The organism is Pseudomonas sp. JR33AA (assembly GCF_021378985.1).
Lineage (GTDB): Bacteria > Pseudomonadota > Gammaproteobacteria > Pseudomonadales > Pseudomonadaceae > Aquipseudomonas > Aquipseudomonas alloputida.
Window position 1 is genome coordinate 222,090 of sequence record NZ_JAJSAW010000003.1, and the last position, 57,671, is coordinate 279,760.

Here is a 57,671-nt window from a genome sequence, read left to right on the forward strand (position 1 = left end):
CCACCGGCACATACTTGCCAATTTCATATTTGCCAATCGCCGCCCGGTGTACTTCATCCGGCCCGTCAGCCAGGCGCAGGGTGCGCTGCATGGCATACATGTAGGCCAGCGGAAAATCGCCGCTTACCCCTGCCCCGCCATGTATCTGGATAGCCCGGTCGATCACGTTCAATGCCACGTTCGGCGCCACCACCTTGATCTGTGCGATCTCGCTGCGGGCCACCTTGTTGCCGGCGGTGTCCATCATGTAGGCCGCTTTGAGCGTTAGCAGCCGGGCCATGTCGATTTCCATGCGTGAGTCGGCGATCTTGTCGACGTTGCCGCCCAAGCGTGCCAGTGGCCGACCGAAAGCCGTACGCTCCACCGAGCGTTTGCACATCAGTTCCAGTGCGCGCTCGGCCATGCCGATCGACCGCATGCAGTGGTGGATACGGCCTGGGCCCAAGCGGCCCTGGGCAATTTCGAAGCCGCGGCCTTCGCCAAGGATCACGTTTTCGTACGGCACCCGCACATTCTCGAAAAGGACTTCGGCATGACCATGAGGCGCATCGTCATAACCGAACACCGGCAGCGGGCGAACGATCTTCACGCCTGGCGTGTCGGTTGGCACCAGCACCATGGAGTGCTGTTGGTGGCGTGGCCCTTCAGGGTCAGACAGGCCCATGAAGATCATGACCTTGCAGCGCGGGTCGCAGGCGCCGGAAGTCCACCACTTACGGCCGTTGATCACCCACTCGTCACCGTCCCGTATGGCGGTAGCAGCCATGTTGGTGGCGTCCGAGGAGGCCACGTCCGGTTCGGTCATGGCAAACGCCGAGCGGATCTCGCCGCGCAGCAGCGGCTCCAGCCACTGGCGTTTCTGCGCCTCGCTGCCATAGCGCACCAGCACTTCCATGTTGCCGGTGTCCGGTGCCGAGCAGTTGAACGGTTCCGGCCCAAGCAACGAGCGGCCCATGATTTCTGCCAACGGTGCGTACTCCAGGTTGCTCAGCCCAGCGCCGTATTCCGACGCTGGCAAGAACAGGTTCCACAACCCTTCGGCGCGGGCTTTGGCCTTGAGCGCCTCCATGATTGCAGTGGGCTGCCAGCGGTCACCCTCGGCGACCTGGCGCTCGAACACGGCTTCGGCCGGGTAGACATGGGCGTCCATGAACGCAGTGACACGCTCGCGCAGTGCCTGGACCTTGGGCGAATAGGCGAAATCCATCTGGGCTACCTTCACAGTTCGGAGTACTTGGGCCAGAGCCTAGAGCAGCATTGCTCCATCCACCTAGTCTATTTTCCGCGTGTATAAACATTCATAACCGATATATGATCGGCCAATAATTCCAACAAAGAGCGGCGCCCATGAACCTTAGCAAGGTCGACCTCAACCTGTTCATCGTGTTCGATGCGATCTACACCGAAGCCAACCTGACCCGCGCCGGGCAGATCGTCGGCATTACCCAGCCGGCAGTGTCCAATGCCCTGTCGCGCCTGCGCGAAACCTTCAACGACCCGCTGTTCGTGCGTACCGCGCAAGGCATGGTGCCCACCCCCATGGCGCAGAACATCATCGGTCCTGTGCGCAACGCGCTGGCGCTGCTGCGGACCTCGGTGCAGGAAAGCCGTATTTTCAACCCGCAGCAGGCCAACAAGACCTTCCGCATCAGCATGACCGACCTGACCGAGGCGGTCATCTTGCCGCCGCTGTTCCAGCGCCTGCGCCGCCTGGCGCCGTCAGTACTGATCGAAAGCTTCCTGTGCAAGCGCCGCGAGACCACCAAGGAACTTGCAGCCGGCCGCCTGGACTTTGCCATCGACGCGCCACTGAATACCGACCCGCAGGTGCGCCACATCAAACTGATGCAAGACCGCTATGTCTGCGCCCTGCGCCAGGGTCACCCGCTGGCCGAAAGCAAGCTGACCCTCGACAGCTACCTGGGCATGACCCACATCCATATCTCCAGCCGCCGCAACGGCCTGGGTTACGTCGACCTGGCGCTGGGCAAGATGGGTGTTCAACGCAAGGTCGCCCTGCGCTCGCAACACTACCTGATGGCGTCACAGGTGTTGCAGCAGACCGACATGGCGATGACGGTTCCCGAGCGCTTCGCCCGTCGCCATCAGTTGCGTTATCAGGCGCTGCCGGTGGAGGTCCCTGCACTGGAAACGCACCTGTACTGGCATGAAAGCACCGACCAGGACCCGGCCAACCGCTGGATGCGCGAGCAGATCACCGAATTGTGCGAGCGCGTGGTAGCAGAGGAAGAGAAGGCGCTGGAGCCCGCCTGAAGCCGCCGGCGAGGGGCCATTCATGGCCCCTCATATAGATAAAGTAGAAAATCCCACAAAAGATCGTCAGTAGAGAATTTTTTTCTAAAGTAATCGCGAATTGGCCTAAGGGAAACGAAAAAAATACCGCTGTTGCTAGGTACGCTTACGTCAATGATCGCCGATTCCACGGCCACTGACACGGACCCGCCCTCATGCCTAGCGCCCCACTCTACTTCGATTACGCTGCCACTACCCCAGTCGATGACCGGGTTATCGAAACCATGCTCGCCTGCCTGGGTAACCAGGCCAACTTCGGCAACCCGGCGTCCAGCGGCCACGCCTTCGGCCAGGCTGCACGTCACGCCGTGGAGCAGGCGCGCCGGCAAGTTGCCGAGTGCGTCGGCGCGCACGCCGAGGATCTGGTATGGACCTCGGGCGCGACCGAGTCCAACAACCTGGCGCTCAAGGGCATTGCCCAAGGCATCGGCCAGCCCGGGCACCTGATCACCAGTCAGCTGGAACACAAGGCCGTGCTCGACACCGTGGCCGAACTCGAGCGCCAGGGCTGGGCCGTTACACGCCTGGCAGCGGATACCGGCGGCCTGATTCAGCCTGCAAGTGTGCAGGCAGCGTTGCGCGCTGATACCCGCCTGGTATCGCTGATGGCGGTCAACAACGAACTGGGCACGGTCACCGATTTTGCCGCGATCGGCGAGCAGGTGCGTGCCCACGGTGCCCTGCTGCACGTTGATGCAGCGCAGGCCGTGGGCAAGCTGGCTATCGACCTGCAGACGATGGCCGTGGACCTGATGTCTTTTTCGGCGCACAAGGTCTATGGGCCGAAAGGCATCGGTGCGCTGTATGTCGGGCCTCGCGCCCGCGCGCTGATGCGTGCGCAGATGCACGGCGGCGGCCATGAGCAGGGCCTGCGCTCCGGCACCCTGGCGACCCATCAGATAGCGGGCATGGGCAGCGCCTTCGCCTTGGCCGGCCAACCAGGCGACAGCGAGCATCAGCGCCTTGAGCAACTGGCAAGACGCCTGCGCACAGGCCTGCTGGCCATGCCCGGCGTTACCCTCAACGGCTGCGCCAGGCAACGCATTCCCCATACCTTGAACCTGTGCATCGACAGCAAGGGCTTTAACAGCACGGCGCTGGCCGGCGAGCTGGCCCTGTCGACCACCTCGGCCTGCAACTCGGCGAGCAACGCTGCCTCGCATGTGCTGCTGGCACTGGGGCTGGATGAGCGTCAGGCGCGCAACAGTGTGCGTTTGAGCATCGGCCGCTTCAGCACCGAGGCTGACGTGGACAAGGCGCTCGAAGTGTTTGGCCGAGTGCTGACGACAGCATCGCCAGCCCTGTGGTGACCACGCCCTGGGCTGTGCATGAAAAACCTTGCGGTATATGCCGGGTCATTGCCAGGGCCGCACAGCGGCCCCGGAAACCTCAGAGGAAGGTGAACACTTGCGATGCCGGCAACCGCGACTTGTTCAGGCCGGCATTGAAATCCGCCTCACTGCGGTAACCCAGGCTCAGGATCACCACACTGGTAAACCCACGCTCACGCAAGCCCAGTTCGGCATCAAGGACCTTGCTGTCGAAGCCCTCGATCGGCGTGGCATCCAGCCCATGCGCCGCCGCACCCAGCAAGGCAGTACCCAACGCCAGGTAGGTCTGCTTTTCCATCCAGTGCTGCACATCCTTCTGGTCGAAGCGGTGCAGGTTGACGTAGTGACGGCGGCTCTGGTTTTGCCCGGCGCGCGCTTGCTCATCACGGAAACGGCCATCGGCAGCCTCTTGATCGAGCACAGCGTTCAGGTGTTCTTCAGTCATCTCGGTACGGGTGCAAAACACGATCACATGCGAGGCATCGAGAAGCTTCGGCGTGTTGTAGGCATAACCCTCGGCAGTGCTCTTGGCCAGGCGGGCCTTGCCTTCGGCCGTGTCGGCGACGATGAAATGCCAAGGCTGGGAGTTGACCGACGACGGGCTGTGGCGCAGTTGTTCGAGCAGGGCATCGACAGTGGCCTGGGGAATGCGGCGTGAGGCATCGTAAGCTTTGGTGGTGTAACGGCGCTTGGCCAGCGATACGGTATCCATGCAACAACTCCGGAATGAACAGTGGATGTGCCGTGCATCTTATCTTTCCAGCAAAAAAGAAAAAGCGGCACAATGCAGCAACACTTTCATCCCTGGAATGAAAATGCTGCGCATCACCGACCTCGAACTGTTTGCCCGCAGCAGCATGCTGGGTAGCTTCACTGCCGCCGCCCATGAGGCAGGCCTGCTGCCGGGGCAGGTGGCTGCCGCGATCAAACGCCTGGAACGCGACCTGGATGCACGCCTGTTCGCCCGCACCACCCGCAGCCTGCGCCTGACCGCCGAGGGCGAGCGCTACCTGCCAACCGCGCTGAATGTGCTGGAAAGCCTGCGCCAGGGCCATGAAGATCTGCATGGCAACCCTAATAGCCTGCGCGGCACCCTGCAGGTGTCGGCACCTTCCGACATGGGCCGCAACATGCTGCTGCCCTGGCTCAGCGCCTTCCGACACAAGCACCCGGCATTGCAACTACGCTTCTTCCTGTCCGACCAGATCGCCGACCTCAACCGCGACCCTGTGGATGTGGCCATCCGCTATGGACTCAACCAGGATGCCAACTACATCGCCCTGCCACTGGCCGAATGGAACCGCCGAGTGCTGGTGGCCTCGCCCGACTACCTGGCCCGCCACGGCCGCCCGCTCACCCCCGACGCGCTGCAGCAGCACGCCTGCCTGCTGTACATGCAGCACAGCCGGGTGTACGACAAGTGGCAGCTGGGTAATCGCACCGTGCAGGTGCGTGGGCCGCTGGTCAGTGATGACGCCGACGTCATCCGCCGCCTGGCCATCCAGGGGGAAGGTATCGTCTACAAGTCGTGGCTGGATGTCAGCGCCAACATCGCGGCTGGTGAACTGGAAATCGTCCTGCCCGAATGGCTCGGCGAGCCTACCCCACTGACCTTGGTCTGCCCCCATCGCAAGCAGCTCACGCCTGCCGTGACGCAATTGCACCTGTGGCTACGCGAACGTTTCGAGGCCCTGCGTGCCCGGCCACTGACCCACGGCTGCACAATCGTTCCAGACTGAGCCGGGGGCATTGCGCTAAGGTAGCCATTTACCCCACGGTACACGTCCATGAGCAACTGGATCGACTTCAAACAAGACGCCGACACCGGCATCGAGTCGGTCCGTGCGCACTTTGTCGGCCATGCCTATGATCCCCACTGGCACGACAGCTTCCTGGTCGGCGTGACCGAGCAGGGCGTGCAGCAGTTCAACTGCCGCCGGGTGCGCCACCGCAGCACGCCGGGGCAGGTATTCTTACTTGAGCCTGGCGACATCCATGATGGCCTGGCGCCCACCGAAGAAGGCTTCACCTATTCGACGCTGTACCTGGAGCCCGCCTGGCTCGACCAACAGCTGCGCGCGCTGTACGAGCATGCGCCGGGCGACAGCCTGCCCAGCTTTGCCGACACCCTGTGCCACGACGAACGCCTGGCGCGGGCCACCGCCCTGGCCTTCCGGGCCGTGCATGACCAGGACTTGCGCATCGTCAGGCAAACGGCCATGGACGATCTGCTGGCCTGCCTGACCCGCCACCTGCACTGGCGCCGCCGCATCAACCCCGACCCGCGCCTGCCGCTGACCGCCCAGCGCGCCCGGGACTTCCTGCATGCCAATCTGGAGCGCGACATCGGCCTGGAGGAACTGGCCCAGGCCTGCGGCATTGACCGCTTTCGCCTGACGCGTGCGTTCAAGGCGGCGTTCGGCATTGCACCCCATGCCTACCTGATCCAGCTGCGCCTGGCCCGGGCGCGGCGCCTGCTTGCCCAAGGCCAGACACCTGCCGAAGTGGCCGTGGCGTTGGGCTTTGCCGACCAGAGCCACCTGGGGCGCTGGTTCCGCCGCGCCTACCAGTTGACCCCGGCCGACTACCGCAGGCGTTGCTCAAACCTTCCAGACTGAGTGCCGGCGGGCAGCGAGCATGGGGCTTCGATGTTACGGAGCCCTGAACCATGTCGCAGTCGCTGTTGCCCTTCATTCTGTTTGCCCTGGTGTCCAGTATCAGCCCGGGGCCGACCAACCTGTTGATCCTGGCCCATGGCGCCCGCCGGGGCCTACGCGCAAGCCTGGCGCCGATCGTGGCGGCGTGTGGCGCGGCTGCAGCCATTGTGCTGCTCGTCGGGCTGGGGCTGGGCGAACTGCTGCTGCGCCACCCCCTGGCGCAACAGCTGATGAGCTGGGCCGGGGTGTTGTGGCTGAGCAGCCTGGCGTGGAAGATGCTGCGCAGTGCCGCCGCCCCACTCCACACGACCACGGCACCAGGCTTCAGTGCGCTCAGCGCGGCCTCGTTGCAGGTGGTGAACCCCAAGGTGTGGTTGATGGCCGTGGCAGTGGTCGGGGTGTTTGCCGCGCCGTCGTTGCCAGTGTGGCAGTTGGCGCTGGTGTTTTTGCTGATCGCCCTGCCGAGCATGGCCGCGTGGGCGGTGTTGGGGGTGGGGAGCGCCCGGTGGCTGCAGGCACCGGGGCGGTTGCGGGTGTTCAACCAGGTGTTGGCGGGGATTTTGTTGATATCGGCATGGGCTGCGGTACTGGCCTGAGTCTCTACTTGACCGGCAAGGGCCTGGGCGGCCTCGGCTCAGCGTGTCAACGCCTCGCGAAAGCGCCGGGTACTGGCAACGGCCAGTACCAGCCCGACCACTGCCACGCTCCCGCCCACCAGACCGATATCCGCCACATTCATCTGGCTGCTGACGATACTGCCCAACAGCGCACCACCGCCAATGCCGATGTTGTAGATACCCGAGAACAGCGCCATGGCCACATCGGTGGCGTCGGACGCCAGCTTCAGGGTCTTGGACTGCAGCGCCAGGCTGAAGCTGAGAATTGCCACGCCCCAGAACATGCTCAGCACTGCGAACACATAGAAGTTGCCCGACAGCGGCAACATCAGCAACAGGCACGCGGCAAGTACCCCGATCGACCCCACCAGGAAGCCATGCGGGAAGCGATCGCTGTAGCGGCTGAACAACAACGAACCAAAAACCCCGGCCCCGCCGAACAACAGCAGTAACAGCGTGGTGCGGTCGCCACCGATCTGCGCTACGTGGAGGGCGAACGGCTCGATATAGCTGTAGGCCGTGAACTGCGCGGTAATGACCAGCGTCACCAGCAAGTAGGTAATGACCAGTGCCCGGCGCTTGAACAGGACCGGCAGGCTGCGCAACGAACCGGAGTTCTGGCTGGGCAGCAGCGGCAGCGATTTCATCAGGCACAGCATGGTGGCAAGCGCTACCCCGGCAATGCTCAGGAACGTGATGCGCCAGCCCAGTGCCTCGCCCACCACACGGCCCAGCGGGATACCCAGGACCATGGCCAGGGTAGTACCGGTGGCCAACAGGCCCAGCGCCTTGGCCTGCTGGCCCGGCGGCGCCACACGCACCGCCAGCGAGGCGGTGATGGACCAGAACACAGCATGCGCCAGGGCAATGCCGATCCGGCTGACCAGCAGCATGGCGAAGCTTTGCGAAAGCCACGACAGCACGTGGCTGACAACGAACACCAGGAACACGAACAGCAGCAGACGCCGCCGTTCGATGTTGCGGGTCAGCAACATCATGGGCAACGAGGCCAGCGCCACGATCCAGGCGTAGATGGTCAGCATCAGGCCGACCTGGGCAGTGCTCATGTCGAAGCTGCGACCAATGTCACTGAGCAGCGCCACCGGGACGAACTCGGTGGTATTGAAAATGAAGGCCGCCAAGGCCAGGGCGATGACGCTCAGCCAGCTGCCGCTGCCCGTTGTGGGCGGCAAGTGGGTGGGTATGGGTCCGTTCATGGGTGGAAAACGCTTCTCCGCAGACAAGGCAACAGGTCGCACGCCAGCCACCCGCTTGCAGGGTGGCCAACGTACGTTTTGTTATGGATAGGAATGCCCGGCATGGTACGCGTCAAGCTGGGGCCTCACAACCGCAGGGCAGGCAGAAGGAGTACCATGCGCGCTTTATGTGAAACGCGTGTGCAACAAGGAGCCCGATCCGCTCATGGACAAGCAGCACCCCCAGCAGCAGTGGCAGCAGGCCGTTACCGCCTATGCCCAGGCCGTCAACGACTACGTCGCGCAGGGCCGTGCGCACGGCTGGGACAACCTCGAAGAGCCGCAGGCACCCGCCACCGAACACCTGCTTGACGCCTGGCTGGCGGCCTTGCAGGCAGCCAACCGCCCTGGCATCGACGAACCGCAGCGCCAGGCATTCCGCGAGGCCTGGCCACCCGCACACCACCCCCTGATACCTTTGCTCGAAGACCACGGCCAAGGCATCAGCAATGTCCTGTTGCTGGAAGATGGCAGCCTGCTGGCCCGCATCGGCATGCCTTACGACAAGGGCCAGGTGGTGCATATCGACCACCATGGGGTAACCCCGGTCATCGGCATCGAACACTTTGGCCGTTGCCCGGCGCGGCGCTATTTTGCCCTGGCCAATGCCGAGGGCGTGCGTGTGACCGATGGCTGGGGCGGCCCGCAGGTGCAGCGCCTGGCCTGGCCAACGGGGCTGGAGGGATTGCCGCCAGGCTACCCGTTCGAGCCGTTCGACCTGCCGCCCACACCGACCGCGCTGATCCCCTTCCCTGATGGCCAGCGAGTGCTGCTGGTGAGTGCCGAAGGTATCTTCGTGCTGGCCACCCAAGGTGCGACTCGCCTGCTGCCCCAGCAGGCACGCGTGCTCGATGAGTTGGCAGAGGGCACCGACCCGGACGACATCAGCCTGGGGCTGAGCATGGAGCATGGTGCGGTGTCGGCGGATGGCCGGCTGATCGTCGTGGGTGAGCAAGGCAGCCGGCACCTTGTTCTGGACGAACGACTCAAGCCGCTGGCGCACATCGGCCCGATTAGCGAATACCCGCACTTTGCCTTGTTCAACCGCGCGGGTGACCAGCTGATCCTCAATGCCTGCCATTTCTACAGCGGTGCCACGCTGGCGGTAAGGGTGGCAGACCTGCATGGACTGGATACCGATTACTACAGCCAGGACCCGCGTACCCCGCTGGTGCAGGATGGCGCAAGGGTGTATGCGGGGGTTGCGCGCGATGGCGAGTACATTGTGGGTGATGCCTATGGCTACCTGCGGGCGTTTGGCGAAGAGGGTACGGAGCATTGGCAGCATTACCTGGGGTCGACCATCAGTGCGATGGATATCAGCGCCGACGGACAAACCCTGGTGGCGGCGAGCCATGCGGGGGTTATTTCGGTGATTGCGCTGGATAGCGGGCGGCCCGAGTGGCAGATCGGTACCGGGGCGCACGGCGAGGTGCGGCGATGGTTGTTCTGGAAGGGCTGGGACAGGCCGATGGCCTGGTAAAACGGCTGCATCGGTGCTGCCTGTACGGGCCTCCTCGCGGGCAAGCCCGTTCCTACACAGGGCGGCGTAGGAGCGGGCTTGCCCGCGAAGAGGCCGGTACAGACAGCCGATCAATCAGCCCTGCAACGTGGCCATGTCGATCACGAACCGGTACTTCACATCACCGGCAATCATCCGTTCATAGGCCTGGTTGATGTTGCGGATATCCAGAATCTCGATATCGCAACGGATGTCGTGTTCGGCGCAGAAGTTCAGTACTTCCTGAGTCTCGGCAACGCCCCCGATCAACGACCCGGCCAGCACCCGACGCTTCATCACCAGGTTGGCCGCATGCAATGCCGGGTCGATCGGTTCGATCAGGCCGACCAGGATGTGCACACCGTCGAACTTCAGCGTTTCCAGGTACGGGTTGAGGTCGTGCTGCACCGGAATGGTGTCGAGCAGGAAATCGAAACGGCCGGCAGCGGCGCGCATCTGCTCGGCATCGGTGGAGACGATCACATGGTCGGCCCCCTGGCGGCGCGCTTCCTCGGCCTTGGCCTGTGAACGCGTGAACAGGGTCACTTCAGCACCCAAGGCCTTGGCCAGTTTGATGCCCATGTGGCCCAGGCCGCCCATGCCGAGGATGCCGATCTTGTGGCCCGGGCCCACGCCGTGATGCTTGAGCGGCGAATAAGTGGTGATGCCGGCACACAGGATAGGTGCAGCGCTGGGCAGGTCCATGCCGGCCGGTATGCGCACCACGAAGTGCTCGCTGACCACGATGCTGCTGGAGTACCCACCCATGGTATTGCTGCCATCGACCCGGTCCGGGGTGGCGTAGGTCATGGTCGGGCCCTCGAGGCAATACTGCTCCAGGTCCTTGGCGCAGGCTTCACAGGTACGGCACGAGTCGACCATGCAGCCGACGCCCACCAGGTCACCGACCTTGTGCGCGGTGACCTTGTCGCCCACCGCCGTGACCCGGCCGATGATCTCGTGGCCCGGCATCAGCGGGTACACGGCAATGCCCCATTCGTTGCGCGCCTGATGGATGTCGGAGTGGCACACGCCGCAGTACAGGATGTCGATGGCGACGTCGTCCGGGCGCGGGCTGCGGCGCTGGAAAGTCATGGGGGCCAAGGTGCTGGTAGGGGTTTGAGCGGCGTAACCGATGGCGGTATACATGCAGGGCCTCGCAGTGAAGTGAAACGATTCAGGCGACGCATTTTGCGCGTCGTTCGCCGCCTCGCCCACGGCTGATTCTCCGGTATGCATGCCTGATTCTACGAAGATGCCAACCCGTAGCTGGCGCCACGCCCTCAATCTGCGATGATCAAGCTGTCTGATTCTCTGCCCTTGGTACACCATGCAACTGACCCGCCACGTCGATGCCAATGCGCCGCTCTGCTCACTGATCTGCGGCCTCGCCACGCGCCCGGGCTTCGTGCCCACCCTCCTGCCCCAGGTGCAGGTGCTGAGCTGGGATCACTATGTGGCTAGCAGCCCACAGATTTACGAACCCAGCCTCATGATCCTGGCCCAGGGCAGCAAACTGGCGCGGCTGGGGCCGCGCACCCTGGAGTACGGTGCAGGGCATTACCTGGTGCAGGCGTTGTCGGTGCCGTTCATGTGTGAAACCTTTGCCACCCGCGAGGCGCCGCTGTTGGGCGTGGCGGTGGGCATCGACCGTGGCGTGCTGGGCGAATTGGTGCAGAGCATGGGGCTGGCACCGGACGCTGAAGTGCAGGCGCAAACCCCGCAATCGATGACGTCGGCGGCACTGGATGCGCCCATGCGCGAAAGCGTGGAGCGATTGCTGCGCTGCCTGCACGACCCGCTGGACGCCAAAGTGCTGGGCCCGGCGCGTGTGCGCGAAGTGCTGTACACCGCCCTGCGTGGCCCGCAGGCCGGTGTGCTGCGGGCACTGGTGGAGCAACAGGGGCACTTCGCCCGCATCGGCGCCGCCCTCGCCCACCTGCGCGAGCACTACAGCGAGCCACTGAGTGTGGAGGCACTGGCTGCACGCGCCAACATGAGCGTTTCGACCTTCCATGAACACTTCAAGCGTTGCACCGACATGGCACCGATGCAGTACCTCAAGCGCTTGCGGCTGCTCAAGGCGCAGCAGATGCTGATCGGCGAAGGCCTGGGGGTGGCGCAGGCGGCGCACCGGGTGGGCTATCAGAGCACCTCGCAGTTCAGCCGCGAGTACAAGCGCCAGTTCGAGCGCAGCCCGGGGGATGAACAGCCCTATCAGAGCTTGCCTGTGTAACGAAGCCAGTTTATCAAGCATGCCCGCAGTGGTCGGTGCTTCATGTCTGCCGTTCGACCATGGCGATAATTGCGGCCTTGAGCTCAGCCTTGGCCTGCCCGGCCTCCAGTTCCCCTGCTGCAGCCGCCTGGGACAGTGCGTCCGCTGCCCCCACCAGCAGGCGCATGCCGGCAACCCCTACATTGCCGCTGGGCGAAAACCCGGCCAAGGCTTCGCGGCACTTGTCCAGGAACGGCTGCTCGTACACCCGCTTCAGCGCCTCCATTTCCGGCGACCCGGCCAGCGCTGCCGACACCCCAGGTATCTCCCGGCCCTGGCTCATTACGCAGTCCACGTAGGCCTCCGCGATCACCCGGGCGCGGCTGGCCAGGCTGGCTTCACAGCTGGCCAAGGCTTGCGCCAGCATCTGCGACTGACGCGCATCGTATTCCTGATACAGCGCCACCAGCAGCCCGTTGCGGGTCTCGAAATGGTCGTAGACCACCGGCTTGGTCACCCCCGCCTGTTCGGCCAGGCGGCCCAGGCTCAAGGCATCGGTACCCTCCTCCCGCACCAATTGCCAGGCCATATCCAGCAACTGCCTGCGTCGGTCGTCGCGGCTCAGGCGCTTGCGGGAACGTGCTTGATCATCGCTTGACATCGATTACCTACCAAAAGTAACTTACTAAGCGTAACTTACCTGGAGTATATAACGCTTCAGGCTACCCTGCATCCTTGAATGGAGAGCCACCATGCACGCTCTGATCGTCGTCGGTCACCATGACCCGCAATCCCTCACCCACGCGCTGGCCCGGCAGATTGCCGACGGCCTGGCCAGCGTCGGCCACAGCAGCGAAATCGCCGACCTGGCCAGCGAAGGCTTCGACCCCCGCTTCGGCCTGGCAGACCATGCCGTGCACCGCCGGCTGGCAGCACCGCCGGCCGATGTACTCAACGAGCAGGCACGCATCGAGCGCGCCGATGCCCTGGTGCTGGTCTATCCGATCTACTGGTGGTCGCTGCCGGCCTTGCTCAAGGGCTGGGTCGAGCGGGTATTCAGCAACGGCTGGGCGTTCGACTATGAAGGGGGCACCACGGTCAAGAAATTGCGCGGCATGAAGGTTCACCTGGTCGGCATTGCAGGTGCCGATACAGGCACCTTCGAGCGGCATGGCTATGGCGAGGCGATGCGCGTGCAGATCGAGCACGGCATCTTCGACTACTGCGGCGCAGAAGTACTCAGTTCCACATTACTGGATGACAGCGAAGGGGCTGACCAGCGTCCCCATTTGCACCACGCACACGCTTTGGGCAAAAAACTGTTTGCAGATTGCCAGGCCGCAGCCTGAACCGGCGCAGTGCCGCTACTCAAGTAGCGGCAGCCTCGGTTCTGCAAGCCACCCCATTGCAGGAAATCAGACGACCCGGCTACCATTGAGAACGATTCACACTCACAACCGGAAGCCAGGCGTTGGACAGCACATCGACCCGTAAACTGGGCTTTTTCTTCAGCGACCACCATCGCTGGTTGCTCCAGCACATCCAGAAACGCCTGCGCAACCACGCTGACGCCGAGGACACCGCCGCCGAAACGTTCTGCCAGGTGCTCGGCGCACGTGTCGACCCAGACAGCATTCAGCAGCCTCGCGCCTACCTCACCGTCATCGCCCGTCGGCTGATCTTCGACCGCCATCGCCGTCGCCAGCTCGAGCAGGCCTACCTGGAACACTTGGCACGGCTGCCTGAGGCCGTAGCGCCATCGGCCGAGGAGCAACTGCTGCTGATCGAGGCCCTGGTGAGCATCGATCAGGCACTGGACGGCTTGCCGGCAATCGTCAAAGCCACCTTCCTATACAGCCAGCTCGACGGCATGCACTACGCCGACATCGCGGCAAAGCTGCAGATCAGTGAACGCTCTGTCAGCCGCTACATGAAACAGGCGCTGCGCCAATGTTACCTGTGCGAGGTGCAGGCATGAGCAGGCCTGCACTGGACCGGGTCAGCGAGCAGGCCATCGACTGGATGGTCGAGCTCAGGGCCGCTACGCCTGACCCGGCGCTGCTGCAACGGGTCAGGCTATGGCTGCAGCAAGACCCCGCTCACCAACAGGCCTGGAACCGCCTGGAGCAACGCCTTGGCCATCCGTTCGCCGCGTTGCTCGCCCTGGATCAGCGGGCCCCTGGCCAAGCAGCAGAGGCACGCCGATTGCTGATGCAGCCTACTCGCTCACGGCGTGACGTATTGGGCGCCATGGCCAGTCTGGGGCTGTTAGGCGCGGCGCTGTGGGGTGGATGGCGCAGCGACACCACCCAAGGATGGCTGGCCGATTTGCACACGGGCCTTGGCGAGCGGCGCAGCTTTACCTTGGCAGACGGCAGCCGCCTGAGCCTGAACAGCGCCAGTGCGGTTGACGTGCAGTTCGATGCCGGACAGCGCCTTCTGGTGCTGCGTCACGGCGAGTTGCTGATCCAGGTTGCGCGCGATCCGTTGCGCCCCTTGCGCGTGCGCACCGCGCAAGGGCAAGTGCAGGCGCTGGGGACGCGGTTTCTGGTCAGCCAGGAGCAGGACGCCACACGTGTTGTGGTACTGCAGCACAGCGTCCGCACCAGTCTAGCCGATGGACAGTGGGCGGAGCTGCAGCAAGGGCAGGCTGCCCTGCTACGGAACAACACCATTGAGCGCCTGACAGGCGAGCAACAGCAACGTGCTGCATGGCTGGAGGGCCGCCTGGAGGTCCTCGACCAGCCTCTGCATGTGGTGGTCGACGCGCTGCGCCCCTACCAGCGCGGCTACATCCGGCTCGCCCCCGCGGCACGCGATCTGCGGGTGCAGGGCGTGTTTCCTCTGGACCAGCCACAGCAGGCGTTCAACGCGTTGGCCGAGGCCCTTCCAATCAGCGTGGAGCGCTATGGCCCGTGGCTGATGTTGATCGACCTGAAATCCACTTGATTAAAATCTTTATAAAAATCATTCGCAATCGTGGCAGGTTTCCTTTGCTCATCCCACATACCTCCTGACAGCCACTTCATTCGGGAGTAATCCGTGTACAACCCCTTGCCCCGCGCCCTGCCCCTGGTCGCTGCCCTGGCCAGCTTCAACGTGCTTGCCCAGTCGCAAACCCAAGTGTTCGACCTGCCACCCGCCAGCCTGGCTCACACGCTCAACCGCATCGCCAGCCAGAGCGGCCACATCATCGCGCTGGAGCCAGCACTGGTGCGCGGCAAGCAGGCACCTGCCGTGGTCGGCCAGATGAGTGCCGAGCAGGCCATGCAAGCTGCGCTGGCCGGTAGCGGCTTGCAGTTGCGGGTTTCCGCCGAGGGCCATTTCAGTGTGGCGCCCGGCAACCTGGGCAGCGACGTCATGGAGCTGGGCAGCACCAGCATCACCGACAACTATGTGGACGCAACCAGCGAAAGCACCGGGTCGTATGCCGCCCGCGCGGTGACCCTGGGCAAAGGCACGCACACACTCAAGGAGATTCCCCAGTCGGTCACCGTCATCACGCGCAAGCAACTGGATGATCAGGGCATCACCGACTTGCAGGACGCGCTTAACCACACCACGGGCATTGTCGGCGCGCAGGGCATTGGCCCTGGCGTGGTCGTGACCTCGCGTGGCTTTCAGATTGATGACTGGCAGTACGACGGTGTGCCGATTCCGCGAAACAACTATTCGCTGGGCAACTGGGCAACCCAGGACCTGGTGTTCTTTGACCGGGTGGAAGTGCTGCGCGGTGCTTCGGGCCTGTTGCAAGGCACCGGCAGCCCAGGTGGCGCAATCAACCTGGTGCGCAAGCGTGGCCAAACGGCGCCGGCCGTTACGCTGACAGGCAAGGCCGGCTCCTGGGACCACTATGGCCTGCAGCTGGATGCCGGCGGCCCGCTGACGACCGACGGCCGTGTGCGCGGGCGGCTTGTCGCTGACGAGGACCAAAGCGACAGCTTCATCGACTATGTCTGGAGCAAAAACCATTCGCTGTACGGTGCGCTGGACATCGACCTGACCGATGCGACGACAGTGGGCGGCGGCATAAGCTACAACCGTCAGCAGTCCCGGCCGATGCTGCGCGGCCTCCCACGCTACGCCAGTGGCAAACCGGTCGACCTGCCGCGTTCGACTTACACCGGCGCCCGCTGGAGCCGCGCAGAAACCGACGTCACCACGTACTACCTGGACCTTGAACACCGCTTCAACGATGACTGGACCTTCAAGGCCGCAGCCGTGCGCATGGATGAAACCAACACATCCACCCACCAGCGCGTGCAGAGCACCCGCCAGGGCGTTGCGCCTGACGGCAGCGGCATCACCTACGCCGACTGGCTCACCGATTTTCACTCGACCAAGCTGGGCCTGGACATGAACGTGGTGGGCCACTTCGACACCGGCCCCCTGGCCCACGAAATCACCGTGGGAGGCAACTATTCCAAACTGACGTCGGATGACGCCTATTGGCGCAACTTCGACGCCGGCGGCAACATCTTCGACATCGACCATGACCGCCCGGAGCCCAGCCGCGACAGCGTATTCGATGGCGACGCTGCACGCTCCAACAGGGCCAGCTACGACATCCGCCAGAAGGGCCTGTATGGCGCCTGGCGCATCAAGCCTACCCAGGATCTGACCTTGATCCTCGGCACGCGTGTCAGCTGGTTCGACTACAGCTGGGATTCGATCGACTTCGAGAGCCTGACCGACCCCGGTACCCGCTCCCCCACCAGCCGCATGACCGAAACGGGCCAAGTCACCCCTTATGCCGGCTTTGTCTATGACCTGACCCGCGAATGGGCCTGGTACGCTAGCTACACCGACGTGTTCGTACCGCAAACCGAACGCGCCGTGGGCAATGCGCCGCTCAAACCCGTGATCGGCAGCAACTACGAAACGGGTTTGAAGGGCGAACTGCTCGACGGCCGGGTCAACGCCTCGATCGCACTATTTCGCTACGACCAGGAAAACCGCGCTGTCACCGACGTAGCCTCGGGCTTCGCCTGCGATGACTGGTACTGCTCCACCGCAGCGGGCAAGGTGCGCAGCCAAGGCGTTGAAGCCGAAATCAGCGGCGAAGTGCTCAGTGGCCTGCAGCTGTTCGCAGGCTATACCTACAACACCACCAGGTTCCTCGATGACCCTGACGAGAAAGGCCGCACCTTCAGCCAGTGGACACCCAAGCACATGCTGCGTGCATGGGCCGATTACACCCTGCCACTGGACGGCCAGCGCTGGAGCACCGGCGTGGGCTTCACCACTCAGAGCCACACCCTCGGCTACGAGCGCACCTACACCGTGCCTGGCTATACCGTGTGGAGCGCACGCCTGGCGTACCAGCCAACCCCCGAAGTGAACCTTGCCGTCAACGCCAACAACCTGTTCGACAAGAAATACTGGGTTGCAGGCTTCAACCAGCTCAATGGCAGCAACAACTATGGCGATCCACGCAACTTCATGCTGACGGTGAAATACACCCCGCAACTCTGACCCGGGTCAGCCTGCCAGCGGCCACTGCGCCAATGGCCAGTAAGCCCCCTTGCGCGACTCGTAAAGCGTGAAGTGGCGCGCGGTGAGGTAAAACTCCGGCGCGCTGCTGGCCTCGGGCGGCTGCCCGCGGTAATCCCTGGACAGCGTCAGGTGCGGTCGATACTCACGCTTGGCCGCTTCCACCCCCAACGGCAGCAACGCCTGCTGCAGGCCATACACCAGTTGCAACAGGGCCGGCGGTGCCTGCTGCGCTTCCAGCACCAAGGCGCCGGCCCGTTGCCACACCTGCAAACGGTCGAGCAACAGCCGCGGCGCCGAGGTTGGCAGCGCCAGTTGGTCAACCGCCGCGCACATTGCAGGCACCTGCGCGGCGTCCACATCACCGAGGAACAGCAGCGTGACATGGAAGTTGGCTGCCGGCACCGGTTTGCCGCTGCGCAGGTTCAGCCCTCGCCGCCACTGGGCCAGGTCACGGCGCTGCGCGTCGCTGACCGGCAAGGCGAAGAACAGCCGCTTGAACGGGCTACCGCTGGGGCGTATATCCTGAACCATACAAACTCCCTGACATGAAACGTTTGCGCAAGACGGTAGGGCATTACACCAATGTCGCCCCACAGTTTCGTAACAATAAGTACAAACTACCCCCATGATTGTTTATGCTGGCGGGCTTATGCCTTGGCGCATGGCCTTTTTTCGACAAGTAAACGTCCATGAAAATTGCACTCGTACTTATCTTCGCCCTCTCGATCGCCTATGTTCACCTGCGCGGTCGGGTTCGCCACAAGCTGACTCGCCAGCTGGGCGACCACTCCAGCTTCCTGGCCCCGATCAACAGTTTCCTGTACCTGTTCTCCAAACACCCGGCCAAGCCCTACCTGCCGGTCGAGGCCTTTCCAGAGCTGAAACCGCTGCAGGACCACTGGCAGGAGATTCGTGAAGAAGGCCGCCAGTTGCTGCACGTAGGCGAAATCAAGAAATCCGACAACTACGATGACGTCGGTTTCAACTCGTTCTTCAAGACCGGCTGGAAACGTTTTTACCTGAAGTGGTATGGCGAAAGCCACCCGTCGGCAATGGCCCTTTGCCCACGCACGACCGAGCTGCTGCAAGGCATCGGCACCGTCAAGGCCGCCATGTTCGCTACCCTGCCACCGGGAGCCAAGCTGGTGCGCCACCGTGACCCATATGCCGGCTCGTACCGCTACCATTTGGGCCTGGATACCCCGAATGACGACGGCTGCTACATCGACGTGGACGGCGAGAAATACGCGTGGCGCGATGGTGAGGCGGTGATCTTCGATGAAACCTACATCCACTATGCAGCCAACACCACCGAGCACAACCGCATCATCCTGTTCTGCGATGTCGAACGCCCGCTCAAGTACCGCTGGGCAACCGCCTTCAACCGCTGGTTCAGCCGCACCGTGATGGCCGCTGCCGCTGCGCCCAACGATGCCAGCGACAAGACCGGCGGCATCAACCGCCTGTTCACCCGCATCTATAAGATCCGCGAGCGTGGCAAGGCGCTGAAAAAGCGCAACCGCATGCGCTACTACCTGGAAAAATGGGCAGTGGTCGCGACGCTGGTGCTGGTATTCATCTACATCTGAAGGCTCAACGCAGGCCCCTGTACGAGTGACCTGCGTTTACCCACCAAAGTACCGCCTCGCACGTGCCGCACTTCGACTAGCCTGAAAGCTCCACTCGCAACCACCCCAAGGTGAAGACGATGAGCATGATGGACTGGGACGCCTACCGTAAGCAGTTGATGGCCGGCATCGGCGATCTCAAGCAACTCTCCCCCGACACCGTAGCCGGCTACATGACCGCCAGCGGTGCAGGCGCCAAGACCAACCACCTGGATGCCAAGACCCGCGAGCTGATCTCCTTGGCCGTGGCTGTGACCACCCGCTGCGACGGCTGTATCGCCGTGCATTCGCAGCAGGCCGTCAAAGCAGGCGCCAGCCGCGAGGAAATTGCCGAGGCCCTCGGCGTGGCCGTTGCCATGAACGCCGGTGCCGCGCTGGTGTATTCGGCGCGTGCAATGGACGCGGTGGGCAAGGCCAACGGTTGAGCTCAAACGGCGTCGTCGCCCTTGCGCGACGGCGCCGCGCCACCCAGACTGGGCGGCTCACCCCGCGCAGGAACCCGCATGATCCACATTCGCCCCATGACGCCGGAAGATTTTGATCGTTTCTGGCCCACCTTCCAGGCCATTGTCCAGGCCCGTGAAACCTACGCTTTCGACCCGGCGCTGAGCTTCGAACAGGCCCGCCAGCTGTGGCTGGGGCTGCCCTTGCATACGCTGTTGGCCGAAGAAGATGGCGAGTTACTGGGTTCGTATTACCTCAAGCCCAATGCTGCCGGGCCTGGTGCGCATGTGGGCAATTGCGGCTACATGGTCTGCGAACAGGCGCGCGGCCGGGGGGTGGCGCGCTTGATGTGCGAGCACTCGCAAAAGCTGGCGCGCCAGGAAGGCTTTCTGGCATTGCAGTTCAACTCGGTGGTAGCCAGCAACGAAGTGGCCGTGGCGCTATGGCACAAGCTGGGCTTTGAAACAGTCGGCCGTTTGCCCAAGGCCTACCGCCATGCCCGCCTGGGGCTGGTGGACTGCCTGGTGATGTACAAGTGGCTGGCGGATGAGCCGGTGGTGGAGAAGCCGCCGCTGCTGATCGGTCGCAAGAACATCGAGGCACGGGTATCACGGCGCCGCGGGCGCTAGCTTTTCGGGCAAGCCTGCCTCCCGCGGGGGCCTGATGGTCGTACCCGATGGGGTCCAGGCGCCGAAAAAACGCACAACCTGTTGTTTTTTCTCAGCATTAACAGCACGCCAACATTTGACGCCCCCGCCTTTCAATGGTCAGATGCGCGCCAGTTTCAGGTGCCCTGCACCGCCGCGCGCAGGGTGAAACGGGAAACCGGTGCGTCGTGTTGCCCACGACAAGTCCGGTGCTGCCCCCGCAACGGTAAGCGAGCGAACCCTTCGAGATACCACTGTGCTCAAGCATGGGAAGGTGAAGGTTTCATGCCCCTCGCAAGCCCGGAGACCGGCCTGGAGCTTCACTTGGCAACCCGCGGTGGGCGGGCGCAGGCCGGAATCCGTGCGCGCGCCTGCCTGCATGGTTCGCCTTTGCGTGTTTTCCACCGGGATCCATTCATTCCTGCAGCAGTGGAACGACATGTCCCGTATCTTCAAGCTTCACCCCCTGGCGGCCTGCCTGGCCGTTACCCTGCCGGCGCTGGCAGATGACCGCGACCCGCAGCCTCTGGCCCTGCCCTCCATGGCTATAACCGACACCCTGAACAGCCACTCCGTCGACCTGGCCACGCCGACCCAGGCCGGCTCGCGCCTTGGCCTCAGCGCCTTGGAGACACCGGCCAGCACCAGCAGCATAAGCGAACGGCAGATTCAGCAGCGCAACAACATCACCGTGCAGGATGCAGTGACCCGCTCGCCAGGCATCACCTTCGTCGGCTCCCCGGGGGACGGCGGTACAGGCTTGTCTGCCCGCGGCTTTGCCGGCCACAGCTCGGTGATGACCCTGTTCGACGGCGCGCGCCTGTACACCGGTGCCGGCACCCAGACCTTCCCGGTCGACCCGTGGATGGTCGACCGCATTGAGGTGATTCGCGGCCCGGCCTCGGTGCTGCATGGCGAAGGCGCCACCGGCGCAGTGATCAACGTGGTCCCGAAAAAACCTGTTGCCGGCGAGGTGCGCAACCACCTGCGACTGGGTTACGGTTCGTGGGACCGCCAGCAGCTCGGCCTGGACAGCGGCGGCAGCCTCAGCGAGCGCCTGAGCTACCGCCTGACGCTGAGCCAACAGGCCGGCAATGGCTGGGTCGACCGCACTGCTTCACGTAGCCTGGCCCTGAGCGCCGCGCTGCGTTTCGATGCCAGCGATGACCTCAGCTTCACGCTGGCCCATGACCGCGGCGATGCACAACCTGCCAACTACTACGGTACCCCGCTGATCGACGGCCATTACCGCAGCAGCCTGCGCAACAAGAATTACAACGTGCAGAACGACGTGCAGCAGTACGTGGATGAATGGACTCGGCTCACGACCGACTGGGCGCTGAACGACCAGCTCAGCGCCAGCAACCAGCTGTACTACATCAAAAGCCGCCGCCACTGGCGCAACGCCGAGGACTACAGCTGGGACGCCGGGCGTCAGCAGCTGCTGCGCGGCAGCTACCTGGAAATCAAGCACAACCAGGAACAGTTCGGCGACCGTCAAACCTTCACCTTCGACCACACCCTGTTCGGCCTGGGCAGCAAGACCGTGCTCGGTGCCGAGTACAACAAGGTGCGATTCAACGTCGACAGCAATTCACCCTACAACGATGTCGGCGGCGACTACATCGACCCGTGGCAGCCACAGCCCGGCGGGTTTCATAGCGCCTCCCCGTTGCGGCCGCAAACGCTCTCGACCACCCATACCTTTGCCCTGTTTGCCGAGAACCGCCTGCAAGTGAGCGATCGCCTGTCGTTGGTTACCGGCGTGCGTCGCGACCAGAACCACATCGACAGCAACAACTTGACCAACGACAGCCGCAGTGATCGTAGCCTGCAAGGTGGCAACTGGCGCGTCGGGCTGGTGTACGCACTCAACGACGACCTGTCGTTGTACGGCCAGTACTCAACCAGCGAGGACGGGGTCAACAACCTCATCAGCCTCAGCCCCACGCAGATGAACTATGACCTGACCGAGGCGAAGCAGACCGAAGCAGGCCTCAAGCAGCGCTTTTGGGAGGGGCGTGGCGAATGGACGCTTGCCGCCTACCACATCGTCAAGAAAAAGCTGCTGGTGGACGACCCGATCACGCACGAGAAGCAACAGGCCGGGCAGCAGACCTCCGATGGCCTGGAAGCGACGCTGGAGCTGGCCCTGGCCCATCAGTGGCAGGTGTCGGCCAACGCATCGCTGGTGCGCGCCAAGTACGACAGGTTTGACGAAATGGTCGGCGGCCTGCCGCAGGACCGCGCAGGCAACCGCCCGGCCAACGTGCCACGGCGTACCGCCAACCTCTGGTTGAGCAAAGGCTTCGGCCAGCAGGTTGAGGCCGGCATTGGGGCGCGCTATGTGGATGAGCGTTATGCCGATACCGCCAATACCCAGAGCGCCCCCGGCTACACCGTGGTCGATGCCAACATCGCCTGGCAGGTATTGCCGGATGTGAAGTTGGGGTTGCAGTTGAACAACCTGTTCGATCGCCAGTATGTGCAGTCAGCGTTCAGCGGGCAGCAGTGGTTGATGGGGATACCGCGGTCGTACTTCGCGACGGTGGATTACAGCTTCTGATCTGGGTGGCTTGTGCCGCGAAGAGCCCGGCACAGGCCACACAAAAACCTCTATTCCCTTTCAGCATATTGTTATACGATAACGTTTCACATGAAATCCATTCCTATTAGACAGCCCATGACAAGTGCCAGCGCCACGCCCACGCTGATCACCCAGCGCCTGCAGAGCATCGATGCCCTGCGCGGCCTGGTGATCCTGTTCATGCTCCTGGACCACGTCCGCGAGACCTTCTTCCTGCACCACCAGGTCAGCGACCCCATGGCCATCGACACCACGGGACCGGCGCTTTTCTTCAGCCGCACCCTCGCCCACCTGTGTGCGCCTGTGTTCGTCCTGCTGACCGGCCTGTCGGCCTGGTTGTATGGCGAGAAGCATCAGGGCCGTGACGACGTCTCGGCGTTCCTGTTCAAACGCGGGCTGTTTCTGGTGGTGCTGGAGTTCACTCTGGTCAACTTCGCCTGGACCTTCCAGTTGCCTCCGAGCGTGATCTACCTGCAAGTGATCTGGGCCATCGGCGTCAGCATGATCGCCCTGTCGCTGCTGGTGTGGCTGCCGCGCGCCGCACTGCTCGCCCTGGGCGCCGTCATCGTCGCCGGCCACAACCTGCTCGACGGCCTGCACTTCGGGGTGGATTCAGCCCTGCATGTGCCGTGGGCGATCCTGCATGATCGCGGCTGGCTGGCGTTTTCCGACCACCTGCATCTGCGCACGTCTTACCCGGTGCTGCCGTGGATCGGCGTCATCGCCTTGGGTTATGGCCTGGGGCCCTGGTTCGCCCGCGGCAGCGATGCCGGGCAACGCCAACGAAACCTGCTGGCGGCTGGTTTGCTCGCGCTGCTTGGCTTTGTCCTGCTGCGCATGTTCAACGGTTACGGTGAGGCGCCGTGGAGCAGTTACCCAACCTTCACGCAAACCCTGATGAGCTTCTTCAACATCACCAAATACCCACCGTCGCTTCTGTTCCTGGCCCTGACCCTGGGCTGCGGCCTGCTGTTGCTGCGCGCCTTCGAGCGGGCCGGCCAGGCGCGCTGGATCACTGCCCTGGCGGTGTTCGGTGCGGCACCGATGTTCTTCTACCTGCTGCACCTGTATGTGCTGAAGCTGCTGTACCTGGCCTGCGTGGCGCTGTTCGGGCTCAACCATGGCGACTACTTCGGTTTCGACGGTGTTGCAGCGGTATGGCTGGGCGCGGTGCTGCTGGCGGTTTCGCTGTACCTGCCGGTGCGCGGGTTCGCCCGGCTGAAGCAGCGCCGCCGCGACATCAGCTGGCTGAAGTACTTCTGAAAAGCGTTTTCCCCGGCGCCGCGATGGTCTACCATGCGGGCCGCCGGTTTCCACCACGGAACTAACAGGGAATCCCAGGCCTGCCAATACGGGCCAAACGGAACTGCCCCCGCAACTGTAGGTGCCGAGCCTGCTCCATCAATGCCACTGGGCCTGCTGCCCGGGAAGGCTGGAGCCGGGCCGTGACGCACCAGTCAGGAGACCTGCCGGCCTACATTCACCAACCGGCGGGGTGTCCGGGATTGGCCATCTGTGTTGCCTCAGCTGGGGCTCGGCGATGCCTATCCGTGCGTTCCTCACCCGAACTGTCCGATAGGAGATCGCCCAGCATGCTGCCCCGTTTCGCCACCCTGCTCGCGGGCCTAGGCTTTACTGGCCTGGCACAGGCCGCTGCCACCCACTATCCGCTGACGGTCGACAATTGCGGCAAGCCGCAGATTTTCGCCCAGGCGCCGCAGCGCGCCGTCACCATCGGCCAGGCCGGTACCGAGCTGCTCTATGCCCTGGGGCTGGGTGACAAGCTGGCGGGCACTTCGCTGTGGTTCAACAACGTATTGCCTGAATACCAGGCGGTAAACGCCAAGGTGCCGCGCCTGGCCGACAACGAGCCCAGTTTCGAAGCGGTGGTCGGCAAGCGCCCACAGTTGGTCGCGGTGCAGTTCGAATGGATGGTCGGTGCCCAGGGCGCGGTCGCCACCCGTGAGCAGTTCGATGAGCTGAAAATCCCCACCTACGCGCTGCCATCGGACTGCGAGGGCAAGGACAACCTGGTCGGTGCAGACGGCACCCGCCTGCAAGCGTTCCAGGTAGACAGTATCTACAAGAGCGTCAGCCAGTTGGCCGAGATCTTCGACGTTCAGGACCGCGGCGCGGCCCTGAACGCCGACTTGCAAGGGCGCCTCGACAGCGCCAGGGCACAGCTGGCCGGTAAGGACCTGTCGGCAACTTCGGCGCTGTTCTGGTTCTCCAGCGCCGACCTTGACATCGACCCCTATGTGGCCGGCCGCCAGGGTGTCGCCGACTTCATGCTGCGCACCCTCGGTGTGCGCAACGTGGTCGAGTCCAGCGAAGAATGGCCGAGCGTAGGCTGGGAAACCCTGGCCAAGGCCAATCCGACCTGGCTGATCATCGCCCGCATGGACCGCCGCCGTTTCCCCGCCGACGACTACCAGAAAAAACTCGATTTCCTGCGCAGTGATCCCGTTACCCGCAACATGGATGCGGTGAAGCATGACCGCATCATTATCCTCGACGCCGACGCCATGCAGGCCGGCATCCGCCTGTTCCGCGGCGTGCAGACGCTGTCCACGGCCTTCGCCAGCGGTAAAGCAGCCCCGTGATGATGCGCCTGTTACCCTGCATCGCGGTTGCCCTGGCCGCCCTGTTGGCCGGCCTGCTGGCCGGTACCGCCATCGGCGAAGCCAACCTGTCGCCCAGCGTGGTCGGCCAGGTGCTGGCCAACCACCTGTGGCAAGCCGACTACCCGGTGGACCCGATCGACGCCGGTATCATCTGGAACTACCGCCTGACTCGCACCCTGGTCGCGGCCGCTTGCGGCGCCGGGCTGGCCACCTGCGGTGTCATCCTGCAGGCGATGTTGCGCAACCCACTGGCCGAGCCCTACCTGCTGGGGCTGTCTGCCGGCGCCTCGACCGGCGCGGTACTCGTCGGCCTGCTAGGCCTGGGTAGCCTGGCATTAAGCATGTCCGCAGGGGCGTTCATCGGTGCCGGGGCCGCATTCGCCCTGGTGCTGGTGCTGGCCCGCGCGGCCGGCCCCAGCAGCAACAATGCACAGGTGATCCTAGCCGGTATCGCCGGCTCGCAGTTGTTCAATGCACTGACCGCCTTCCTGATCACCAAGTCGGCCACCGCCGAACAGGCGCGCGGCATCCTGTTCTGGCTGCTGGGCAATCTCAGCGGCGTGCGCTGGCCCTCGGTGTGGCTGGCTGTGCCGGTGGCAATTTTCGGCTTGCTGGTGTGCCTGTGGCATCGCCGTGCGCTGGATGCCTTTACCTTCGGTGCCGATTCGGCTGCCTCGCTGGGCGTCCCGGTGCGGCGCACCCAGTTGCTGCTGATCAGTTGTGCAGCGCTGGTGACGGCTGTGATGGTGTCCATTGTCGGCGCCATCGGTTTTGTCGGGCTGGTTATACCCCATGCCCTGCGCCTTCTGCTCGGCCCCGGGCACAGCCGTCTGTTGCCCGCCAGCGCACTGGGCGGCGCGCTGTTCCTGATTGCGGCAGACATTCTTTCGCGCACGCTGATCACCGGCCAGGTGATCCCGGTGGGCGTGGTTACGGCGCTGATCGGTGCCCCCGTATTCGCACTGATCCTGGTCAGCCGACGGGGGCGCCCATGACAGCCATGGCAACGGTTCGCATCCCCCCGCTGGCTTGCCATGGGCTGGGGCTGCAACTGGGCGGCAATACCGTGCTCAGCGATGTCGACCTCAGCCTTTTCGCCGGTGAAACCCTGGGCATCGTCGGCCCCAACGGCTCGGGTAAATCCTCGCTACTGAAGTTGCTGGCAGGGCTGCACAAACCCGCCTGCGGCAGCGTGCAGCTTCTGGGTGAGCCACTGGCACAGATGCCGCGTCGCCGTGTTGCCCAAGCGCTGGCGCTGGTCGAGCAACAGGCCGACACCCTCGATGCAATCAGCGTGTTCGACGCGGTTGCCTTGGGCCGCACGCCGTGGCTCTCGGCCCTGGCACCGTTCTCCCGGCAGGACCGCGCCATCGTCGAGCAAGCCCTGGCCGACCTCGACGCCCTGCACCTGCGCACGCGCCTGTGGGGGTCGCTGTCCGGTGGCGAACGCCAGCGTGTGCACATCGCCCGCGCGCTGGCCCAACGGCCGCAGGTGCTGCTGCTGGACGAACCGACCAACCACCTGGACATTCAGCATCAGCTAAGCCTGCTGCAACAAGTGCAGGCGCTGCCGGTTACCACCCTGGTAGCGCTGCATGACCTCAACCAGGCGCTGACCTGCGACCGTGTCGCGGTTCTCGACAAGGGCCGCCTGGTCGCCCTCGGCAACCCCTTCGAAGTGCTTACCCCCAAGCGCCTGCTTGGCACCTTCGGCGTCCACGCCCACTACCTCACCGACCCTTTCGACGGCGCGCGCATCCTGCGCTTTCGCGCCCCTTGACCAGGGTTCTACCGCAGCGTGCCGCTCAAGGCAGATCACAGGGCTCGTCGTGGCAAGGCGGACATCGGTATAATCAGCAGTCTTCACTGCCCGACCAGGCCACGCCATGCCTCGCCTCCCGAAGTTGCTGTTCCCTCTGTTGCTGACTGCAGCACTCACCGCCTGCGACCAGAAACCCTCCCGTGAAGAACAGATCCTCGCCCAGCTGCCGCTGCAGGACGCCTACACGCACAACATCGAGCGCATGTCCGCGCTGCTGGGCCGCACTCACCCGCAGCTGTCACAAGCGACCATCCAGGACGTACTGCGCAAGCACCTCACCGTCGAGGACCAGCGCAGGGACCTGTTCCGCCTGTACAGCGAAAAGAACTTCAGCGACGCCGAATTCGCCACCATCGTCGCCGCCACCCAGGACCCCGCCAAAGCGCGCGCCCTGGAGGACACCGAAGCCGGCAAACGCTTGAGCGAAAAACTCACCGCCCTGATGCGCGAAACCGCCCGCGATGTGAACGTGCAGGCCTTGGTGGAGCAGCGCATGCAACAGGTGGAAAATGAGCTTGATGCGCTGGACAAGGCAGGTTCTTGAGCGCTGCCCGCCGAAGTAACGTCCGTTCAGCCGCCCTTTACGATCACCCGAGGTCAGGATTGCCACATACCAAGCATGGATTGCGCCTGGATCTACGTACACTCATTCTGGTGCTCTGCGCCCTTACCGCAGTGGTCATGCTGTGCGCCAGCTATTTCGCCAGCTACCGGGTGCAACGCCAGCTATTGATCGACAATGCCCTGGAAGCCAACCGGGTGTATGCGACAAAGCTGGCCAGCATCACCGAAACCTTCATTGGCAACGCCTTGCAGCAACTGATGTTCAGCGCCAGCGTACAAAGCCGGCAATTGCGCGATGCCGCTGCGCTGCAGGTTGAAAGCGACCGCGTACTGGGCCAGAGCATGGCCTTCAACTCCACCTTCGTGATCGATGCCAACGGTGTACTGCTGGCAGTATCCCCCGCCCCGCTGCGCCACCTGATCGGCACCCACGTGCAGTCACCCGGTGCTCTGGAAGCCCTGCACGAACGCCGTCCACTGGTGTCCACGCCCTACCTGTCGGCGGCCAACAACCTGGTGGTGGCGCTGTCGCAACCCATTTTCGACAGCAACGGCCGCTACCTGGGGTATGTGGGTGGCAGCCTGTACCTGCGTGAACGCAACATCCTCAACAGCCTGCTGGGCGAGCATTTCTACAAGGACGGATCGTATCTGTATGTGGTCGACCGCAACCGACGCCTGCTGTACCACCCCAATAGCGAGCGGGTAGGCACGGTGGTGGAGGGCAATGCGCTGGTCGACCAGTTGGCGACACTGCACAGCGGTACCCGGCAGCTGACCAATAGCCTGGGCGTGGAAATGCTCGCCGGCTTCGCCACCGTGCCCAGCGCGGGCTGGGGCGTGGTAGCGCAGCAACCCTTGGGGCAAACGGTGGCGCCGTTGCACCATCTGGTGCTGAACGTGGTCGCCAGTTCGGCGCCCTTGGCGCTGGTTGGCAGCCTGCTGCTGTGGTGGCTGGCCCGTACCATCGCCCGCCCGCTGTGGAAACTTGCCGCCGGTGCCCGCACGATGGACCGCTCCGGTACCGCCGAACACTTGCATCACGTGCGGGCTTGGTACTTCGAGGCGGCAGAGCTCAAGCGCGCGTTGCTGTTCAGCCTGAACTTGCTGCAAGAGCGTATCGGCCGGCTCAATCGGGACGCCCAGACCGATCCGCTGACCGGCCTGGGCAACCGCCGCAGCCTGGAGATCAGCCTGTCGTTACTGGAGGCTGAAAACCGGAAGTTTGCAGCCATTGCGCTGGATATCGACCATTTCAAGCGGATAAATGACAGCCATGGACACGAAGTGGGCGACCAGGTGCTGCGCCAACTGGCCGAGCTCATGCGCCGTTGTTGCCGAGCAGGCGACCTGTTGTGTCGCACCGGTGGCGAGGAGTTCCTGATATTGCTGCCTGGCGCCACCCTGAACGTGGCGGCCGCAGTGGCCGAACGGTTGCGTGTGACCGTACAGGATATGCCGGTGGAGCCGGTGGGCGCAGTGACGATTTCGCTGGGGGTGACGCACTGGGATGGCAAGACGCACGGCGAGCCCATGAACGCATTGGGCGAGGCTGACCGGGCGCTTTACCGGGCCAAGCAGGAGGGGCGCAACCGGGTAGCTTTCGCCTGAAGGTCTTAAGTTGTCTGCAGGGGGCGGGCTTGCCCGTGAAATGCCGTTACAGGCAACGATGAATCGGTGGCTTGTCACAATTACTGTCATAAAACTGCAGTGTTTCAGTCATAGGATTGACCCCGACCTGACATTTTCACTTCATGGATGAGCGTCTCATGCGTCGTGTGGTTTTCAATCAGAAAGGTGGCGTCGGCAAGTCCAGCATTGCCTGCAACCTCGCCGCAGCCAGTGCCGCCGAGGGCTACCGGACCTTGCTGGTCGACCTCGACCCGCAGGCCAATGCCACCTTCTACCTCACCGGGCTGGTCAACGACAGCATTCCTGCCGGCATCGCCGACTTCTTCCGCCAGACCTTGTCGCCGGTTACCGCCGCAGGCAAGAAGCACCGCGTGGCAATCACCGAAACCCGCTACCGCAACCTGCACCTGGTCACCGCCAGCCCGGACCTCAGCGACCTGCAAAGCAAGCTGCAGAGCAAGTTCAAGATCAACAAGCTGCGCAAGTTGCTGGTGACGCTGGGCGAGGACTATGAGCGGATCTACATCGACACCCCACCTGCGCTGAATTTCTACACCTTCAGCGCGCTGGTGGCGGCCGAGCGTCTGTTGATTCCGTTCGACTGCGACAGTTTCTCGCGCCAGGCCCTGCACAGTGTCATGGCCGAGGTCGAAGCACTGCGCCAGGACCACAACCCCGCGCTGCAGGTGGAAGGTGTGGTGGTCAATCAGTTCGCCGGGCGCACGGCGCTACACCAGACCTTGGTCGATCAACTGCGCAACGAAGGCATGCCAGTGCTGCCGGTGTACCTGAGCAGCTCGATCAAGATGCGTGAATCGCACCATACCTCAGTGCCATTGGTGCATTTGGCGCCGCGGCATAAACTGGCCCTGGAATTCATCGATTTGCTGGATGTGCTCGAGCGTGCGGCCTGACAGACCGTTGGGGGCACTCCGGCTGTAACTGCTGCACCGGTCGAATCAGGTATCCCGAGGTCGCCCTCGACAAAGCGTCTTGCAGCGCTCGGCTATCTACTGGCAAGCACAATAACGATGGCACGGCCCGACTGCGCCACTTTCATCATGGCTGCCAAAGGAAACCGGAGAGCACCCGCATGTCCGCACATCATGAGGTATCCCCCGCCACCCTGCGCAGGGTGATTGCCGCTTCGGCCATCGGCAATTTCGTCGAATGGTTCGACTTCGCCGTGTACGGCTTTCTCGCCACGCTGATCGCCAGCCAGTTCTTCGCCAGCGAAGACGCCAGCGTAGCCTTGCTTAAAACCTTCGCGGTGTTCGCCGTGGCCTTTGCGCTGCGCCCCTTGGGCGGCATCGTCTTCGGCGCCTTGGGCGACCGCCTGGGACGCAAGCGCATCCTGTCGCTGACCATCCTGCTGATGGCCGGCTCCACCACGTTGATCGGCCTGCTGCCGACCTACGCCAGCATCGGCCTGGCAGCCCCGGCGCTGCTGACCCTGGCCCGCTGCCTGCAGGGTTTTTCTGCCGGTGGCGAATATGCCGGGGCCTGCGCCTACCTGATGGAGCACGCGCCTGACAACAAGCGCGCCTTTTATGGCAGCTTCGTGCCTGTGTCGACCTTTTCCGCCTTTGCCTGTGCGGCGGTGATCGCTTATGGCCTGGAAGCTAACCTGTCGACCGAGGCGATGAATGCCTGGGGTTGGCGCATTCCATTCCTGATTGCCGCACCGCTGGGCCTGGTCGGCCTGTACCTGCGCTGGCGCATGGAAGAAACCCCGGCATTCCGCGAAGCCGTCGCCCAGGGCAAGGAGCACGAGCATTCACCGCTGAAGGAAACCCTGCGCCACCATGGCCGGGTCATTCGCAACCTGGGGGCCTTCATTTCGCTGACCGCGTTGTCGTTCTACATGTTCACCACCTACTTCGCCACCTACCTGCAACTGGTCGGCAACCTGACACGTGCGCAGTCACTGCTGGTGACCACCGTGGCCCTGCTGTTCGCTGCGGTCGGCTGCCCGCTGGCGGGGGCATTTTCGGACCGGGTGGGGCGGCGCAAAACCATCGGCTTTACCTGCCTGTGGGTGATGCTTTGCGTGTTCCCGGCGTACTGGCTGGCCAGCTCTGGCTCGATGTCGGGTGCGCTGCTAGGGGTGATCCTGCTAGCGGTGGGGGCGTTGTGCAGCGGCGTGGTTACCGCAGCATTGCTGTCGGAAAGCTTCCCTACCCGTACCCGCTACACCGCTTCGGCGATTACCTACAACGTGGCCTACACGCTGTTTGGCGGCACGGCGCCACTGGTGGCAACCTGGCTCATCGGACAGACCGGCAGCAGCCTGGCACCGGCGTTCTACCTGGTGGTGATTGCGCTGGTGGCGTTGGTGGGCGGGTTGGCGTTGCCGGAAACATCGCGGATTTCTTTGCATGAGGACATGGGCGTAGACGGTGCGCGGGCTGGAGCCCGAAGGACCGTTTGAGCGTTTTGGGGCTGCCTTGCAGCCCCAAATGCTCAGCCTTCGTGCTGCTCATCCCGCCGATACGCCCACTGATACAACGCCGGCAACACCAGCAACGTCAGCGCGGTAGAAGACAAGATCCCGCCAATCACCACCGTCGCCAGTGGCCGCTGCACCTCTGCCCCGGTCCCGGTGGCCAAAGCCATCGGTATGAACCCCAGCGAGGCCACCAGCGCCGTCATCAGTACTGGCCGCAACCGGGTCAGCGCACCCTCCTCGACCGCCGCCCGCAATGTGCGCCCTTCCTCGCGCAGCCCGCGGATAAAGGCAATCATCACCAGCCCGTTCAACACCGCCACTCCCGACAATGCAATGAATCCGACGCCGGCGGAAATAGACAGCGGAATATCCCGCGACCACAGCGCCAGCACCCCGCCGGTCAGGGCAAAGGGGATACCGGTGAACACCAGCAGGCCATCCCTGAGGTTGTTGAACATCATCAGCAACAGCGCCATGACCAGCAGCAAGGCCACCGGCACCACCACCTGCAAACGCTCGGCCGCCGACTGCAACTGCTCGAACTGCCCTCCCCAACGCGTCCAGTACCCCGGTGGTACCTGCACCTGGCTGATCAGGGTCTGCTCAGCCTCTTGCACAAACGAGCCCAGGTCGCGTCCACGCACGTTGGCACTGACCACCACCACGCGCTTGCCATCCTCGCGGCTCACCTGATTCGGGCCCAGTTGCAGGTTCAGCGTGGCGACCTGCGACAGCGGGATGAAACCGATTTGCCCGGCCCCCTCCGCAGCACTGGCCGGTACGGGAATCAGCAGGCTGGCCAGCCCGTCGACATCGGTACGCAAGGTCTCCGACAGGCGCACGACCATGTCGAAGCGGCGGTCGCCTTCATACAGCGTACCGGCGGTGCGGCCGCCCACGGCAATGGCGATGGCATCCTGCACATCGCCCACATTCAGGCCATGACGGGCGGCCTTGTCACGGTCGATGTCAATGGTCAGTACCGGTAGGCCCGTCGTCTGCTCCACCTTCACCTCGGACGCGCCCGACACCCCTTGCAGGCTGGCAGCGATCTGCGCGGCAGTGCGGTTGAGCACCTCCATGTCGTCACCGAACAGCTTCACCGCCACATCACTGCGCACCCCGGAGATCAGCTCGTTGAAGCGCAGCTGAATCGGCTGCGACAGCTCATGGTTGCTGCCCGGCACACTGGCAGCGGCGCGTTGCACCTGGGCAATCAGTTCATCCCGCGACTTGTCCGGGTCAACCCATTGTTCGCGCGGGCGCAGCATCACGTAGGCATCGGAAATGTTCGGCGGCATCGGGTCGGAGGCAATCTCGGAAGTGCCGGTGCGGGCAAACACCCGCTCCACCTCCGGCACCTGGGCGATGATCGCCTGCTCCAGGCGCTGTTGCATGTCCACCGACTGCGACAGGCTGGTGCCCGGCACGCGCAGGGCCTGCAGGGCGAAGTCACCCTCGCTGAGGCTGGGGATGAACTCGCTGCCCATGCGGCTGGCCATCACGCCCGACAACAGCACCAGGGCGGCGGCGGCGGCAAACGCCAGCTTGCGCCGGCCCAGCACCCAGGCCAGCACCGGGGCATAGCGCTGCCGTGCCGTGCGCATCACCAGACCTTCCTCTTCCTTGACCTTGCCGGTGACGAACAGGGCAATGGCTGCCGGTACGAATGTGACCGAAAGGATCATCGCGCCCAACAAGGCCATGACCACGGTAAAGGCCATGGGGTGGAACATCTTGCCCTCGACCCCGGTCAGGGCAAAGATCGGCAGGTACACCACCATGATGATCAATTGCCCATAGATCAGCGGCCGGCGTGCTTCGCGGGCAGCGGCAAACACCTCGTGGAACCGTTCGCCGCGGGTCAGCATGCGACCGTGGCGTTGCTGGGCGTGGGCCAGGCGACGGATGGCGTTTTCCACGATCACCACCGCGCCGTCGACGATGATGCCAAAGTCCAGCGCGCCCAGGCTCATCAGGTTGGCACTGACCTTGTTGCTGAACATGCCGGTAAAGGTGAACAACATCGACAGCGGGATGACCATGGCCGTGATCAGCGCAGCACGAATGTTACCGAGAAACAGGAACAGCACGGCAATCACCAGGATCGCACCTTCGATCAGGTTCTTCTTCACCGTGGCGATGGCTTTCTCCACCAGGTTGGTGCGGTCGTACACCGTCACTGCGACCACGCCCTTGGGCAGGTTGCGATTGATCTCGACCAATTTTGCAGCGACCGCCTGCGACACCGTACGGCTGTTCTCGCCAATCAGCATGAACACCGTGCCCAGCACGACCTCCCGACCGTTTTCGGTGGCTGCCCCCGAGCGCAGCTCTTCGCCAAGGCCAACCTGGGCCACATGGCTGACGCGGATCGGCGTGCCGTCGACGCTGGAGATAACGATATTGGCAATGTCTTCGGTCGAGGCCACCTGGCCCGGCGCGCGAACCAGCAACTGCTCACCATTGCGCTCGATATAGCCAGCGCCAATGTTGGCGTTATTGCGCTCCAGCGCTGCAATCAGGTCGTTGAGGGTGAGCTTGTAGGCCGCCAGGCGCTTGGGCTCTGGTGCAATCAGGTACTGTTTGGCGTGGCCGCCGATGCTGTTGACCTCGGCCACACCCGGCACATTGCGCAGCTGCGGCTTGATGATCCAGTCCTGAATCACCCGCAGGTCGGATGGGGTGTAAGGTGTACCGTCTTCCTTGAGCGCACCCTCCTGGGCTTCCACCGTCCACAGGAAAATTTCCCCCAGCCCGGTGGAGATCGGCCCCATGCCTGCCTCGATGCCCTCAGGCAATTGCTCGCGGGCCACCTGCAGGCGCTCGTTGACCAGTTGCCGGGCGAAGAAGATATCGGTGCCATCCTCGAAAATGACCGTGACTTGCGACAGGCCCGAGCGCGACAGCGAGCGGGTCTGCTTGAGCCCTGGCAGGCCGGCCATGGCGGTTTCGATGGCAAAGGTGATGCGCTGCTCGGTCTCCAGCGGCGAATAGCCGGGGGCGGCGGTGTTGATCTGCACCTGGACGTTAGTGATGTCCGGCACAGCATCGATCGGCAGTTTCTGGTAGCTGTGGATACCCACCGCGGCCATCAGGGCCACGGCCAGCATCACCACCAGGCGCTGCTCGATGGCAAATTGAATCAGGCGTTCGAACATGCAGGTGTCCCCGTGATCAGTGGCTGTGCTCGGCCGAGCCCTTGCCCAGTTCCGACTTGAGGACAAAGCTGCCGGCGGCCGCAACCTGAGTACCGGCGGCCAGGCCGCTGGTGATTTCCACCTGGCCAGCATCGCGACGGCCAGTCTTCACCGGGCGCGCCTCGAAGCCCTCCTCAGTGCGGGCGAACACCACGGTCTGGGCCTCCCAGGCCTGCAAGGCGCTTTCCGGTACTACCACGGCGGCATCGACGCGGTCGACGCTGACAGCCACATTGACGAACAGCCCGGGGCGCCAGGCGCCATTGGGGTTGGCCAGTGTGGCACGCACAGTGGCGGCACGGTTCTGCTCGCCGAGCAGGCTGCCGACGTAATTGACCTTGCCCTCGACCTGGGCACCCAGGTCCGGCGCACTGACCGTGACATCACGGCCGGTCACCACCTTGCCCAGGTCACGAGGGGCCACGGCGAAGGTGGCCCACACCCGGCTCAGGTCAGACAGGGTGAACGCGTTGCTGGTCTCGTCGACCACCTCGCCCACGGTCAGGTGCTTTTCCACGACGACCGCATCGAAGGGGGCACGCAGTTCATAGCGGTTGCCGGCACCGGCCGGCCCCACCGCTGCGAGCTTCTGCCGAGCATTGGCCAGGGCGATCTCGGCCTCCTGCAGCGCCTGACGTGCCTGCAGGTAATCCTGCTCGGCGCTGATGCGCGCCTGCCACAGCTGTTGTTCCCGTTGAAAGGTCAACCGCGCCAGTTCCAGGCGACGTTGAGCGGCCTGCTGCTCACTGCGCAGGTCGGAGATCTGCTGGCTGGCAATCACCGCCAGTACCTGGCCGCGCTTGACCGCCTGGCCCAGCTCGGCTTGCACCGCTTCGACCACACCCGGCACGCGGGGTACCACATGTGCAGTGCGGTCCTCGTCAAAACGGATCTCACCCGGGAAGCTGATGGCGGTGCCCAACGCACGAGGGCCCGCGGCAGCCAGTTGTATGCCAGCCGCTTCGATCTGCGCGATAGACAGGTGCAGTTGGCCTTCTTCTTCGCCGTGCCCCTTCTCTGCATGACCGTGGCTGTCTTCACCATGGTCGTCCTGGGGGGTTTGAGCCTTGGACGCCTGGCCGAGGTCGCCGGTCCAGGCCAGGCCCGCGAGGCCAAGCGCAGCAATGGCGGCAGCCACAAGGGCTAGCTTGCGTGGGTTAGTCATTGTTGCTCCTGCTATTGGGTTTGTTGCTCACGCCATCGAGATCGCCGTAGATCCGCTCCACTTGTGCACGCGCATCGGTCGCCGAGGCCAGCGCCTCGAGGTACAGCCCGCGAGCCTCGATCAGCGTGCGCTGGGCGTCGAGCACATCGAGAAAAGCGAACTTGCCCATTTCGAAACCGCGGGTGGCGGTGTCCACGGCCTGCTGCGCAGCAGGCAGGATGGTGCGGTCATAGGCGTCAACGTCCTGCATCGCCGTCTCCCACTGGCTGATGGCACTACGTGTTTCACTGCGCAGACGCAGCTCCACGGCATTGCGCAGGTCACGCGCCTGGTCGGCACGGCGCGCAGCTGCCAGAACATTGCCCTGGTTGCGGTCGAACAGCGGCAACGGCATGGACAGGCCAACCACGTTCACCCGCTCACGGTCTTCGCGGCTGTACTGGCTGCCAAGGCTGACGGTGAGGTTGGGGATACGCTGGGCCTTTTCCGCCCCTAGGGAGGCGTCACCACGCTCGACCTGGGCAGCGGCCAGGCGCCATTCGGCGGTCTGTTCGACCTGGTCAAGCAAGGTGTCGGCACCCGGCGCAATGCCTGGCGAAAGGTTGGCCGCCTGCAACCGGTCAAAGCTTGCCAGCGGGCTGCCCGTCAGCCGGGCCATGGCCTGGTAGGCCACGCCGCGCTGGGTTTTCGCGCGGCGCACTTGGGCTTGGGCCTGGGCCAGTTGCACCTGGGCACGAGTGGCCTCCACCGGTGATGACTGGCCTGCCGTAACACGCCCTTGCACCACCCGCAGACCCCGTTCAGTCAACGCCTGCGACTGCTGAGCCAACTCCAGCGCGGTCTGTGCACGCAAGGCAGCGTGGAAAGCCTGCACCACGTCGGCCCGCAGGGCGTTGCGCTGGCGCTCCAGGTCGAGCTGGGCAATGGCCTGGCCGGCACCCGCCACGGCGAGACGTGCGCCGCGCTTCCCGCCCAGTTCCAGCGGCTGGCTGAGGGTGACGGTGGTGGTGCTGGTGTCGCGGCGGGTGTCCTCGACCTCCCAGGCCAGCTCCGGGTTGGGGAGCAGCCCGGCCTGGCGACGTTCGCCATCGGCAATGCCCATTTCACGGGCGGCTGCAGCCAGCTCCGGGTTCTGGGCGAAAGCGGCGGCAAGCGCCTGGGGCAGGCTCAGCAGTTGGCTGGCCTGGGCGCCGGTGGCACTGGCCAGCAACAGACAGAGCAAGGCGATCTTGCGGGGGATGGGCACGAATCAGTCCTCTCGGTGAAGCATTGGCGAAGGACTGTAGAAAGGGCTGGTTATCGGGGCGGTGGCGGCAAGATTACAATTTTGTCATGACGCCCTGCGGTTCGCTGCATGGGCGGCTTTGTAGGGCTGGGTACAGGGCATTCGACGCCCAATAAGTTCGATAATCGCCCACTTTCCCGGTGCGACGAACTTGGCCAATTGACGGAACTAACCAGTCAGTACAAAACTACGTGCATTCAACAACAACAAAGCGATGCCCGTCATGAAGCCCATTATTCTCGTGCTCAACGGCCCCAACCTGAACATGTTGGGCACCCGCGAGCCTGCCCAGTACGGCCACGAAACCCTTGCTGACCTGGCTCAGGGATGTGCCGACACTGCCCACGCCCACGGCCTGGAAATCGAGTTTCGCCAGACCAACCACGAAGGCGAACTGATCGACTGGATCCACGCCGCCCGTGGCCGCTGCGCCGGCATCGTGATCAACCCTGGCGCCTGGACGCACACCTCGGTTGCCATACGCGATGCCCTGGTGGCCAGCGAAGTGCCAGTGATCGAGGTGCACCTGTCCAATGTGCACAAACGCGAGCCGTTCCGTCACCTGTCGTTCGTGTCGTCCATCGCCGTCGGTGTCATCTGCGGCCTGGGCAGCCACGGCTACCGCATGGCGCTAAGCCACTTCGCCGAACTGTTGCAGGAGCGTGCGGCATGAGCCAGCAAGCCATCCTTGCCGGCCTGATCGGTCGCGGCATCCAGCTGTCACGTACCCCGGCCCTGCACGAACATGAAGGCGACGCCCAGGCCCTGCGCTACCTGTACCGCCTGATCGACGCCGACCAACTGCAACTGGACGACAGCGCCCTGCCCGGCCTGCTCGAGGCCGCGCAACATACCGGTTTCACCGGGCTGAACATTACTTACCCGTTCAAGCAGGCGATCCTGCCGTTGCTCGACGAACTGTCCGACGAGGCCCGCGGTATCGGCGCGGTAAATACCGTGGTGCTCAAGGACGGCAAGCGCGTCGGCCACAACACCGATTGCCTGGGCTTTGCCGAAGGCTTGCGCCGTGGCCTGCCCGACGTTGCACGGCGCCAGGTGGTGCAGCTGGGTGCCGGTGGCGCTGGCTCTGCCGTGGCCCATGCCCTGCTGGGTGAAGGGGTAGAGCGGCTGGTGCTGTTCGAAGTGGATGCGACCCGTGCGCAGGCGCTGGTGGACAACCTGAACGCCCATTTCGGCGCGGAGCGCGCCGTGCTCGGCACCGACCTGGCCACAGCCCTAGCCGAAGCGGACGGGCTGGTCAACACCACGCCGGTGGGCATGGCCAAGCTACCGGGCACGCCACTGCCGGTGGCGTTGCTGCATCCGCGCCTGTGGGTGGCAGAGATCATCTACTTCCCGCTGGAGACCGAACTGCTACGCGCGGCCCGGGCACTGGGCTGCCGCACGCTGGATGGCAGCAACATGGCGGTGTTCCAGGCGGTAAAGGCATTCGAGCTGTTCAGCGGGCGGCAGGCGGATGCGGCACGGATGCAGGCGCACTTTGCCAGTTTTACCTGAGTAGTTCGCCGTTGGCTTCTTCGCGGGTTCACCCGAAGAAGCCAACACAGGCCAATCACCCTTTTTCATCCAGCAAAGCCTGTATCACCTGTTCCTGCCCGCCATAATCCCCCTCGCCAAAGTGCACATGGCGCACCTGCCCCTTGCGGTCGACAAAGTAATGCGCCGGCCAGAACTGGTTGCCCCAGGCATTCCACACCTTGTAGTCGTTATCTACCGCCACCGGATACCCGATACCCAACCGGGCTACCTTGTCCCGCAAAGTGCCCACATCATGCTCATAATCGTACTCGGGTGTGTGCACGCCCACCACCACCAGCCCTTGATCGGCATAGCGCCGCGCCCACTCATTCACATGCGGCAGGCTGCGCCGGCAGTTGATGCAGTCCCAGGTCCAGAAGTCCACCAGCACCACCTTGCCCTTGAGCCCCGGGGCATCCAGGGGCGGCGAATTCAACCACTGGCTGGCGCCCGACAGCGACGGCATGGCGCCGTAGCTGTCGCGTGCCTTCAGGTGCCCAGCCAATCCAAGCCCCGTCAGCGCCAGCGCAAAACCACCGGCCTTGAGCATCCTGCGCCGATCAATTGTCATGGCAACCGCCCGTGGCATAGGTGCGGTATTGCACGCTCTGCCGCTGGCCATGGGAGTCAAGGTAGTCCATTCGGGTATTCACCAGGCCGCAGGCGTTGCTCTGATCATCCTGCACCGACAGCACTTTCTTTACATCCAGAGGCTCACCGTAGCGGTACTGCATGACCCCGCCATCCTGCATCGGGGCAGCGGCGGCCTGGGCAGCGATGGCACCGAAGCTGAGCACGGCGAACAGGCTGGCGCTGGCGATAGTCTTGACGTTCATGGCATCTCTCTCCTGGGTAACACTTGAGGGGTGGGGAGTGTTGCTCCCCGGTCGAGAGCCATTTCACGTCAGCCAGGTATCGAGCATGTGTCGCCCAACGTTGTGATGTGCTTCCTGCTGTATCCCTACCCGCGCCAGATACACTGCAATACAAACTCCCGCAGGCAAGGGCGAACGCGCTCGGTACACTGCGCCCATCCCCCTTTGCACAGGAACCCAGCACATGGAACACGTCGATCACATCCTGATCGTCGACGACGACCGCGAGATCCGCGAACTGGTCGGCAATTACCTGAAGAAAAACGGCCTGCGCACCAGCATCGTTGCCGACGGCCGGCAGATGCGCGCCTTTCTCGAAGCCAACAGCGTCGACCTGATCGTGCTCGACATCATGATGCCTGGCGACGATGGCCTGCTGTTGTGCCGCGAGCTGCGCGCCGGCAAGCACCGCAACACGCCGGTGCTGATGCTGACCGCCCGCAATGACGAAACCGACCGCATCATCGGCCTGGAAATGGGCGCCGACGATTACCTGACCAAACCGTTCTCGGCCCGCGAACTGCTCGCCCGCATCAACGCCGTGCTGCGCCGCACACGCATGCTGCCGCCCAACCTGACCATCAGTGAAAGCAGCCGCCTGCTGGGTTTCGGCCAATGGCGGCTGGACACCACCGCGCGCCACCTGCTCGACAGCGAAGGAACACTGGTGGCCCTGAGCGGCGGCGAGTACCGCCTGCTACGGGTATTTCTCGACCACCCACAGCGGGTGCTCAGCCGCGAACAGCTGCTTAACCTGACCCAGGGCCGTGAAGCCGACATCTTCGACCGCTCCATCGACTTGCTGGTCAGCCGCCTGCGCCAGCGCCTGGGTGACGATGCCCGCGAGCCCAGCTGCATCAAGACTGTGCGCAGCGAGGGCTACGTGTTTTCGCTGCCGGTGCAATTGCTCGAGACCCCCTCATGAAATGGCCGCGCACCCTGGCCTCGCGTCTGGCAATGATCTTCTTCACCGGCCTGGTGTTGGCTTATGGTCTGTCGTTCGGCCTGCAGGCCTACGAGCGCTATATCAGCAGCCGCTCGATGATGCTCAGCAACCTTGAACAGGACGTGGCGACCTCGGTTGCCATCCTTGATCGCCTGCCTGCAGCCGAACGTGCTGCCTGGCTGCCACGCCTGGAACGGCGCACCTACCGCTATCGCCTCGACCAGGGTCTGGCAGGCGAAGCGATGCCCAGCAGTGACCCACCGATGGCCGCCGCGTCGATCGTCAAGGCCATTGGCAGCGACTACCGCCTGACCTTCCTGGAAATTCCGGGGCCCAATGCGCACTTCCAGGCGCACCTGAACCTGGCCGACGGCGCGCCCCTGACCATCGACGTGACACCCGCACCGGTCCCGGTAGCCCGTTGGTTGCCTGTGGTGCTGCTGATTCAGCTGGCGGTGCTGTTGCTGTGTACCTGGCTGGCGGTACGCCTGGCCATCGGCCCGCTAACCCGTCTGGCCCAGGCAGTGGACAACCTCGACCCGGACCAGCCGGGCGTGCAACTGGATGAAAGCGGCCCACGCGAGGTGCGTTACGCTGCCGTGGCCTTTAACGCCCTGCAGGCGCGCATTGCTGCCCACCTGAAGGAACGCATGCAGTTGCTGGCCGCCATTTCCCACGACCTGCAAACACCGATCACGCGCATGAAGTTGCGGGTCGAAGTGATGGATGAGGGGATCGAAAGGGACAAGTTCGGAAGCGACCTGGATGAAATGGAACACCTGGTCCGCGAAGGCGTGGCTTATGCCCGCAGCATGGACAGCAGCACCGAGGCGACATGCCGGGTCAACCTTGATGCCTTTCTCGACAGCCTGGTATTCGACTACCAGGACAGCGGCGCCCAGGTCGAACGCCACGGCAGCAGCGGTACCCTGCTGGAAACCCGCCCGCATGCGCTGCGCCGGGTACTGGTGAACCTGGTCGACAACGCCCTGAAGTTTGCAGGTGCTGCCGAACTGCAAGTGTCCCGCGAGGGCGGTTCCACCATCATCCGCGTGCTCGACAACGGACCAGGGATTCCCGGTGACGAACTGGATGAAGTACTCAAGCCGTTCTACCGGGTGGAAGGTTCACGCAATCGCAGCACGGGTGGCACCGGCTTGGGGTTGGCCATTGCCCACCAGCTGATCCAGGCCATGGGGGGCCGGCTGACCCTGAGCAATCGCGTACAGGGCGGATTGTGCGCGCAGATCGAACTCACCTGAAGTGCATCTGCGATCGTTGGCAGGAACGGCCTTGTTTCTCGACCGGGCCGTTCCTGTAACAAGCGAGGTCGCCTGTACAAACAGATACACAACTGCATCCCCCTGACACACTGCAGATACCCCGCCTCGAGACACTCCCGGTCACACAACCACACCCCGGGAGTCCCTGATGAAAGCCCTCACCTTGCCCTCTGGCTGGAAGCTGTTCGCCGCCCTCGCCGGCCTGACCTTGGCGATGACCGCCGTCGTTCTGGCCAGCCAACCTGATCCGGACGGCCTACGCAGTGCCATTCGCGCCACTGCACGCAGCTCGTTCGCACTGTTTCTGCTGGCGTTCCTGGCCTCGTCACTGGTGACCTTGCTGCCTGGCACAGCAAGCCGCCGCATCCTTCAGGAGCGACGCTACCTGGGGTTGGCATTCGCGTTCTCCCACACCGTGCACGGCGTACTGATTTATCGCTACGCCCAGCAATTCCCCGAGCTGTTCTGGGCCGGCCGCACGTTTACTTCCAGCCTGCCCGGCACAGTCGGCTACCTGTTCTTGCTGCTGCTCACCGCCACCTCGTTCAAGGCCCCCATGCGAATGTTGGGCGGCCGTGCCTGGCAAGCGCTGCACAGCAGCGGCATGTGGGTACTGGCTGCCGTGTTCTGCCTGTCGTTCTACAAACGCATCCCCATGGGGGGGTGGTACCCGCTGGCGTTTGCCCTGATGTTCAGTGCCATCGCCTTAAAGCTCACCGCCAAAGTGGCCCGTAAACAACGTCGCATCGCCCGCGCCCTTGCCTGAGAGAGAACCGCAGATGACAACCTTGACCCGTACCCTGACCACCGTTGATCGCCTCGGCAGCTGGAGCGCCGACTTGCCATTACGGGTATTTCTGGCCTGGGAGTTTTTCGAATCCGGCCTGGAGAAATTCAACGGCAGCAACTGGTTCGCCGACCTGCAGTCCAGCTTCCCGTTCCCCTTCAACCTGTTGCCCGCGGAGCTGAACTGGCAGCTGTCGATGTGGGCCGAGTTGGTACTGCCGTTGCTGCTGCTGTTGGGCCTGGGTACCCGGCTGGCATCATTGGGTTTGATGGTGGTGACCGTTGTGGCGATAGCGGCAGTGCACTGGCCGGCGCACTGGTCGGGCCTGGCTGAGCTGGCCCAAGGCTATACCATTACCGACCAGGGCTTCGGCAATTACAAGTTGCCGCTGATCTACCTGGTGGCGTTGCTACCCCTGCTGCTCAAGGGCGCCGGGCGCCTTAGCCTCGATCATTGGCTTGGCATGCGGTTCGGCAGATGAGGGTCGGGGGCTGCTGCGCAGCCCCCAATGCCTTCAAACGGTTCCGACAATGACGCCCTGCTCGCGCAAGGCCTCCAACAATGCCAACCCTTGCTGCACATCCCCGCCCAATGCCTGCAACCGCGCTCTTCCAGTCCCCTGCTCCACCAGCAACCGATACGCCATAGGTGCCAACCGGGCAAAGCGCACCTGGAACCGGGCATCGCGATAAACCAGCAGCAAGGTCGGCGAGGCTGGGGCAGCCGTTGGCTGGTAGTCCACGCCAATGCTCTCCACCGGCCAACGATAGGCCAGCACCCGCGCCACAGAAGACAACAACGGTTCTCCCGCCAGCAGGTCACCACCTGGGTCATGCGCCGGGTCCTCGGCATCGCTCAGGTACAGTTGCGCCTCGACCCACTCATAGTGCGCCAGCTCCAACTGCCAAGGGGTGTCCAGCGCCACACGTTGCAAGTAGTCGACGAACGTTTCGGCAATTTCGGTAAACAACGGCGTCTGGCAACGGTAACTGGCGTAGAAATCACGTACTCGGGCATGCCAGCGCTGCGCGCCCAACGCCTGGCGCATGACCGGGAAGCTGCCAGCCAGCAACCCTTCGATGGCACCATAGAACAATTCACGGTACACCTTCAGGCGCCGGGCCTCGACGCCGGGCGGCGGGGCATGGCGCTGCGGGTCGCGCAGGTGACGGGCCAGGGCATACTGCTGCGCTCGCAGGGTCTCATTCATCTGCTTGCCCTCCAGCAGCGCATTGCACAGCACGCATACGCGCCGTCTCGGCCAACAGTTCGGCCAAGGGCGGGTAGTTGAAATCACGTTCAAGCACCGTCGGCCTTACGCCAAAGCGCACGCAAGCGCTGGCGTACAGCGTCCAGACATCCTCCTTCACAGCGGCCCCGTGGGTATCCACTTTGAGGTCCGGCGCTTCATCGTAATGCCCGGCAACGTGCATCCCGGTGACTCGTGCCTGGGGCAAGCCTGCAAGAAATTGCTGGGCGTCGTAGCCATGGTTGCAGGCGTTGACGTAGACATTGTTGACGTCCAGCAGCAAGTCACAATCTGCTTCTTCGAGCACCGCCTGGATGAAGTCGAGTTCGCTCATTGCCTGATATGGCGCGGCGTAGTAGCTGATGTTCTCCACGGCAATGCGCCGCTCCAGCTGCTCCTGCGCCTGGCGTATGCGCGCGGCCACATGGCGTACGGCTTCATCGGTGAACGGGATGGGCATCAGGTCGTACAGATGCCCGTCATCACTGCAGTAGCTCAGGTGTTCGCTGTACAGTCGCACTTGGTATCGGTCGAGAAACTGCCGGGTCTGCTCAAGAAAGTGGCGGTCCAGCGGCGCACTGCCACCCAGCGACAAAGACAACCCATGACAGGTGATAGCAAAGCGCTCCGCCAACTGGGCCAAGCCCTTGCCGTAAGCGCCGCCCACGGCAATCCAGTTTTCCGGCGCACACTCCAGAAAATCCACTGCACCCGCCTCCATGGCCAACAGTTCCGGCAACAGGCCGCGACGCAAGCCTAGGCCGATGTTCAACATCGCAGGAAACATAAAAGTTCTCCAACAGGCACAACGCCCCACCTGGCCAGCAGGAGGAGCGTCGTGGCGTTTCATGGGGTAGAAAGTCAGGGCTTGCCGGTCAGGTGGCTGAACAAACCATCCGGCATGGCTTTGCCATTGGCCTGATATATCGCCTTGAGGTGATCCGCCGCTTCCTGCTCGGAGATGAAACCGTCATGGTTGCGGTCGATCGTGTCGAAATCACGGGCACGGTCCTTGGCCACCGCCAGAAACTCATCGCGCGAGACCTTGCCATCGTGATTGCTGTCGGTTTTGGCGAACGAGGCGTCACCACACTTGCCTTCACCACACTTGCCCTCAGCCCCGGCCTTGGCGCCGGCGCCGCATTTACCCTCACCGCACTTGCCTTCGCTTTGGGAAGCCTTGCCGCTCCCGCCGCACTTGCCTTCACCACATTTGCCCTCCCCGGCCACTTTGGCCGAGGCCAGTTGGTAACCTTGAGCCAGCGGCTCGACGGCGAACGCACTGCTGCTCAATGCCATGCTGCCGATCAGGGCGGCGCCGAGCAGGCCGAGGGTGTTTTTTGCTTGAGTCATGATGCAGCTCCACTGGGTTGGAAAGTGGAACCATTAGGCCGTTGCGGCTTGTCGTGGATGTATCGTGCCAGGCGCACTTTTGTATGGCAGTAGGTCTGTAGCACTGGCAGATACAGTGCGATACACACCACCCGGCAACGGGCCCCAAGGTGCCTTGGGGCCATGAGGCGTGATCAGTCTTCCAGCGGTTTGGGCGGGGCCGCTGGCTTGGCGGGCTTGGCCGGTTTGCTGTCCTTGTCCTTGGCTTGCGGGGCCGCCGCTACAGGCTCGGGCGCCGCCACCGCCTTTTCGCTGGCAGGCAGTTCATCGACCGCCTTGAGGATCACCTGTGGGTCGATGGCCGCGCCGGTGTCGTCATCCTTGAGCATGTGCCGCTCACCGTCCTTGCCCACCAGAATCACCTTGGTACCCTTGCTCGCACCCAGCTTCAGTTCGCGAATCAGGGCCATTGTGGTCTGCTGCTCGAGGTTCTTGTCCTCTCGCTTGCCCATCATGTTGGCGACGCTGTACATAACAAGGTTGCGCTCCTTGAACGCTGCCTGGGTGGCCGGGTCCTCGAGCGCCTTGTTCAGCCCTCGCAACGTCGGGTCGGCACTGCTGGGAGCAATAACCACCAATGGTCTGGCCTTGCCCAGTTCCTTGGCCAGAGGCGCATCACTGTCTGCGGCAAACAGGGGGCCGGCAACAGCAAGCAAGGTTGCGAGGGTCAGTGACCGGACGAGCATGCGTATCTCCTTATTGTCTCGATATACCAATGACTACAGATCACGGAGAAAAATCCGACAGGGAGCCTAAACCACTTCATTCCAGAACGGGGGGTGCAAAAGTAACTGTCGATGTCCGAGCCACCTGAAGCCAAGACTACGGCGCTGCTGCAAACCACTGTCAGCACGTTTGAGCATAGCCCAAAGCCGCTTTGGCAGGGCCAGGCAGCCCTTGACCTGAGCGCACGTCAACGCACATCGATAGAGGGCCCCTCGGGTCCGACTTCCATCGCGTGAATCGTCATATCCAGCATCAGCCCTCTGCGTGCAGCGCGCTGAGCATCACGAATGGCATCCGCCTGGTCGATCCTGGCCCCTTCGGTCAGCGCGTCGTCGTCAAGCACCGTTTCAAGCTGCCTTCTGAACGGCAGATCGACCGCAGCGAATCGCTCAGGGTGGGAACGCTCCAGGTGCGCCTGCCAGAATTCACGGTCGACCATGGAGCGGGCAATCTCTTCCGGCGTTTCTGCATCCCGCACCGCAGCCTCTGCTTCTGCAAGGTCCGCATCCAGGACGCCTGAGATCGCAAGAAAGCTCATTTCTCCCACCTGCAGTGGCAAGTCGAGACGCGTCCTCAGCCCGATCCTGAATGCCAACCCCACCTCGCTTCCTTCCAGCGTCCTGCCATGCTGGAGCGCCCATCGGGTAGCGAACATGTCGACTGCATCCTGGCGCCATAAACGTCTGCCCAGGTCCAGCAACGCGCGTTCGCTTTCTCCCTGCGCCGCGTGCTCAACCTGCCAAACCAGCAAATTCAGTTCAAGGTTGCTCAAGCACCAGGTTGCACCATCCTGGCAACCCCACTCATCATTGGCCACTGACAGCAAGTTCTGCCGCAGCTCTGGCGTAATGGCCATCGCTTGCAATACCGCCATTACCCGATTGCCCAGTGCACGCGCATTGACACGAAAGTCCTCGGACAGCAACAACTGGCGAAGCACACGGAAAAAACGCTCGGCGTCCTGCCCTTCATCCAGTGAGTCCCAGGCAGCCAACATCAAGCCGCGATGCTCCGGGGCCACGGCATCGCCCCATACTTCACGCGCGTGCTGCAGCCGCAGAAGCACTTGTTCCTCGTCGAGGGCAGGATCGTCGCTATTCAACGCAGCCTGCAAGCGTAACGTCTGGGGCTCGCCCAAGGGGTTCGCATTCAAGCGGAACCGCCGCCGATGCCACACAGGCAACTGGTAGAAACCCTCTGGAATGTGCCTGATCCGGTTATCCCGCAAGTCAACGGATACCAACTGAGGGTTGTCGAACACGCCCAGTGGAAACTGCGAGATCTGGGTGTCGCGCAAGTTCAGCCAACGCAATTCAGGCAAGCCGGCCAAAGTGAACCGGCTCCCCAGGGGGTTGTGGGACAGGTCGAGAGACTGCAGGCTCGTGCAACTGGCCAGTGTGGCGGTTTGTGTCATGTTCAGGACGATCCGGTTGTTGGTCAGGCTCAGATGCCGCAGCTGCGCTATTTGTAGCAACGGCAGCGGAAGGCGCGTCAACAGGTTCCCTCCCAGATCGAGGGTTTGCAGGTTAGGGAATGCCAGCAATAGGCGGCTGGGCACCTCCAGAAGGTCAAGGTGCAGCAGCGACAGGCTGGTCACACCTCTGAAGCTGACCTGTGGGGGTATGTCGGGCAAGCCGCTCGATCTGAAATTGCAGAACATGACGTGGAGGTTTTCCTGTGCATGGATTTGCAGCTCTCCCACGCCCACCGACCGCCGCCAGCAATTGAACAACGTCTGGCGTAAAGCCTCGCGATCTTCCCTGACATCGCCCTGCCCTCGTGCCACCCAGTTATTCAGTGTGATGCGAAGCACCGCGAACTCGTTGCGAAGGTCGGCCAATACTTCTTCTATCTGACGCCCTGAACGCCTGGCTTCATCGGCGAAGGTCTCGACCTGCTCATCACTCAACCACGGAAAGAGGTCGCGCAGCGTTGCCCTCAGCGCACTCCCCCTTGATGCAAAACCACCGACTCCGCTACCACCCAGTGGGTAGCCGATCCGTCCATCGGCCAAGCGCATGGGCCCTCGGACAGCACCTGGGCGTACCGCGCCAAGCAAACGACTGATCTCATCCCGATTGCGTGCCGCTTCGCGCGCCAGTATCACCCTGAGGTTGTGCGCGAATGGATCGCCGATACCCATCGCCTCCCTTTGTGCTTCGGTATAGGCCGGCGCCATGACGTCGAACAACTCACCTGCCTCACCCAGCGCCGTGCCCTGGCTGCCATACAGTTGAAAGGTACCGTTCACGTGCACCAGATCGAACGCCCGTTGCCCTTGCTCGGTCTTCGCCAGCACCGGCCCACCCAGGCAACCTTCGTACAGACGCCAGCACACACCTTGTTCGCCACCGGGTACATACCGCAGCAGGCCCAAGGCCACCCGCGCTAGGTCTGCATGCTGCGGCGTATCAAGGTAGAACGCTTCAAATACCCGAGCCTGGCGAGTAGCCAGCAAACTGCCCCTTGCCGCCTCGGCCAGCCCCAGTGCCACCCTTGCGCTGGACAGCAGCCGCATACGATCAACGCTGCTGGCGGCCTGTACCAATGTTTGCGCAGTGCGCACGCTCAGCCCCGGGAAGACCCGGCGCAGCGCCGCGCTGCCAGGGGTGTCGCTGGGCTGCAAGGCTTCGAACAGGTGCTGCAGCAGTGTTCGGCGCTGCGTCCACGCCAATGCGGCCAGCGCCTGATCTGTCAGGCCACTCGCGCCTGGCAAGCGCCGAGCGTGATCGAGCACGGTTGCATCTTCTACCGGCTCGCCGCTGCGCAAACGGCCAATCATGCTGCGGATGCGTTGATCAAGCCTGACCCGCTCCACACTGTCGAACATCCCGGGGCTCGGTGCCTGGGCGTGTACATGCAAGCCACGCAGGTCATCGCCATCTAGGCCATGGAACAGCAGAACCTGATCGATCTGTTCGTCATTCAGCCCATGGAAGGGTTCACCCAAACGCCGGAACATGCGGTATTTGTCGGTCCACCGAGCCGGTTGCTCGCTCCACAAACGCCAGGCACCTGCGCCATTGTGGCGCAGCAACGGCCCGTGGCCGTCGACCGGATGCAACTGCCATTGATCATCACCCGCCTCTGCCACACGATAGTGATGCCCGTCCATTTCGATCCAGGCCCGCCCGTCCTGACGCCGAATACCCAAGGCATCCCGGCTCGAGGCCGCAACGGGGGTCTGGCTTTGAAACAGGGTCAAGTCGTGTTGCCAGAGTTTCTCCGTGCCGTCCTCCAGCCGAGCCGGCACCATGGCATCGACCTTCGCAGAGCGTGCCCAAACCCGTCGAGCCACAGCCACCCCGGCGACCGTGGTCGCCAGCACGGCAAGGTCTGTCGCCACGTGGGTCAAATGGTCGAGCGCCTCCTGACGATCGCCTTCCTGCCAGGCCTCGACGCCATGGTAGACCTCACCCAGTAGTTCGCAGGCTGTCACGGCCAGCAGCGCCAGGCCAACTCCAGGCACAAAGAAACTGGCCAGGTTGAGCAGCGCCCATCCTTCGGCTTCAAGGCGCAGGTCATGCTGGCGCTGAACCTCACGATCCAGTCTGGCCACAGGGACCGCGATCATCGCCGCATCGTCCTTGATCTGGTGGATACGTGCCTGTGCCAGGCTCATGAACATAGGCTGCGGGTAAGCCTGCAAGCGCGGTTCGAGATCGCGAAAAGCCCAGATCGGCAGGCCATCGAAGCGCTCCGCGACCTGGGCGAAAAAAGCCTGGCTGTCACGCCGTAGCACGAAGCGGCTGAAAAACCGCTGGTAGGCCTTGTCTCGCAAGCGACGGCCCAGCTCACGGTTCAGTTTGTCGATGCTCTCGAACGCGCGCCAGGGCGAAAAAGGGTCTCCAGGCACGTAAAGAAACACCCGACGCGTCGAGTTGAACAGTACGCCCTGCTCAACCACCACGAACACGGTCACCTGCTCAATCTGACAACCCAGCAATTTCAGTTGCCTGGCCTGCACAAGGTCGCCCGCCAAGCGCGGCAGCTTCCCCTTCTCGCACACGGCCACCATCAAATTGAGTTCGCTGGCATCCAGCGTACCCTCCTGCCTGGCTTTGTAGGCGTCCACAAGCATGGTGTAGCGCATGGCATCTACAAGCTGTGACACCAGGCGCTCGGCACTGCCCGCAGGTGTGAGGATGGCATCCAGATGACGTTGATAGCGCTCACCCAGGTCCAGCTCACGACACAGTGCGGCAAACTCGATGCTCGTAGGGGGGGGGACCGTGCCGTGGCGTGGAAGCAGCAGGCGGTTACCGCGCGGCTGGCCACCTTCCTGCGCCTGCGCAGCCGTGAAGTTGCGCAGTGCCACTTCGAGCAGTGGCTTTTCTTCGTAGACCACGGCAGTCAGGTGCGCACCTACCGGCTGACTGTTGATCACCGCTTCCCGGCGGCCCTCCAGAAACCTGAGCGCGTACGGGTTACGGCCAAGCCCGTAACGCTCGTCGAGGGCCTTTCCCAGGGCTGATGCGACGAAACTGTCGAGGCCCTCGATACCTCGCAGCACCGCGTTCACTTGCTCACAGCAGCGAAGGCTGTTTGCCAATGCCTTGCCGATCTCAGGCAGTTGCTCAGCAGGTGCATCACGCAACCAGGGTGGCAGGCGCCTGCCGATGATGCCGTCCTGGAAAGCATCGATGGCGGCCTGCGCATCTGAAGGCACAGTGGTGTGCATGGCGGGGGACCTCTTTTTATGAAAAGAAGCCAGACTAAGGGGCCTGCTCCCTGCCAGGCGCTATATAGCTAATGCCTGCGGCCAGACAACCGCCCACCCGCTAGCTGAGCAGATGCTGTACCGTATTCCGGTCCAGCGCCTCCAGCGTCAACTGCAGCACCACCGCATGCTCGCGTTGCTGATTGCGGATCTGCAACCGTGCAATTTCCTCTTCCCGATTCCCCAGCTCCATCAGCCGTTCCAGTTCAGCGTGCATCGACTGCGGCACCTGCAAGCGAACCGCGGAGGTCTTGCGCAAGTAGTCCTGCCAGAACCACTGGCGTGACAGGTAATCAGCAATGCCCTCCCGAGTCTGTCGCGCCAGGATGTTTTCACGGGCCAGGAGAAGGTCCTGATTACTCAAGGCAGGGATCCCTGCATAAAGCATTTCATCGGGTTGGCCAGGCAAGTCCAGAGACTTGCGCAAGGCGATTCGATAGGCCAAGGCAAATTCGATCGATTCAGCGCCCGCCCCCGCCCGATGAGCATGCTCAGCGGCAATTTGTTCAAGCACTGCCAACCGCCACATCCGGGCACCGAGCTTGAGCAAGGTCCGTTCAGGCCGGGCAGCTTCGCTGTGCCTCGTGCGCCATATCATCACGCGCAGTTCCAGGTCGGCGAAACGCACAGTGGCGTTATCCTCGCAACCGGTCGCCGCTGCGTGCTCGAATAGTTCACGCCTGAGGGCTTCATGTTCAGACATCGCCTGGAGCATGTCGAACACACGGGCCGCGAGCGCGGATGCAGTCGATGAGAATTTGAAGGCGCCCGATTCTGTCAGCATCGACAGGGTATTGAAGAACTCTTCCGATTGTTCCTCGGACTCGACGTGGGCCCACAGTGCAGCCATTTCATCTCGACGTTCGCCTGGTAACGCATCCAGAATGCGCAAGCGGTAAGGCACGCGACTGGCCTCAAGCAAATGCCAGGTTGAAAACCCATCCTGCGCGGCCGCCAGCAGATTGCCGGAAAGCTCGACCCTGCCCGAGCGCCACAGCTGCGATTGATGAAACCCCTCGGGCAATTCAGAAATACGGTTATCGCTGAGGTTAAGGGTGTGCAGTTCTGGCGCGTCCATCAGCCCGTAGGGGCACTCGGGCAACTGGGTGTTCGACAGGTAGAGGGCATTAAGCTCGGTCATTGCCTGGACGGAAAATGCCCTGCGCAACGGGTTGTCCGAAAGGTTCAGGTACACCAGGGACCGGCAATCTGCCAGGACCAACGCCTGGCCTTGGTCGAGCGTGATCTGGTTACCAGACAAGTCGAGTACCTCCAGTTTCTGGGCAAGCATCATAGGCAATGGCAAACGCCTGAGGCGGCAATGGGTGATTTCCAGGTTGCGCAAGTTGGGAAACGCCCGCAGAAACTCGTCCGGAACGTGCTCCACACGCATGGCGCGCAAGACCAGGATCGAAACGTGGGGAAAGCCTACTTGCGCGGGCAGGGCCGGCAGTTGGCGCAAGCGGCTGGTGGTCTGGGCCAGCATGAAACGCCCGTCCTCCAGTGCTGCTTGCCCTTGCAGTTCCGGCACAAGACAGCGCCAGCAGTTGATCAGCCCCTTTCTGAACTCACGCCGGGCGGCCAGTTCTGGTGACAGCAAGGCACTGCGTGCCCACTGGGTCAAGTGCCTTTTGAGCACCCCATATTGCTGCTCCAGCATAGATAACCTGGCCTGCGCGTCACTTGAGGCCAACCAGCGCTCGATCTGTTCGTCGGTAAAGGCCGGATACAGGTCTCGCAACCGGGTCTGAAGCGCCCTTGGCCTGTTTCGCCCTGACGCCCCCCAGAGCCTGCCGCCCGCCATGGGGTAACCAATCCGGCCATCAGCCAGACGTTGCGGTGCGAGAAACGAGCCGCTCGGCTGTTCCAGCCTGAGTAGATTCATCACAGTCTGGTGTTGGTCGAAAGCCAGGTTGGTCAGCGCCTGGCGCAGCGCAGGCACAAAGGGCTGGCCTTGACCGATGGCCGCTTGCGAGGCGTCGTCATAGGCTGCGGCCAAGGTCTCGAACAACTCGCCCGTCTCACCGATATCCGTTTGCGTTCGGGCACGCAGGCGGAACAGCCCATGACGATGAAGCACGTCAAATGTCTCCCCCGATCCCTCGACCGTCAACAACGGCTCGCCAGCATCACCGTCGAACAACCGCCACCCGGGCCCGCCAGCCCCCGGCACATGCACCAGCATATTCAAGACCACACGCGCCAGGTCGAGGTTCTGCGGGGTATCAATGCACAGCGCCTCATACACCCGCGCCATTCGGATTCGCGCAACCTGCAACCTTGCTGCCTCGGCCACCAGCAACGGCACGCGCCCTGTCTCACGTAAAAGCTGCAGGTCATCCTCGCTGGCATCGCGCAACACCTCATCGGCGGCCAAGCGGTGCAGGCTGGCAAAATTCTGTCGTAAGAGGCGGCCAGTGTCCGTGTCGGGATTCTGCTCCTCGTACATCTCCTGTAGCAGTTCTCGTCGCCCGGCCCAAGCCACATCGGCCAACGCTGCTCCGTCCTTGCCGGCCGCCTGTGGAAGGCTCATGACCCGCTGCAGCAGTTGCGGGTCTGCGGGTACACCGCCCTCGCGCAACTGGTTGACCAACGTACCAACCCTGCCAGCGAGCCGCACGCGCGTGACGGTGTCGACCAACGCTGCCTCCGGCGGTCGGCCATACACATGCCAAGCTCGCAGATGCTGATCATCAAGGCCATGGATCGCCAGCGACCGGTCGATCTGCGCATCGTCAAGGTCGCTGAATGGCCCGCCCAGGCGGCGGAACAACTGGCGTGTGTCGCCCCACTCGGCGGGCTGTTCGGACCACAGCCGCCACGCACCAGCCCCATTGTTATGCAGCGGCGGCGCATAGCCCTGATAAGGGAGCAATTGCCACTGTTCATCGTGGTTGTGCCAGGTCACCTCATACCAGTGCCCGTCCATGCTGATCCAGCGGCGCTCGCCCAGGCGGTGCATGCCCTCCATGTCCGGCTCCGCCGTATCTGGCGGGCTTTCGCAGCGATAGGGGCTGAGGTCTGCATTCCACAGTTTTTCCTCACCGTTTTCCAGCTGCGCGGGTACCAGCTTGTCCACCACGCTCCAGGCGCGCCGGGCCGTGGCAACGACGGCAACGGTTGCCCCGACAGCCAGCAGCCCCTTGCCTACATTCAGCAGGTGCGCCAGTGCCGCATTGCGTTCGTTGTCCTGCCAGTCCCCTACAGCCTGGAACGTCTGCTCAAGCAGTTCCCAGGCCATCACCCCCAACAACACCGCGCCGACGCCCGGAACGAAGAACCCTGCAACACCCAACAGGGTCCAGCCTTCAGCACGCAAACGGCGGGCGTGTTCGGCCTGGACCTCGCGATCAAGCAAGGCCACGGGCGGGGCGATGACCGCAGCATCGTCCTTGATCCGCGCAATCCAGTCGTCAGCAAGGTGTTCGAACAATGGCAGGCGATAGGCAAAGGTATGCTCATCGAGGTCCCGGGTTGCCCAGCTGGGCACATCATCGAGCCGCTCACTGAGGGCCGAGAAGAAGCGTTGGCTATCGCGTCGGCGCACGAAGCGGTTGAAGAAACGCCGGTAGTCATCTTCGCGCAGCCGTTTGCCAAGCACTCGGCGGACATAATCTTCCAGGTCGCTGCGCACGCTCCAGGGGCCGTGCGGGTCACCCGGTACATAGACCAGCACGCGCTTGCTGGTGTTGAACAACAGGCCTTCGTCGATCACGTCCAGCACGACGATCTGCTGCAAGCGGCAACCGAACACCGCCAACTGGCGCACGCGAACCGGTGCGCCTTCGAGCTTGCCGAGCGTGTCCTTGACGCAGAGCGCCACCACCCAGCGCAATTGGTCTGCGCTCAATACGCCCTGCGCCCGGGCCTGCAGGGCATCCACCAGCATGCTGTAGCGTTGCCGTTGCGTCAGCAGTCCCCTGACGTCGGGCTGGAGGACCGAATCCAGGTGCGCCTGGTATTTCTGGCCAAGATCCAGCGTTCGACACAGCCTGGCGAAACCCGGTGCAGACAGTTCACTACACCTTGCGCCACGCGCATCGACCAGGCAATTGCCAGGTGGCTGGTCGCGCTGCTGTTCTGCGGTGAAATTGCTCAAAGCGGCTTCGAGCAGAGGGACATCGTAGTAATCGCTGCCGACAACCGGAAGCCGACTGGTTACATAATGGATCGTGGGCGAGGTAAAGGTGTACCACTGGCGAAAGTACAGGCGACCAACGTCGAGGTCGCCGTGGGCACCGAGCGCTTGCTGCAGCAAGGGCTGGGTAAATGCATTCAGGTTGCGTAGCCGCGCCAGTGCTGACGACAAGCCTGCGCGACAGGCCAGCAGTTCAGGCAGCGCCTCGCTCAACAGGGTGAAGTCGGCCACGCTCAGCCGCTTCATCCAGGCCGGCAGCCGCTGTGCGATGTATTGGTCCTGGCAGGCTTGTGCCATGGCAAGGGTATCGACCACAGCCGATGATTGATTGCTAGTGCTCTGCATCTCTGCCTCCGCAACGACATGGAGGACCGAGTCTGAAGACCGTAGCGTCAGGCTGACGTCTAGCTATCTACCACCCGTTCAAAACAGCAGTAACTGATGGTCGGTGAGACGCGCGAAATCATCGCCGACAAAGGGCAGGATGGCGTCGGCCACCGGCATTAGCTGACGGCTGATGTAGTGATCGTAGTCGATCGGTGCCTGCAGGTTTTCCAGCGGCTCAGGCCCGGCGGTGGTGATCACGTAGCTGATCCAGCCCCCTCGCTGGTACTGCAAAGGGCGCTGCAGACGCCGGTTGTAGTCGTCGGCAAGGCGTGCGGCACGCACATGCGGCGGCACGTTGCGCTGGTAATCGGCCAGCGGGCGACGCAAGCGCTTGCGATACACCAGCAGTTCGTCCTGCTCGCCCGCCAACGTTCGCCGCACGTACTCGCGGACATAATCACGGTAGGGCTCACCGCGGAACACACGGCCGTAGAGGTCCTGCTGGAACTGCCGGGCCAGCGGTGACCAGTCGGTGCGCACCGATTCCAGGCCTTTGTAAACCATGTCCTGCGAGCCGTCGGCCCGCTGCACCAGGCCGGCATAGCGCTTTTTGCTGCCTTCATCGGCACCGCGGATGGTAGGCATCAGGAAGCGCCGGTAATGCACCTCGAACTGTAGTTCGAGGGCGCTCTGCAGGTTCATGGTCTCGTGCAGATGGGCTTGCCACCATTGGTTGACCTTTGCCACCAGCTCGCGGCCGATGCGCGCCGCGTCTTCCTCGGCATGTGCGCCCTTGAGCCAGACAAAGGTGGAGTCGGTGTCACCGTAGATCACATCGTAGCCACACGCCTCGATCAGGGACCTGGTCTGGCGCATGATCTGGTGGCCGCGCATGGTGATCGACGACGCCAGGCGCGGGTCGAAGAAACGGCAACCGCTGGAGCCAAGCACTCCGTAGAAGGCATTCATGATGATTTTCAAGGCCTGTGACAGCGGCGCATTGCCCTCGCGCTTGGCCGCTTCCCTACCCTGCCACACCCGTTCGACGATGGCTGGCAGGCAGTGCTGCGTGCGTGAAAAACGCCCACCTCGAAAGCCCTCGACCGAATGTGCGTCGTCAGGCAGACGCAGGCCTTCGATCAGCCCGACCGGGTCGATGAGAAAGGTACGGATGATCGACGGGTACAGGCTTTTGTAGTCCAGCACAAGCACCGAGTCGTAAAGCCCTGGCCGCGAATCCATGACAAAACCGCCGGGGCTGGCTTCGTCCGGGCGGCTGCCAAGGCTGGGCGCGACAAAGCCAAGGCGGTGCATCTGTGGAATGTACAAGTGACAGAACGCGGCTACCGACCCACCGCTGCGGTCCACCGCCAGGCCCGTCACCGAGGCACGTTCGAGCAGGAAGTCAAGCAGCCGGGTATGGGCGAAAATGCGCGTGACCAGTTCGCAGTCCTTCAGGTTGTAGCGCGCCAGGGCCGGTTTGTCTTCGGCGAAGCGGCGATTGATTTCGTCCATGCGCTGGTACGGCGTGTCGATGGCCTTGCCTTCACCCAGCAGGGTCTGGGCCACGTTCTCCAGGCTGAACGAGGCAAAGCTCCAGGTGGCCGAACGCAACGCCTCGATGCCATCGATCAACAGCCGCCCCGGCGCATCGGCGAAGACATGGCCGCCACCGGCATGGCTGCGCAGGGTCATGACCGCACCGTTGCGCCCCAAGGTCAGTGGCACCTGCAACGCCTTGGCGTGCTCATGCAGCAGGCGCAGGTCGAACTGCACCAGGTTCCAGCCAATGATGGCATCGGGGTCATGCCTGGCCATCCACTGGTTGAGCCGGTTGATCAAGGCGGCGCGATCGGCGCAATACTCCAGGTCGAAGTCAAGCCCGGTGGCATCGCCGTTGGCCGGGCCGAGCATGTACACCTGGCGCTGGCCACAGCCCTCCAGCGCGATGCTGTACAGCTCGCCACGCTCGCTGGTCTCGATGTCCAGCGACACCAGGCGCAACGCCGGGCGATAGCCTGGCAGCGGCCTGAGCTGGGCGTCCCGGTAAACGCCCTGCGCATCCGGCTGGCCAGTGAACTGCACCGGCGCCGTGATGAAACGCTCCATGAGGTAACGCTCCGGCGGACGGATATCGGCCTCGAACACGTCAATACCGGCGGTGCGCAGACGCTGCTCCAGTTGCATCAACTGGCGATGCTGGCGGGTATAGAGGCCGAGCATCGGGCGATGCTCGAAGTCCTTCAGGCGCAGCGG

Annotated in this window: 47 protein-coding genes and 2 riboswitches (2 of these 49 cut by a window edge); of the genes, 29 read left to right on the forward strand and 18 right to left on the reverse strand. The window is 63.4% G+C overall.

Features of this window, described 5'->3' with window-relative positions; genetic code table 11:
- Positions 1-1,207: the 5' portion of an acyl-CoA dehydrogenase gene (locus LVS58_RS07255; RefSeq protein ID WP_233690470.1), read on the reverse strand. It extends 23 nt beyond the left edge of the window; only the first 1,207 of its 1,230 coding nucleotides appear in the window; its start codon is at positions 1,205-1,207; the stop codon falls past the left edge of the window.
- 140 nt (positions 1,208-1,347) lie between these two features.
- Between LVS58_RS07255 and LVS58_RS07260 the strand changes: the two genes are divergently transcribed.
- Both LVS58_RS07260 and LVS58_RS07265 read left to right on the forward strand, forming a co-directional pair.
- Complete coding sequence (locus tag LVS58_RS07260; RefSeq protein WP_233690471.1) at positions 1,348-2,274, forward strand: LysR family transcriptional regulator; 927 nt, start codon at positions 1,348-1,350, stop codon at positions 2,272-2,274.
- 194 nt (positions 2,275-2,468) lie between these two features.
- A complete protein-coding gene (locus tag LVS58_RS07265; RefSeq protein WP_233690472.1) occupies positions 2,469-3,623 on the forward strand; it encodes a cysteine desulfurase family protein in 1,155 nt (384 codons plus the stop codon).
- Between the two features lie 79 nt (positions 3,624-3,702).
- On the opposite strand, the gene nfsB is transcribed toward LVS58_RS07265, so the two are convergent.
- Positions 3,703-4,356, reverse strand: a complete 654-nt coding sequence (gene nfsB / locus LVS58_RS07270) for an oxygen-insensitive NAD(P)H nitroreductase (protein WP_233690473.1) — start codon at positions 4,354-4,356, stop codon at positions 3,703-3,705.
- A 103-nt stretch (positions 4,357-4,459) separates the two neighbouring features.
- On the opposite strand from nfsB, the gene LVS58_RS07275 reads away from it, so the two are divergent.
- The 3 genes from LVS58_RS07275 to LVS58_RS07285 are packed head-to-tail and all read left to right on the forward strand — an operon-like array spanning position 4,460 to position 6,897.
- Positions 4,460-5,383 (forward strand): LysR family transcriptional regulator, encoded by a 924-nt coding sequence (locus LVS58_RS07275; RefSeq protein WP_233690474.1) that lies wholly within the window; start codon positions 4,460-4,462, stop codon positions 5,381-5,383.
- Positions 5,384-5,431: 48 nt separating this feature from the next.
- Entirely contained in the window at positions 5,432-6,262 is an 831-nt protein-coding gene (locus LVS58_RS07280; protein ID WP_233690475.1) for an AraC family transcriptional regulator, read from the forward strand.
- A gap of 50 nt (positions 6,263-6,312) precedes the next feature.
- Entirely contained in the window at positions 6,313-6,897 is a 585-nt protein-coding gene (locus LVS58_RS07285) for a LysE family translocator (RefSeq protein ID WP_233690476.1), read from the forward strand.
- Positions 6,898-6,935: 38 nt separating this feature from the next.
- Here LVS58_RS07285 and LVS58_RS07290 read toward each other — a convergent pair whose 3' ends face one another.
- Positions 6,936-8,135 (reverse strand): sugar transporter, encoded by a 1,200-nt coding sequence (locus LVS58_RS07290; protein WP_233690477.1) that lies wholly within the window; start codon positions 8,133-8,135, stop codon positions 6,936-6,938.
- A gap of 205 nt (positions 8,136-8,340) precedes the next feature.
- On the opposite strand from LVS58_RS07290, the gene LVS58_RS07295 reads away from it, so the two are divergent.
- Entirely contained in the window at positions 8,341-9,657 is a 1,317-nt protein-coding gene (locus LVS58_RS07295) for a hypothetical protein (protein ID WP_233690478.1), read from the forward strand.
- Between the two features lie 114 nt (positions 9,658-9,771).
- Here LVS58_RS07295 and calA read toward each other — a convergent pair whose 3' ends face one another.
- The gene (gene calA, locus LVS58_RS07300) at positions 9,772-10,824 is read right to left on the reverse strand and encodes a vanillin reductase (RefSeq protein WP_233690479.1); all 1,053 of its coding nucleotides are present in this window, start codon (positions 10,822-10,824) and stop codon (positions 9,772-9,774) included.
- A 181-nt stretch (positions 10,825-11,005) separates the two neighbouring features.
- On the opposite strand from calA, the gene LVS58_RS07305 reads away from it, so the two are divergent.
- Entirely contained in the window at positions 11,006-11,911 is a 906-nt protein-coding gene (locus LVS58_RS07305; RefSeq protein ID WP_233690480.1) for an AraC family transcriptional regulator, read from the forward strand.
- Between the two features lie 40 nt (positions 11,912-11,951).
- On the opposite strand, the gene LVS58_RS07310 is transcribed toward LVS58_RS07305, so the two are convergent.
- Positions 11,952-12,551, reverse strand: coding sequence for a TetR/AcrR family transcriptional regulator (locus LVS58_RS07310; protein ID WP_233690481.1), 600 nt, complete (start codon positions 12,549-12,551; stop codon positions 11,952-11,954).
- A 91-nt stretch (positions 12,552-12,642) separates the two neighbouring features.
- Here LVS58_RS07310 and LVS58_RS07315 point away from each other — a divergent pair, with 91 nt between their 5' ends.
- The 4 genes from LVS58_RS07315 (at position 12,643) to LVS58_RS07330 (ending at position 17,365) form a co-directional block, all read left to right on the forward strand.
- On the forward strand, positions 12,643-13,239 hold the full coding sequence (locus LVS58_RS07315; protein WP_233690482.1) for an NAD(P)H-dependent oxidoreductase: 597 nt from the start codon (positions 12,643-12,645) through the stop codon (positions 13,237-13,239).
- A gap of 122 nt (positions 13,240-13,361) precedes the next feature.
- Positions 13,362-13,868, forward strand: a complete 507-nt coding sequence (locus LVS58_RS07320) for a sigma-70 family RNA polymerase sigma factor (protein ID WP_233690483.1) — start codon at positions 13,362-13,364, stop codon at positions 13,866-13,868.
- Complete coding sequence (locus LVS58_RS07325; RefSeq protein WP_233690484.1) at positions 13,865-14,839, forward strand: FecR family protein; 975 nt, start codon at positions 13,865-13,867, stop codon at positions 14,837-14,839. Before LVS58_RS07320 ends, LVS58_RS07325 begins: the two co-directional genes overlap by 4 nt.
- Positions 14,840-14,932: 93 nt before the next feature.
- The gene (locus LVS58_RS07330; RefSeq protein WP_233690485.1) at positions 14,933-17,365 is read left to right on the forward strand and encodes a TonB-dependent siderophore receptor; all 2,433 of its coding nucleotides are present in this window, start codon (positions 14,933-14,935) and stop codon (positions 17,363-17,365) included.
- A gap of 6 nt (positions 17,366-17,371) precedes the next feature.
- Here LVS58_RS07330 and thpR read toward each other — a convergent pair whose 3' ends face one another.
- Positions 17,372-17,917 carry an RNA 2',3'-cyclic phosphodiesterase gene (gene thpR, locus LVS58_RS07335; protein ID WP_233690486.1) on the reverse strand — a complete coding sequence of 182 codons (546 nt, stop codon included), beginning with the start codon at positions 17,915-17,917 and terminating at the stop codon, positions 17,372-17,374.
- 158 nt (positions 17,918-18,075) lie between these two features.
- On the opposite strand from thpR, the gene lpxO reads away from it, so the two are divergent.
- The 12 genes from lpxO (at position 18,076) to LVS58_RS07395 (ending at position 31,765) form a co-directional block, all read left to right on the forward strand.
- Entirely contained in the window at positions 18,076-18,975 is a 900-nt protein-coding gene (gene lpxO / locus LVS58_RS07340) for a lipid A hydroxylase LpxO (RefSeq protein WP_233690487.1), read from the forward strand.
- Positions 18,976-19,094: 119 nt separating this feature from the next.
- Positions 19,095-19,439 (forward strand): carboxymuconolactone decarboxylase family protein, encoded by a 345-nt coding sequence (locus LVS58_RS07345; RefSeq protein ID WP_014591592.1) that lies wholly within the window; start codon positions 19,095-19,097, stop codon positions 19,437-19,439.
- 78 nt (positions 19,440-19,517) lie between these two features.
- On the forward strand, positions 19,518-20,087 hold the full coding sequence (locus LVS58_RS07350) for a GNAT family N-acetyltransferase (RefSeq protein ID WP_233690488.1): 570 nt from the start codon (positions 19,518-19,520) through the stop codon (positions 20,085-20,087).
- A gap of 140 nt (positions 20,088-20,227) precedes the next feature.
- A riboswitch (cobalamin riboswitch) is annotated at positions 20,228-20,435 on the forward strand.
- A gap of 109 nt (positions 20,436-20,544) precedes the next feature.
- Positions 20,545-22,671, forward strand: a complete 2,127-nt coding sequence (locus LVS58_RS07355) for a TonB-dependent receptor (RefSeq protein WP_233690489.1) — start codon at positions 20,545-20,547, stop codon at positions 22,669-22,671.
- Between the two features lie 117 nt (positions 22,672-22,788).
- Entirely contained in the window at positions 22,789-23,955 is a 1,167-nt protein-coding gene (locus tag LVS58_RS07360; protein ID WP_233690490.1) for a DUF1624 domain-containing protein, read from the forward strand.
- Positions 23,956-23,982: 27 nt separating this feature from the next.
- A riboswitch (cobalamin riboswitch) is annotated at positions 23,983-24,180 on the forward strand.
- Positions 24,181-24,284: 104 nt separating this feature from the next.
- Positions 24,285-25,295: an ABC transporter substrate-binding protein gene (locus tag LVS58_RS07365; protein WP_233690491.1), complete on the forward strand. Its 1,011-nt coding sequence runs from the start codon at positions 24,285-24,287 to the stop codon at positions 25,293-25,295.
- Positions 25,295-26,311: a FecCD family ABC transporter permease gene (locus LVS58_RS07370; protein WP_233690492.1), complete on the forward strand. Its 1,017-nt coding sequence runs from the start codon at positions 25,295-25,297 to the stop codon at positions 26,309-26,311. Before LVS58_RS07365 ends, LVS58_RS07370 begins: the two co-directional genes overlap by 1 nt.
- Positions 26,308-27,096 carry an ABC transporter ATP-binding protein gene (locus LVS58_RS07375; protein ID WP_233690493.1) on the forward strand — a complete coding sequence of 263 codons (789 nt, stop codon included), beginning with the start codon at positions 26,308-26,310 and terminating at the stop codon, positions 27,094-27,096. The genes LVS58_RS07370 and LVS58_RS07375 overlap by 4 nt, the downstream gene beginning before the upstream one ends.
- Positions 27,097-27,202: 106 nt before the next feature.
- Complete coding sequence (locus LVS58_RS07380; protein WP_233690494.1) at positions 27,203-27,682, forward strand: hypothetical protein; 480 nt, start codon at positions 27,203-27,205, stop codon at positions 27,680-27,682.
- A 59-nt stretch (positions 27,683-27,741) separates the two neighbouring features.
- Positions 27,742-29,313 carry a sensor domain-containing diguanylate cyclase gene (locus tag LVS58_RS07385; protein WP_233690495.1) on the forward strand — a complete coding sequence of 524 codons (1,572 nt, stop codon included), beginning with the start codon at positions 27,742-27,744 and terminating at the stop codon, positions 29,311-29,313.
- Between the two features lie 158 nt (positions 29,314-29,471).
- Entirely contained in the window at positions 29,472-30,248 is a 777-nt protein-coding gene (locus LVS58_RS07390) for a ParA family protein (RefSeq protein WP_233690496.1), read from the forward strand.
- Between the two features lie 179 nt (positions 30,249-30,427).
- Entirely contained in the window at positions 30,428-31,765 is a 1,338-nt protein-coding gene (locus tag LVS58_RS07395) for an MFS transporter (protein ID WP_233690497.1), read from the forward strand.
- A 32-nt stretch (positions 31,766-31,797) separates the two neighbouring features.
- Here the strand turns inward: LVS58_RS07395 and LVS58_RS07400 are convergent, their stop codons facing one another.
- The 3 genes from LVS58_RS07400 to LVS58_RS07410 are packed head-to-tail and all read right to left on the reverse strand — an operon-like array spanning position 31,798 to position 37,394.
- Positions 31,798-34,944: a CusA/CzcA family heavy metal efflux RND transporter gene (locus tag LVS58_RS07400; RefSeq protein ID WP_233690498.1), complete on the reverse strand. Its 3,147-nt coding sequence runs from the start codon at positions 34,942-34,944 to the stop codon at positions 31,798-31,800.
- Positions 34,945-34,960: 16 nt separating this feature from the next.
- Entirely contained in the window at positions 34,961-36,148 is a 1,188-nt protein-coding gene (locus LVS58_RS07405; protein ID WP_233690499.1) for an efflux RND transporter periplasmic adaptor subunit, read from the reverse strand.
- A complete protein-coding gene (locus tag LVS58_RS07410) occupies positions 36,141-37,394 on the reverse strand; it encodes a TolC family protein (protein ID WP_233690500.1) in 1,254 nt (417 codons plus the stop codon). Before LVS58_RS07410 ends, LVS58_RS07405 begins: the two co-directional genes overlap by 8 nt.
- Positions 37,395-37,656: 262 nt before the next feature.
- Between LVS58_RS07410 and aroQ the strand changes: the two genes are divergently transcribed.
- Positions 37,657-38,106: a type II 3-dehydroquinate dehydratase gene (aroQ, locus tag LVS58_RS07415; protein WP_233690501.1), complete on the forward strand. Its 450-nt coding sequence runs from the start codon at positions 37,657-37,659 to the stop codon at positions 38,104-38,106.
- Positions 38,103-38,951: a shikimate dehydrogenase gene (locus LVS58_RS07420; RefSeq protein ID WP_233690502.1), complete on the forward strand. Its 849-nt coding sequence runs from the start codon at positions 38,103-38,105 to the stop codon at positions 38,949-38,951. The genes aroQ and LVS58_RS07420 overlap by 4 nt, the downstream gene beginning before the upstream one ends.
- Before the next feature lie 55 nt (positions 38,952-39,006).
- Here LVS58_RS07420 and LVS58_RS07425 read toward each other — a convergent pair whose 3' ends face one another.
- Together LVS58_RS07425 and LVS58_RS07430 are read right to left on the reverse strand one after the other, a co-directional pair.
- On the reverse strand, positions 39,007-39,522 hold the full coding sequence (locus LVS58_RS07425) for a thioredoxin family protein (protein WP_233690613.1): 516 nt from the start codon (positions 39,520-39,522) through the stop codon (positions 39,007-39,009).
- A 10-nt stretch (positions 39,523-39,532) separates the two neighbouring features.
- The gene (locus LVS58_RS07430) at positions 39,533-39,808 is read right to left on the reverse strand and encodes a DUF2790 domain-containing protein (protein WP_233690503.1); all 276 of its coding nucleotides are present in this window, start codon (positions 39,806-39,808) and stop codon (positions 39,533-39,535) included.
- Positions 39,809-40,031: 223 nt separating this feature from the next.
- Between LVS58_RS07430 and LVS58_RS07435 the strand changes: the two genes are divergently transcribed.
- The 4 genes from LVS58_RS07435 (at position 40,032) to LVS58_RS07450 (ending at position 43,344) form a co-directional block, all read left to right on the forward strand.
- Positions 40,032-40,772 (forward strand): response regulator, encoded by a 741-nt coding sequence (locus tag LVS58_RS07435; RefSeq protein WP_233690504.1) that lies wholly within the window; start codon positions 40,032-40,034, stop codon positions 40,770-40,772.
- Positions 40,769-42,055, forward strand: a complete 1,287-nt coding sequence (locus LVS58_RS07440; RefSeq protein WP_233690505.1) for a sensor histidine kinase — start codon at positions 40,769-40,771, stop codon at positions 42,053-42,055. The genes LVS58_RS07435 and LVS58_RS07440 overlap by 4 nt, the downstream gene beginning before the upstream one ends.
- Positions 42,056-42,224: 169 nt before the next feature.
- Entirely contained in the window at positions 42,225-42,842 is a 618-nt protein-coding gene (locus LVS58_RS07445; protein ID WP_233690506.1) for a ferric reductase-like transmembrane domain-containing protein, read from the forward strand.
- A gap of 13 nt (positions 42,843-42,855) precedes the next feature.
- Positions 42,856-43,344 (forward strand): HvfX family Cu-binding RiPP maturation protein, encoded by a 489-nt coding sequence (locus LVS58_RS07450; RefSeq protein ID WP_233690507.1) that lies wholly within the window; start codon positions 42,856-42,858, stop codon positions 43,342-43,344.
- Positions 43,345-43,377: 33 nt separating this feature from the next.
- On the opposite strand, the gene LVS58_RS07455 is transcribed toward LVS58_RS07450, so the two are convergent.
- The 7 genes from LVS58_RS07455 to LVS58_RS07485 form a co-directional block, all read right to left on the reverse strand.
- Positions 43,378-44,073, reverse strand: a complete 696-nt coding sequence (locus LVS58_RS07455) for an HvfC family RiPP maturation protein (protein WP_233690508.1) — start codon at positions 44,071-44,073, stop codon at positions 43,378-43,380.
- The gene (locus LVS58_RS07460) at positions 44,066-44,899 is read right to left on the reverse strand and encodes an HvfB family MNIO-type RiPP peptide maturase (RefSeq protein WP_233690509.1); all 834 of its coding nucleotides are present in this window, start codon (positions 44,897-44,899) and stop codon (positions 44,066-44,068) included. Before LVS58_RS07460 ends, LVS58_RS07455 begins: the two co-directional genes overlap by 8 nt.
- Before the next feature lie 74 nt (positions 44,900-44,973).
- Positions 44,974-45,465, reverse strand: a complete 492-nt coding sequence (locus tag LVS58_RS07465; RefSeq protein ID WP_233690510.1) for an HvfA family oxazolone/thioamide-modified RiPP metallophore — start codon at positions 45,463-45,465, stop codon at positions 44,974-44,976.
- 173 nt (positions 45,466-45,638) lie between these two features.
- Complete coding sequence (locus tag LVS58_RS07470) at positions 45,639-46,190, reverse strand: DUF4174 domain-containing protein (protein WP_233690511.1); 552 nt, start codon at positions 46,188-46,190, stop codon at positions 45,639-45,641.
- A gap of 227 nt (positions 46,191-46,417) precedes the next feature.
- Entirely contained in the window at positions 46,418-50,911 is a 4,494-nt protein-coding gene (locus LVS58_RS07475) for an NEL-type E3 ubiquitin ligase domain-containing protein (protein WP_233690512.1), read from the reverse strand.
- Positions 50,912-51,011: 100 nt separating this feature from the next.
- On the reverse strand, positions 51,012-55,433 hold the full coding sequence (locus tag LVS58_RS07480) for an NEL-type E3 ubiquitin ligase domain-containing protein (protein WP_233690513.1): 4,422 nt from the start codon (positions 55,431-55,433) through the stop codon (positions 51,012-51,014).
- A gap of 78 nt (positions 55,434-55,511) precedes the next feature.
- Positions 55,512-57,671, reverse strand: partial view of a DNA polymerase II gene (locus LVS58_RS07485; RefSeq protein ID WP_233690514.1) — the 3' portion only. It continues 201 nt past the right edge of the window; only the last 2,160 of its 2,361 coding nucleotides appear in the window; its start codon lies off the right edge, out of view; its stop codon occupies positions 55,512-55,514.

Coding starts and splice junctions, on each gene's coding strand:
- LVS58_RS07285 (WP_233690476.1), top strand. CDS start 6,313: ATGTCGCAGTCGCTGTTGCCCTTCATTCTGTTTGCCCTGGTGTCCAGT.
- LVS58_RS07280 (WP_233690475.1), top strand. CDS start 5,432: ATGAGCAACTGGATCGACTTCAAACAAGACGCCGACACCGGCATCGAG.
- LVS58_RS07430 (WP_233690503.1), bottom strand. CDS start 39,808: ATGAACGTCAAGACTATCGCCAGCGCCAGCCTGTTCGCCGTGCTCAGC.
- LVS58_RS07455 (WP_233690508.1), bottom strand. CDS start 44,073: ATGAATGAGACCCTGCGAGCGCAGCAGTATGCCCTGGCCCGTCACCTG.
- thpR (WP_233690486.1), bottom strand. CDS start 17,917: ATGGTTCAGGATATACGCCCCAGCGGTAGCCCGTTCAAGCGGCTGTTC.
- LVS58_RS07365 (WP_233690491.1), top strand. CDS start 24,285: ATGCTGCCCCGTTTCGCCACCCTGCTCGCGGGCCTAGGCTTTACTGGC.
- LVS58_RS07395 (WP_233690497.1), top strand. CDS start 30,428: ATGTCCGCACATCATGAGGTATCCCCCGCCACCCTGCGCAGGGTGATT.
- LVS58_RS07405 (WP_233690499.1), bottom strand. CDS start 36,148: ATGACTAACCCACGCAAGCTAGCCCTTGTGGCTGCCGCCATTGCTGCG.
- LVS58_RS07370 (WP_233690492.1), top strand. CDS start 25,295: ATGATGCGCCTGTTACCCTGCATCGCGGTTGCCCTGGCCGCCCTGTTG.
- LVS58_RS07425 (WP_233690613.1), bottom strand. CDS start 39,522: ATGCTCAAGGCCGGTGGTTTTGCGCTGGCGCTGACGGGGCTTGGATTG.
- LVS58_RS07345 (WP_014591592.1), top strand. CDS start 19,095: ATGAGCATGATGGACTGGGACGCCTACCGTAAGCAGTTGATGGCCGGC.
- LVS58_RS07325 (WP_233690484.1), top strand. CDS start 13,865: ATGAGCAGGCCTGCACTGGACCGGGTCAGCGAGCAGGCCATCGACTGG.
- LVS58_RS07440 (WP_233690505.1), top strand. CDS start 40,769: ATGAAATGGCCGCGCACCCTGGCCTCGCGTCTGGCAATGATCTTCTTC.
- LVS58_RS07435 (WP_233690504.1), top strand. CDS start 40,032: ATGGAACACGTCGATCACATCCTGATCGTCGACGACGACCGCGAGATC.
- lpxO (WP_233690487.1), top strand. CDS start 18,076: ATGAAAATTGCACTCGTACTTATCTTCGCCCTCTCGATCGCCTATGTT.
- calA (WP_233690479.1), bottom strand. CDS start 10,824: ATGTATACCGCCATCGGTTACGCCGCTCAAACCCCTACCAGCACCTTG.
- LVS58_RS07475 (WP_233690512.1), bottom strand. CDS start 50,911: ATGCACACCACTGTGCCTTCAGATGCGCAGGCCGCCATCGATGCTTTC.
- LVS58_RS07350 (WP_233690488.1), top strand. CDS start 19,518: ATGATCCACATTCGCCCCATGACGCCGGAAGATTTTGATCGTTTCTGG.
- aroQ (WP_233690501.1), top strand. CDS start 37,657: ATGAAGCCCATTATTCTCGTGCTCAACGGCCCCAACCTGAACATGTTG.
- LVS58_RS07265 (WP_233690472.1), top strand. CDS start 2,469: ATGCCTAGCGCCCCACTCTACTTCGATTACGCTGCCACTACCCCAGTC.
- LVS58_RS07380 (WP_233690494.1), top strand. CDS start 27,203: ATGCCTCGCCTCCCGAAGTTGCTGTTCCCTCTGTTGCTGACTGCAGCA.
- LVS58_RS07400 (WP_233690498.1), bottom strand. CDS start 34,944: ATGTTCGAACGCCTGATTCAATTTGCCATCGAGCAGCGCCTGGTGGTG.
- LVS58_RS07390 (WP_233690496.1), top strand. CDS start 29,472: ATGCGTCGTGTGGTTTTCAATCAGAAAGGTGGCGTCGGCAAGTCCAGC.
- LVS58_RS07480 (WP_233690513.1), bottom strand. CDS start 55,433: ATGCAGAGCACTAGCAATCAATCATCGGCTGTGGTCGATACCCTTGCC.
- LVS58_RS07360 (WP_233690490.1), top strand. CDS start 22,789: ATGACAAGTGCCAGCGCCACGCCCACGCTGATCACCCAGCGCCTGCAG.
- LVS58_RS07260 (WP_233690471.1), top strand. CDS start 1,348: ATGAACCTTAGCAAGGTCGACCTCAACCTGTTCATCGTGTTCGATGCG.
- LVS58_RS07290 (WP_233690477.1), bottom strand. CDS start 8,135: ATGAACGGACCCATACCCACCCACTTGCCGCCCACAACGGGCAGCGGC.
- LVS58_RS07445 (WP_233690506.1), top strand. CDS start 42,225: ATGAAAGCCCTCACCTTGCCCTCTGGCTGGAAGCTGTTCGCCGCCCTC.
- LVS58_RS07470 (WP_233690511.1), bottom strand. CDS start 46,190: ATGCTCGTCCGGTCACTGACCCTCGCAACCTTGCTTGCTGTTGCCGGC.
- LVS58_RS07275 (WP_233690474.1), top strand. CDS start 4,460: ATGCTGCGCATCACCGACCTCGAACTGTTTGCCCGCAGCAGCATGCTG.
- LVS58_RS07465 (WP_233690510.1), bottom strand. CDS start 45,465: ATGACTCAAGCAAAAAACACCCTCGGCCTGCTCGGCGCCGCCCTGATC.
- nfsB (WP_233690473.1), bottom strand. CDS start 4,356: ATGGATACCGTATCGCTGGCCAAGCGCCGTTACACCACCAAAGCTTAC.
- LVS58_RS07355 (WP_233690489.1), top strand. CDS start 20,545: ATGTCCCGTATCTTCAAGCTTCACCCCCTGGCGGCCTGCCTGGCCGTT.
- LVS58_RS07460 (WP_233690509.1), bottom strand. CDS start 44,899: ATGTTTCCTGCGATGTTGAACATCGGCCTAGGCTTGCGTCGCGGCCTG.
- LVS58_RS07420 (WP_233690502.1), top strand. CDS start 38,103: ATGAGCCAGCAAGCCATCCTTGCCGGCCTGATCGGTCGCGGCATCCAG.
- LVS58_RS07310 (WP_233690481.1), bottom strand. CDS start 12,551: ATGTCAAGCGATGATCAAGCACGTTCCCGCAAGCGCCTGAGCCGCGAC.
- LVS58_RS07315 (WP_233690482.1), top strand. CDS start 12,643: ATGCACGCTCTGATCGTCGTCGGTCACCATGACCCGCAATCCCTCACC.
- LVS58_RS07450 (WP_233690507.1), top strand. CDS start 42,856: ATGACAACCTTGACCCGTACCCTGACCACCGTTGATCGCCTCGGCAGC.
- LVS58_RS07295 (WP_233690478.1), top strand. CDS start 8,341: ATGGACAAGCAGCACCCCCAGCAGCAGTGGCAGCAGGCCGTTACCGCC.
- LVS58_RS07375 (WP_233690493.1), top strand. CDS start 26,308: ATGACAGCCATGGCAACGGTTCGCATCCCCCCGCTGGCTTGCCATGGG.
- LVS58_RS07305 (WP_233690480.1), top strand. CDS start 11,006: ATGCAACTGACCCGCCACGTCGATGCCAATGCGCCGCTCTGCTCACTG.